General features: G+C 73.1%; 33 protein-coding genes and 3 pseudogenes. 33 read left to right on the forward strand and 3 right to left on the reverse strand.

Translation table 11 applies throughout. The features are described from left to right. The first annotated feature begins 50 nt into the window (after positions 1-50). The 7 genes from ABZ495_RS13395 (at position 51) to ABZ495_RS13425 (ending at position 8584) form a co-directional block, all read left to right on the forward strand. A complete protein-coding gene (locus tag ABZ495_RS13395) occupies positions 51-992 on the forward strand; it encodes an enhanced serine sensitivity protein SseB C-terminal domain-containing protein (RefSeq protein WP_352289527.1) in 942 nt (313 codons plus the stop codon). Between the two features lie 680 nt (positions 993-1672). Continuing rightward, the gene (locus ABZ495_RS13400) at positions 1673-2662 is read left to right on the forward strand and encodes an ABC transporter permease (protein WP_352289530.1); all 990 of its coding nucleotides are present in this window, start codon (positions 1673-1675) and stop codon (positions 2660-2662) included. Positions 2663-2717: 55 nt separating this feature from the next. Next, positions 2718-4487: an ABC transporter substrate-binding protein gene (locus ABZ495_RS13405; protein WP_329489695.1), complete on the forward strand. Its 1770-nt coding sequence runs from the start codon at positions 2718-2720 to the stop codon at positions 4485-4487. Positions 4488-4585: 98 nt separating this feature from the next. Next, positions 4586-5596 (forward strand): ABC transporter permease, encoded by a 1011-nt coding sequence (locus ABZ495_RS13410; RefSeq protein WP_329489696.1) that lies wholly within the window; start codon positions 4586-4588, stop codon positions 5594-5596. After that, positions 5593-6660 carry an ABC transporter ATP-binding protein gene (locus ABZ495_RS13415; RefSeq protein ID WP_352295271.1) on the forward strand — a complete coding sequence of 356 codons (1068 nt, stop codon included), beginning with the start codon at positions 5593-5595 and terminating at the stop codon, positions 6658-6660. Before ABZ495_RS13410 ends, ABZ495_RS13415 begins: the two co-directional genes overlap by 4 nt. A gap of 67 nt (positions 6661-6727) precedes the next feature. Further along, entirely contained in the window at positions 6728-7753 is a 1026-nt protein-coding gene (locus ABZ495_RS13420) for a dipeptide ABC transporter ATP-binding protein (protein ID WP_359835782.1), read from the forward strand. Between the two features lie 171 nt (positions 7754-7924). Continuing rightward, positions 7925-8584 carry a trimeric intracellular cation channel family protein gene (locus ABZ495_RS13425; RefSeq protein WP_329489698.1) on the forward strand — a complete coding sequence of 220 codons (660 nt, stop codon included), beginning with the start codon at positions 7925-7927 and terminating at the stop codon, positions 8582-8584. On the opposite strand, the gene ABZ495_RS13430 is transcribed toward ABZ495_RS13425, so the two are convergent. Beyond that, entirely contained in the window at positions 8520-9278 is a 759-nt protein-coding gene (locus tag ABZ495_RS13430) for an IclR family transcriptional regulator (RefSeq protein ID WP_359803034.1), read from the reverse strand. The two genes, ABZ495_RS13425 and ABZ495_RS13430, sit on opposite strands and share 65 nt — an antisense overlap. Positions 9279-9552: 274 nt before the next feature. Here ABZ495_RS13430 and ABZ495_RS13435 point away from each other — a divergent pair, with 274 nt between their 5' ends. The 22 genes and pseudogenes from ABZ495_RS13435 to ABZ495_RS13540 all read left to right on the forward strand — a co-directional run bounded on the left by ABZ495_RS13435 (position 9553) and on the right by ABZ495_RS13540 (position 40465). After that, positions 9553-10740 (forward strand): cysteine desulfurase family protein, encoded by a 1188-nt coding sequence (locus ABZ495_RS13435; protein ID WP_329489700.1) that lies wholly within the window; start codon positions 9553-9555, stop codon positions 10738-10740. 44 nt (positions 10741-10784) lie between these two features. Then, positions 10785-11921, forward strand: a complete 1137-nt coding sequence (mnmA, locus tag ABZ495_RS13440) for a tRNA 2-thiouridine(34) synthase MnmA (RefSeq protein ID WP_329489701.1) — start codon at positions 10785-10787, stop codon at positions 11919-11921. 99 nt (positions 11922-12020) lie between these two features. Beyond that, positions 12021-12251, forward strand: a pseudogene (locus ABZ495_RS13445) (NUDIX hydrolase); the annotation flags it as partial. 187 nt (positions 12252-12438) lie between these two features. Beyond that, positions 12439-12996: a Uma2 family endonuclease gene (locus ABZ495_RS13450; protein WP_359835766.1), complete on the forward strand. Its 558-nt coding sequence runs from the start codon at positions 12439-12441 to the stop codon at positions 12994-12996. Positions 12997-13035: 39 nt separating this feature from the next. Continuing rightward, positions 13036-13560, forward strand: coding sequence for a TIGR00730 family Rossman fold protein (locus ABZ495_RS13455; RefSeq protein WP_352295281.1), 525 nt, complete (start codon positions 13036-13038; stop codon positions 13558-13560). A 13-nt stretch (positions 13561-13573) separates the two neighbouring features. Continuing rightward, positions 13574-14263: an SDR family oxidoreductase gene (locus ABZ495_RS13460; RefSeq protein WP_329489704.1), complete on the forward strand. Its 690-nt coding sequence runs from the start codon at positions 13574-13576 to the stop codon at positions 14261-14263. A gap of 131 nt (positions 14264-14394) precedes the next feature. Then, complete coding sequence (locus tag ABZ495_RS13465) at positions 14395-15423, forward strand: methionine synthase (RefSeq protein WP_359835768.1); 1029 nt, start codon at positions 14395-14397, stop codon at positions 15421-15423. A 22-nt stretch (positions 15424-15445) separates the two neighbouring features. After that, on the forward strand, positions 15446-17731 hold the full coding sequence (ligA, locus tag ABZ495_RS13470; protein ID WP_359835784.1) for an NAD-dependent DNA ligase LigA: 2286 nt from the start codon (positions 15446-15448) through the stop codon (positions 17729-17731). A gap of 308 nt (positions 17732-18039) precedes the next feature. Beyond that, positions 18040-19800: a bifunctional diguanylate cyclase/phosphodiesterase gene (locus tag ABZ495_RS13475; RefSeq protein WP_329489707.1), complete on the forward strand. Its 1761-nt coding sequence runs from the start codon at positions 18040-18042 to the stop codon at positions 19798-19800. A gap of 220 nt (positions 19801-20020) precedes the next feature. Next, positions 20021-20317 (forward strand): Asp-tRNA(Asn)/Glu-tRNA(Gln) amidotransferase subunit GatC, encoded by a 297-nt coding sequence (gene gatC, locus ABZ495_RS13480; RefSeq protein ID WP_280719380.1) that lies wholly within the window; start codon positions 20021-20023, stop codon positions 20315-20317. A 3-nt stretch (positions 20318-20320) separates the two neighbouring features. Further along, the gene (gene gatA / locus ABZ495_RS13485; protein WP_329489708.1) at positions 20321-21814 is read left to right on the forward strand and encodes an Asp-tRNA(Asn)/Glu-tRNA(Gln) amidotransferase subunit GatA; all 1494 of its coding nucleotides are present in this window, start codon (positions 20321-20323) and stop codon (positions 21812-21814) included. Beyond that, on the forward strand, positions 21811-22050 hold the full coding sequence (locus ABZ495_RS13490) for a hypothetical protein (RefSeq protein WP_329489709.1): 240 nt from the start codon (positions 21811-21813) through the stop codon (positions 22048-22050). The genes gatA and ABZ495_RS13490 overlap by 4 nt, the downstream gene beginning before the upstream one ends. An 80-nt stretch (positions 22051-22130) precedes the next feature. Further along, positions 22131-23642 carry an Asp-tRNA(Asn)/Glu-tRNA(Gln) amidotransferase subunit GatB gene (gene gatB / locus ABZ495_RS13495; protein ID WP_359835770.1) on the forward strand — a complete coding sequence of 504 codons (1512 nt, stop codon included), beginning with the start codon at positions 22131-22133 and terminating at the stop codon, positions 23640-23642. Positions 23643-23900: 258 nt separating this feature from the next. Continuing rightward, positions 23901-24059: a hypothetical protein gene (locus ABZ495_RS13500; protein WP_329489711.1), complete on the forward strand. Its 159-nt coding sequence runs from the start codon at positions 23901-23903 to the stop codon at positions 24057-24059. Positions 24060-24190: 131 nt separating this feature from the next. Continuing rightward, the gene (locus ABZ495_RS13505; protein ID WP_359835772.1) at positions 24191-27229 is read left to right on the forward strand and encodes an AAA family ATPase; all 3039 of its coding nucleotides are present in this window, start codon (positions 24191-24193) and stop codon (positions 27227-27229) included. A gap of 471 nt (positions 27230-27700) precedes the next feature. Beyond that, a complete protein-coding gene (locus ABZ495_RS13510) occupies positions 27701-30628 on the forward strand; it encodes an EAL domain-containing protein (protein WP_359835786.1) in 2928 nt (975 codons plus the stop codon). Between the two features lie 331 nt (positions 30629-30959). Beyond that, positions 30960-32813, forward strand: a complete 1854-nt coding sequence (locus tag ABZ495_RS13515) for an acetolactate synthase large subunit (RefSeq protein WP_329489713.1) — start codon at positions 30960-30962, stop codon at positions 32811-32813. 35 nt (positions 32814-32848) lie between these two features. Beyond that, on the forward strand, positions 32849-33373 hold the full coding sequence (gene ilvN, locus ABZ495_RS13520; RefSeq protein ID WP_329489714.1) for an acetolactate synthase small subunit: 525 nt from the start codon (positions 32849-32851) through the stop codon (positions 33371-33373). Positions 33374-33474: 101 nt separating this feature from the next. Next, positions 33475-34473, forward strand: a complete 999-nt coding sequence (gene ilvC / locus ABZ495_RS13525; RefSeq protein ID WP_329489715.1) for a ketol-acid reductoisomerase — start codon at positions 33475-33477, stop codon at positions 34471-34473. Between the two features lie 250 nt (positions 34474-34723). Next, positions 34724-36310 (forward strand): phosphoglycerate dehydrogenase, encoded by a 1587-nt coding sequence (gene serA / locus ABZ495_RS13530; RefSeq protein WP_329492255.1) that lies wholly within the window; start codon positions 34724-34726, stop codon positions 36308-36310. Positions 36311-36663: 353 nt separating this feature from the next. After that, positions 36664-36822 carry a hypothetical protein gene (locus ABZ495_RS13535; protein WP_359803020.1) on the forward strand — a complete coding sequence of 53 codons (159 nt, stop codon included), beginning with the start codon at positions 36664-36666 and terminating at the stop codon, positions 36820-36822. A 277-nt stretch (positions 36823-37099) separates the two neighbouring features. Then, positions 37100-40465 (forward strand): S8 family serine peptidase, encoded by a 3366-nt coding sequence (locus ABZ495_RS13540; RefSeq protein ID WP_359835774.1) that lies wholly within the window; start codon positions 37100-37102, stop codon positions 40463-40465. A gap of 69 nt (positions 40466-40534) precedes the next feature. On the opposite strand, the gene ABZ495_RS13545 is transcribed toward ABZ495_RS13540, so the two are convergent. Beyond that, a complete protein-coding gene (locus ABZ495_RS13545) occupies positions 40535-43027 on the reverse strand; it encodes a YfhO family protein (protein ID WP_359835776.1) in 2493 nt (830 codons plus the stop codon). Positions 43028-43173: 146 nt separating this feature from the next. Between ABZ495_RS13545 and ABZ495_RS13550 the strand changes: the two are divergent. The 4 genes and pseudogenes from ABZ495_RS13550 to cimA all read left to right on the forward strand — a co-directional run. Beyond that, positions 43174-43338 (forward strand): annotated as a pseudogene (locus ABZ495_RS13550) (Uma2 family endonuclease); the annotation flags it as partial. A gap of 112 nt (positions 43339-43450) precedes the next feature. Further along, entirely contained in the window at positions 43451-44488 is a 1038-nt protein-coding gene (locus ABZ495_RS13555; RefSeq protein ID WP_359803014.1) for a 3-isopropylmalate dehydrogenase, read from the forward strand. Positions 44489-44735: 247 nt separating this feature from the next. Beyond that, entirely contained in the window at positions 44736-45848 is a 1113-nt protein-coding gene (locus ABZ495_RS13560; protein ID WP_329489720.1) for a branched-chain amino acid aminotransferase, read from the forward strand. 366 nt (positions 45849-46214) lie between these two features. Then, positions 46215-47840 carry a citramalate synthase gene (cimA, locus tag ABZ495_RS13565; protein WP_359835778.1) on the forward strand — a complete coding sequence of 542 codons (1626 nt, stop codon included), beginning with the start codon at positions 46215-46217 and terminating at the stop codon, positions 47838-47840. Positions 47841-47907: 67 nt separating this feature from the next. On the opposite strand, the pseudogene ABZ495_RS13570 reads toward cimA, so the two are convergent. Next, positions 47908-48006 (reverse strand): annotated as a pseudogene (locus tag ABZ495_RS13570) (ATP-binding protein); the annotation flags it as partial.

Below are 48006 nucleotides of genomic sequence, written 5' to 3' on the forward strand. Positions count from 1 at the left end.
CGCCGGGCCGGCGGCAGGTGAGAGAAGAAGAGGCGCAGCGAGGTGGGCGCATGAGTGCGGGAGCGGTAGCGGGCGGTGCACCGGGGCCCTGGGGCCAGGCACCCGCCGGGCGCCCCGGCGCGGATCCGAGAGCGCTGGAGCACGCCCTGCGCGAGGTCGCGCCGGAACGCTGGGAGGCGTACGAGGCACTGCTGCACGCGCTGGCCGCGGGGCAGGTCTGGATGCTGCTCTGGCACGGTACGCCGGGCAGTCCGGACGCCCAGTACGGGAACATGGAGATCAGCGGCCACGGCTACGCGCCGGCCGTCACCTCGCCCGAGCAGCTGGCGGCGTCCGGCTGGGCGCGGGCGCACGAGGTGATCTCGGGGCGCGAGATCGCCGCCTCGCTCTATCGCACCCGCTGGGGCCTCTGGCTGAACCCGCACGCCCCCGGCGGCGGCGTCGGGGTGCCCTGGGCGGACCTGCGCCGGATCGCGGCCGGCCTGGACCGGCTGCCGGCCGGGCCGCTGAAGCTGAGCGAACCGCAGGTGCAGGCCCAGCAGTTCTTCGCGCTGCTGGAGCGGCAGGCGGTCGAGGTGCGGGCGGTCAAGGCGTTGCGCCGGGCCTGGGTGCAGCCCTCCGTGGGCGAACCGTACCTGGCCATCGGACTTGAGCTGTACGAGAGTTCGCCGCCCACGGTGGAGGCCGTCCGGGCGCTGATGCAGCGCGCGATCGCGGTCGCGCCGGAGGGGCTCGCGGTCTCCACCGTCGCCATGGGGGACGAGTACGACCCGGTGGCGCTCTGGATGCGGGCCAACGCGCGGCCGTTCTACGACCGCGAGGCGGGCGGCCACGGCCGCTCGCAGGCCGCGCCGTACCCGCCGGTGCCGCCGCCGCCCTACGCCTCGCAGGCGGGCCCGGCGTACGGCTACGGCACCCAGGCGCCCGGCCCGGTGTGGCCGGGGCAGCAGCCGCCGCCGCAGCAGCCCTGGCCCGGCTACCCGGGGCGCTGACGCCCGCACGGTCGACGCGGCGTGCGCCGCGGTGCCCGCGCCGCACGCCGGGCGTTCCGCCGCCCGTGCCGGGGCTCCGGGCATTGCGGTGTCGGCAGCGCACGCCGGGCATTCCGGCGCCCGCACCGCAACTCCGGGCAGACCAGGTGTTCGTGTCCCAACTACGGGCACTTCGGACACCTGTCGCAAGCACGGATGTTCGGGTGTTCTCGGCGCGGTAACGGGTAGTCCGGGTATATGCACCCAAAGCCCTCCACCAGGACCGACATGACGATCCGTCATGTCGGTCCCGGCATTTCCGGTCGGATTTCCGGCTGGTTCGGTGCAGCCCCTTGACATGCATGTAACAGCTGTGTGAAGAGGGATATGCCGAAGATCCAGAGGTGCATGCCGACAGATCACAGTTGGGCATCTCTCGGTTGTCAGGGCTGGCGCAAGCCAGTTCGGATGGCAGAGAGTTCTGCGCAACGCACCGCGCGTACTGGGTGCCCCACGAGGGCGAACGCGCTGGCGGACCGCTTGAGCCTCGCGACGCCCATCCCGCGCGGCCGCAGTACCCGAGCACGTCGCACCGCTGAACACCCGCACCTGAACCTCCGCACGTCCGCACCAGCCGTACCGCCGAACCGGCGACCGGCACCCGTGGGCCGGCCACCGTCGGCGAGGGGACCGAACTGACCATGACCGCACCCATCAAGACCGCCGGGAACACGCCGGAGGCAGCCGCCGCCGCGAGCCCGGCCACGAAGATCGAGGGCCGCTCGCTCGGCCGGATCGCCTGGACCCGTTTCAAACGGGACAAGGCCGCCGTCGCCGGCGCCGTCGTGGTGATCCTGCTCGTCCTGCTGGCCGTGCTGGCCAAGCCGATCGAGTCGATGTTCGGCCTGGACCCCGACGCCCTCAACCAGGACCTCCTGGACGCCAACCTCGGTGGTCTGCCGTTCGGCGACTGGGGCGGCATGAGCCTCGACCACCCGCTCGGCGTGGACCCGCTGCAGGGCCGTGACCTGCTCTCCCGCGTCATCGAGGGCTCCTGGGTCTCGCTGCTCGTCGCCTTCGGGGCGACGCTGCTCTCCAACACCCTCGGCACCGTGCTCGGCGTGATGGCCGGCTACTACGGCGGCTGGGTGGACGCCCTGATCAGCCGGGTGATGGACGTCTTCCTGGCGTTCCCGCTGCTGCTCTTCGCCATCGCGATCTCCGCCTCGCTCCAGGGCGGCGCGTTCGGCCTGCACGGCCTCCCGCTGCACATCGGCGTGCTGATCTTCGTGATCGGCTTCTTCAACTGGCCCTACATGGGCCGGATCGTGCGCGGCCAGACCCTCTCACTGCGTGAGCGCGAGTTCGTCTACGCGGCCCGCAGCCTGGGCGCCCGGGGGCCGTTCATCCTGTTCAAGGAGCTGCTGCCCAACCTGGTCGGTCCGATCCTGGTCTACTCGACCCTGCTGATCCCGACCAACATCCTCTTCGAGGCGGGCCTCAGCTTCCTCGGCGTCGGCATCCAGGCCCCGCAGGCCTCCTGGGGCGGGATGCTCAACGACGCGATCAAGTACTACCAGGTGGACCCCCAGTACATGGTGGTCCCCGGTATGGCGATCTTCCTCACGGTGCTCGCCTTCAACCTGCTCGGCGACGGGCTGCGTGACGCCCTCGATCCCAAGAGCAACTGACATCCCGTCAGGACCCTCCGATCCGCCACCACTTCCTCAAGGGGTTGATCTCACCATGCGTAGGTCCCGTACCGTCGGACTGACCGCAGTGGCCGCCGCCGCTGTCCTGGTCGTCACCGGGTGTACCTCCGGTTCATCCAAGAGCGGGGGCGACTCGTCGTCCTCCGCCGCGTCCGGCGGCGGCGCCGACGCGGCCACCAAGGGCATCGTCAACGCCTCGGACAAGAAGGGCGGGACGGTCACCTACGAGATGAAGGGCACGCCGGACTCGCTCGACCCCGGCAACACGTACTACGCCTACATCTACAACTTCTCGCGCCTGTACGGGCGTCCGCTGACCACCTTCGCGCCGGGCCCCGGCGACGAGGGCAACAAGCTCGTCCCGGACCTCGCCGAGTCCATGGGCCAGCCCAGCGCGGACGGCCTGACCTGGACGTACAAGCTGCGCGCCGGCCTGAAGTACGAGGACGGCAGCGCGATCACGTCCAAGGACGTGAAGTACGCGGTGGAGCGCTCCAACTTCGCGCCGGACGTGTTCTCCAACGGTCCGACGTACTTCAAGGACCTCCTGGTCGACAACCCGACCCCGTACGCGGGCCCGTACAAGGACGCGGCCGGCGACCTCAAGTCCATCGAGACGCCGGACGACCTGACCGTCGTCTTCCACCTGAAGCACGCCTTCGCGGACTTCGACTACCTGGTCTCGGCCCCGCAGACCGTCCCGGTCCCCAAGGACAAGGACAAGGGCGCCGACTACGTCAAGCACCCGATGGCCTCGGGCTCCTACAAGTTCGAGTCCTACGAGGACGGCAAGCAGCTCACCCTGGTGCCGAACACCAGCTGGGACGCGAGCACCGACACGATCCGCAAGCAGCTCGCGGACAAGATCGTGCTCAAGATGAACATCGAGCAGTCCACCATCGACAAGGACCTGCTGGCCGGCAACGCCCAGGTGGACCTCGTCGGCGGCGGCGTCGACCCGCAGACCCAGGCGCAGATCCTGCAGAACCCGAAGCTGAAGGCCAAGACGGACAACGCCTACGGCGGCCGCCTGGTCTACACCGCGATCGACAGCCAGGTCGCGCCGTTCGACAACGTCGAGTGCCGCAAGGCCGTGCAGTACGCGATCGACAAGGTCTCGGTGCAGACCGCGGTCGGCGGCCCGATCCGCGGCCAGATCGCCAACTCCGTCCTGCCGGCGGACATCCCCGGTCACCAGGACATCAACCTGTACGAGACCAAGGACAACAAGGGCGACGAGGCCAAGGCCAAGGAAGCCCTCAAGGCCTGCGGCAAGGAGGGCGGCTTCAACACCGTCCTGAGCGCCCGGACCGAGCGCGCCACCGAGATCGCCGCCGCGACCTCGATCCAGGCCGCGCTGAAGAAGGTCGGCATCAACGCCGAGATCCAGCAGTACCCGCAGGGCAAGTACCTCTCCGACAACGTCGGCGTGCCGGCGAAGAACAAGGAGAAGAACATCGGCCTGATGATGATGCAGTGGGGCGCCGACTGGCCGACCGGCTACGGCTTCCTGCAGCAGATCGTCGACGGCCGCGCCATCAAGGAGGCCGGTAACAGCAACCTGGCCTCGCTGAACGACCCGGCGATCAACAAGCTGCTCGACGACGCCGCCGTCAACACCGACAAGGCGGCCCGCGAGAAGATCTACGCGGAGATCGACAAGAAGGTCATGGAGCAGGCGGTCTACGTCCCGCTGACCTACTTCAAGGTGTTCCTGTACCGCTCGGACACCGCCACCAACGTCGTCTCCACCTCGGCCTTCTCGGGTGAGTACGACTACCTGAACATCGGTACGACCAAGTAAGAGCCTGGCTCCGTATCCCTGAAGGCAGGTGAAGGCAGCGGCGCCCGCCGCCGTCCGGAAGATCCCGGACGGCGGCGGGCCGCCGGAGCCGACCAACTGTGTTTGCCTACATCCTCCGCAGGACGCTCGCGGCCGTGGTGCTGCTGCTGGTGGTCAGCGCGGTCACCTTCGCGATCTTCTTCCTGCTGCCGCGCCTGGCCGGTGAGACCACCGACCAGCTGGCCACGCAGTACATCGGGAAGAACCCGTCCCCCGAGGCGGTCGCGGCGGTCAAGAAGAACCTCGGCTTCGACCAGCCGATCTACGTCCAGTACGGGCGCTTCCTGAAGGCGCTCGTCACCGGGGCCGAGTACAAGTTCGGCCCGGACGCCGCCACCTGCCACGTGCCCTGCTTCGGCTACTCCTTCAAGAACCACCTGGAGGTCTGGCCCGAGCTGACCAAGCGCATCCCGATCACGCTGTCGCTGGCCATCGGCGCCGCCGTGCTCTGGCTGGTCTCCGGCGTCACCACCGGTGTCATCTCCGCGCTCAAGCCGAAGTCGATCTTCGACCGGCTCTCCATGGGTGTCGCGCTGGCCGGTGTCTCGCTGCCGGTCTTCTTCACCGGTGCGCTGCTGCTCACGCTCTTCAGCTACGAGTGGCCGATCCTCGACAACCTCCAGTACGTCAACTTCACCGACGACCCGCTGATGTGGGCCCGCAACCTGATCCTCCCGTGGATCTCGCTGGCCTTCCTCTACTCCGCGCTCTACGCCCGGCTCACCCGCGCCGGCATGCTGGAGACGATGAGCGAGGACTACATCCGCACCGCCCGGGCCAAGGGCCTGGCCGAGCGCAAGGTGGTCGTGAAGCACGGGCTGCGCTCCGCGCTCACCCCGGTCGTCACCATCTTCGGCATGGACCTCGGTCTGCTGCTCGGCGGTGCGCTGATCACCGAACAGGTCTTCTCGCTCCAGGGCGTCGGCGCCTTCGCCGTCTCGGCGATCTCCGACAACGACCTGCCGAAGATCCTCGGCGTCACGCTGCTCGCCGCCTTCTTCATCGTCCTCTGCAACCTCGTGGTTGACCTCCTGTACGCCGCTGTCGACCCCCGGGTGAGGCTGTCGTGACCGAGCTCCAGAAGACCCCGGCGCCGGTGGCCGCCGCGACCGGGGACCCGTTCCTCTCGGTCCGGGACCTGCGGATCCACTTCGACACCGACGACGGCCTGGTCCGCTCGGTGGACGGGGTCAGCTTCGACCTGCACAAGGGGAAGACCCTCGGGATCGTCGGCGAGTCCGGCTCCGGCAAGTCGGTCACCTCGCTCGGCATCATGGGCCTGCACCGCTCCAAGCGGGCCCGGATCAGCGGCGAGATCCACCTGGACGGCGAGGAGCTGGTCGCGGCCGGCCCCGAGCGGGTCCGCCAGCTGCGCGGCCGCGAGATGGCGATGATCTTCCAGGACCCGCTGACCGCGATGCACCCCTACTACACCGTCGGGGCGCAGATCATCGAGGCCTACCGGGTGCACCACCCGCAGGCGACCAAGAAGCAGGCCCGGGCCCGCGCGGTCGAGATGCTCGACCGGGTCGGCATCCCGCAGCCCGACCGCCGGGTGGACGACTACCCGCACCAGTTCTCCGGCGGCATGCGCCAGCGCGCCATGATCGCGATGGCCCTGGTCAACGACCCGTCGCTGCTGATCGCCGACGAGCCCACCACCGCGCTGGACGTCACCGTCCAGGCGCAGATCCTGGACCTCATCCGGGACCTCCAGGAGGAGTTCGGCTCGGCCGTCATCGTCATCACCCACGACCTCGGGGTGGTCGCCGAACTCGCCGACGACATCCTGGTCATGTACGGCGGCAAGTGCGTCGAGCGCGGCCCCGCCGAGACCCTCTTCGACGCGCCCCAGCACCCCTACACCTGGGGCCTGCTGGGCTCGATGCCGCGTCTCGACCGTGAGCTCCAGGAGCGGCTCGTCCCGGTGAAGGGCACCCCGCCCAGCCTGATCAACGTGCCGTCCGGCTGCGCCTTCCACCCGCGCTGCCCGTACGCCGGGCTGACCGGCGGGCGCTCGGCCGACGAGGTCCCCGTCCTGACCGAGGCAGCGCCCGGGCACCACGCGGCCTGCCACCTCGCCGCCGCCGACCGGCGCCGCATCTTCACCGAAGAGATCGCGCCCCGGCTGTGAGCCCGGTTTCGTACCACCATTCTGGAGAGAACCGATGACGGACACTCAGGCGGCGGCCCCCGAGCCCATGAAGAAGGTGCCCGCGCCCGCGCCCGCCCCCGACCGCGAGCCGCTGCTCCGGGTGACCGGCCTGACCCGGCACTTCCCGATCAAGGGCGGCCTGCTGCGCCGCGACGCCGGGGCGGTCCGGGCCGTCGACGGCATCGACTTCACCGTCAACGCGGGGGAGACCCTGGGTGTCGTCGGCGAGTCCGGCTGCGGCAAGTCGACGATGGGCCGGCTGGTCACCCGTCTCGACGAGCCCACCGGCGGGAAGATCGAGTTCGAGGGCACCGACATCACCCACCTGGGCACGGGCGCGATGCGGCCGCTCCGGCGCGACATCCAGATGATCTTCCAGGACCCGTACTCCTCGCTGAACCCCCGGCACACCGTCGGCACCATCGTCGGCGCGCCGTTCCGGCTGCAGAAGGTGCAGACCGAGGGCGGCGTCAAGAAGGCCGTCCAGGAGCTGCTGGAGCTGTGCGGGCTCAGCCCCGAGCACTACAACCGCTACCCGCACGAGTTCTCCGGCGGCCAGCGCCAGCGCATCGGCATCGCCCGGGCGCTCGCCCTGCGGCCCAAGATGGTCATCGCGGACGAGCCCGTCTCCGCCCTCGACGTCTCCATCCAGGCGCAGGTGGTCAACCTGCTGGACGACCTCCAGCGCGAGCTGGGCCTGACCTACCTGATCATCGCGCACGACCTCTCGGTGGTCCGGCACGTCTCCGACCGGGTCGCGGTGATGTACCTCGGCAAGATCGTCGAGATCGCCGACCGGGACTCGCTCTACGCGTCCCCGATGCACCCGTACACCACCGCGCTGATGTCCGCGGTGCCGGTGCCGGACCCGCGCCGCCGGCAGCGCCGCGAGCGGATCCTGCTCAGGGGCGACGTGCCCTCGCCGATCAACCCGCCGTCCGGCTGCCGGTTCCGCACCCGCTGCTGGAAGGCGCAGGAGGTCTGCGCGGTCCAGGAGCCGCCGCTGGCGGCGCTGAAGACCGGGCACCAGGTGGCGTGTCACTTCCCCGAGCGGAGCGAGGGGAACGACTAGCGGGGTCCGGAGAACAGTGCGGCCGGCGGCGAGAAGGTGCTCGCCACCGCGTGACGGTCCGCGCCCCTCTGCGCCCCTCTGCACGCCATCGGCCGTCACGTGCTGTGACGGCCGATGGCGCGGCCGTGACGGTCGGCCGAGCGCGGTGCCCGGGGGGTCCATAGTTGTCCGGTGACATCGCAGATCTTCCCCTCCGACGTGCAGCAGAGCCTGGACCTGGTCGGCATCTTCGTCTTCGCCCTCTCCGGAGGGCTGCTGGCCGTGCGCAAGAACATGGACATCTTCGGGATCTGTGTACTGGCGGAGGTGACCGCGCTGGGTGGCGGGGTCATGCGCGACCTCGTCATCGGGGCCACCCCGGTGGCGGCCTTCTCCAACCTCGGCTACTTCAGCACGCCGCTGGCGGCCGGCCTGGTGGTCTTCTTCCTGCACCCGGAGGTCGAGCGGATCAACCGCGCGGTGCAGACCCTGGACGCGCTCGGCCTCGGGCTGTTCTGCGTCACCGGTACGGCCAAGGCGCACGACTACGGCCTCGGCGCGGTGGCCGCGATGGCGCTCGGCATGGTGACGGCGGCCGGCGGCGGCGTGATGCGCGACATGCTCGCCGGGGAGATCCCCTCGCTGCTGCGCTGGGACCGCGAGATCTACGCCGTCCCGGCCCTGGTCGGCTCGGCCCTCGTGGTGATCCTGATCGGCCTCGACCGGCTCACCGCGCTCACCGGGACGGCGGCCGCGCTGACCGCCTTCGGTCTGCGGATGCTCGCCCTCAAGTACGGCTGGCGCGCACCGCGGGCCTGGCACCGCAACGGTTCTCGCACCAGCGAGGAGTAGGCGAGCCCCCGTACGCCAGCGAGATCGCCTCGGCGGTGCAGAGCAGCTCGGGCAGCAGCCGGACCAGTTCGGCCGGCGGGACCCGGTCGGTCGGGGCGCTGACCGCGCAGGCGGCGACCGGCCGCCCGGCGCTGCCGGCCACCGGGGCCGCCACGCAGGCCACCGCCTCCCGGTGCTCGGCCGACTCGGCCGCCCAGCCCTGGCGGCGGACGGCGGCCAGCTCGGGAGGCAGCTCGTCCTCGCCGGCCCCGTCGTCGGGCAGACCGGCCAGCAGGACCCGGCCGATCGCGGTGCCGGCCGCCGGGGCGCGCCGCCCGATCCGGGTCGGCCGGGCGGTGTCGCTCCCCGTCCAGCGGCCGACCAGCTCGTCCAGGTAGAGGACCTCGCCGTCCTGGAGCACGGCCAGCTGGACGGTCAGTCCGCAGCGCCGGTGGAGGGCGGCCAGGTAGGGCGCGGCGATCTGGCGGACGTCGATCTCCTCCAGCGCCCGGTGGGCGAGCGAGAGGACGCGGCCGCCGAGCCGGTAGCGCCGGTCGGACTGGCGGTGGACGAAGCCGTGCTCCTCCAGCGTGCGCAGCAGCCGCAGGGCCGTGGACTTGTGCACCCCGATGCTGGTGGCGGCCTGGTCGAGGGTGACCGGCCCGTCGCCGAGGGACCCGAGGAGGGTGAGGGCGCGGTCGACCGACTGCGACATGGCGCCCCCAGTCCTGATCCGGTCCGGCCGATTTGCGGTGCCCGACAGGCTAACCGTTCGGTCCGGCGGGAGACCAACGAGCCCCCGGCCGTCCCGGCTTGGCCGCCGGCGGCCGGGCCGGTGCCCGGCGCCGCGGGTGGCGGGGGAGCGGCGGCCGGATGGCGGCCGGGTGGCGGACGGTTGGCCGGATCGGGGCGTTTGCGCGCGCTGCGCGGCGGCCGGATCCGCCGGGTGGCCCGAGCGTCGCGCGGTGGCCCTCTACAATCGGATGGTTATGCCATACCTGGACCATGCGGCGACCACGCCGATGCTGCCCGAGGCGATCGCCGCGATGACCGCGCACCTGGGGGTCGTCGGCAACGCCTCCTCCCTGCACGCGTCCGGCCGCCGGGCCCGCCGCGTGGTCGAGGAGTCCCGCGAGTCGCTGGCGGAGTCGCTCGGCGCCCGCCCCAGCGAGATCGTCCTCACCGGCGGTGGCACCGAGTCCGACAACCTGGCCGTCAAGGGCCTGTACTGGGCCCGGCGGGGGGCCGACCCGGCCCGGACCCGGGTGCTGTGCAGCCCGGTCGAGCACCACGCGGTGCTCGACGCGGTGCACTGGCTCTCCGAGCACGAGGGCGCCCGAGTCGACTACCTCCCGGTGGACGGCTACGGCCGGGTCCACCCGGCGGCGTTGCGCGAGGCGATCGAGCGGGACCCGGCCTCCGTCGCGCTGGTCACCGTGATGTGGGCCAACAACGAGGTCGGCACCATCCAACCGGTCACCGAACTCGCCGCGGTGGCGGCCGAGTTCGGCATTCCGATGCACGCCGACGCGGTCCAGGCGCTCGGTCAGGTGCCGGTCTCCTTCGCGGAGTCCGGGCTGACCGCACTCACCGTCACCGGCCACAAGGTCGGCGGTCCGTACGGCGTCGGCGCCCTGCTGCTGTCGCGCGGGGCCACGCCCGTCCCGCTGCTGCACGGCGGCGGCCAGGAGCGGGACGTCCGCTCCGGCACGCTGGACGCGCCGGCCACCGCGGGCTTCGCGGCCGCCGCCGCGCTCGCCGTCGAGCGGCGGGACGAGCACGCGGCGGTGCTCGGCGCGCTGCGCGACGAACTGGTCGCCTCGGTGCTGGCCGGCGTCCCGGACGCGGTCCTCAACGGCGACCCGACGACGCAGGGGCGGCTGCCCGCCAACGCGCACTTCTCGTTCCCCGGCTGCGAGGGCGACGCGCTGCTGATGCTGCTCGACGCCCAGGGCATCGAGTGCTCGACCGGCTCGGCCTGCTCGGCAGGAGTGCCGCAGCCCAGCCACGTCCTGCTGGCGATGGGCGTGGACCCGCTGCTGGCCCGCGCCTCACTGCGGTTCTCGCTCGGCCACACCTCCACCCGGGAGGACGTCACCGCGCTCGCCGGAGCCATCGCCCCGGTCGTCCAGCGAGCCCGCAACGCGGGGCTGGCGGCGGCCGCGCGCGCCCGGTAAACCCGGCCGGGCCTCCGCCGCGACCACGTACTCTTGTGGGCATCATGACTGACTTCCCCGGTGCCCCGACCGCCCCGTCCACTGGCCGCCTGCGTGTGCTCGCGGCGATGTCCGGCGGGGTGGACTCCGCCGTCGCCGCCGCCCGCGCGGCCGAAGCGGGGCACGAGGTGACCGGCGTACACCTGGCGCTCTCCGCCAACCCGCAGTCCTTCCGCACCGGCGCCCGCGGCTGCTGCACCATCGAGGACTCCCGCGACGCCCGACGTGCGGCCGACGTGATCGGCATCCCGTTCTACGTCTGGGACCTCGCCGAGCGGTTCCGCGAGGACGTCATCGACGACTTCGTCGCCGAGTACGCGGCCGGCCGCACCCCCAACCCCTGCCTGCGCTGCAACGAGAAGATCAAGTTCGCCGCGCTGCTGGACAAGGCGATCGCGCTCGGCTTCGACGCCGTCTGCACCGGCCACTACGCCCGGATCGTCGACCTCCCGGACGGCCGCCGCGAGCTGCACCGCGCCGTCGACGCCGCCAAGGACCAGTCCTACGTGCTGGGCGTGCTCGACGCCGACCAGCTCGCCCACTCGCTCTTCCCGCTGGGCGACACCACCAAGGACGTCATCCGCGAGGAGGCCGAGCGCCGCGGCCTGGCCGTCGCGAAGAAGCCGGACAGCCACGACATCTGCTTCATCGCGGACGGCGACACCCAGGGCTTCCTGGCCAAGCACCTCGGCCGGGCCCCCGGCGACATCGTCGACGCGGACGGCACCAAGCTCGGCGAGCACGACGGCGCCTACGGCTTCACCATCGGCCAGCGCAAGGGCCTGCGGATCGGCCGCCCGGCCGCCGACGGCAAGCCCCGCTACGTGCTCGACATCTCCCCGGTGAACAACACCGTCACCGTCGGCCCCGTCGAGGGCCTGGACGTGACGGCCCTGACCGCGATCCGCCCGCGCTGGTGCGGGGCCGAGGCCGCGGCCGACGGCCGCTACACCGCCCAGCTCCGCGCCCACGGCGAGGAGGTCCCGGTCACGGCCGCCATGGTCGACGGCGAACTCCACGTCACCCTGGACACCCCCGCCCGCGGCATCGCCCCCGGCCAGGCCGTCGTCCTCTACGACACCACCCGCGTCGTCGGCTCCGCCACCATCGCCACCACCCACCGCCGCCCGGTCACGGCCTGACACGGGTCCTCCCGGTCGGAGCGTGCCGTGTGGGCCGCTGTGTCAGCGGCACACACGGAAGACCAGTACGAGCGCGGCTGTGACGAGGCGCACCAGGGCGGGGTCTACAAGAACGTGAACCGTGGAATCGTCGCCCTGGTCTTCCGCTGCCGTCCCGAGGGCGGGTCCGAGCGGGTGTCGGACGAGTCGACCGCCGTCGACTGGCTCACGCCGGCCGAGGTGTCCGCCCGGATGGCCGAGGTCTACGCCGTGCGCCTACTGGATGCACTCCGGGACGACCGGGCACCCGCCGTCCGCACCCACGACCGTCGGCGGCTGCTCGGCGGGTGAGGCGCTGACCGGAACCGGATACGACCAGCCCGCGCCTTCCCGTTCCCGGTGGGAGCGTCGGCCGCGGGTCCCCGGGGTGCGTCATAGTGGACGGAGCCGCACGGGTGGTGCGGCCCGCCGGTGATTCGACGACCCGGGCTCCGGGGAGCGGCCGGCGATGCCCGTGGCGCCTTGCGGAGAGGACGGCATGACCTTCTACGAGCAGCACCGCGACTTCGTCGAGGAGCTGGAGCGGATCGCTCCCGAGGGCGTTCGGATCGAATGGTCCGGGGACACGCTGATCATGCAGGCGTCACCCTCGAACATCCACCAGCTCAACGTCGCGCAGGTGCGCAGGCAGTTCGAGCGGCACGCCCCCGACGGCTACCTCCCCAGTGAGCGGAGCGAGATCGTCAGCCCGGACGTCTCCAAGGGGCGCGAGCCGGACCTGACCTACCTGCCCGAGGAGGTTCTCTCCCAGCCGGGCAACAAGGCCCCCGCCGGGGAGGCCCTGATCGCCGTGGAGATCGTCTCGCCCTCCAACCCGGGCAACGACTGGATGGACAAGCTGCACGACTACGCCGTGATGCGCATCCCGCTGTACCTGATCGTGGACCCGCGGCAGCAGACGGTGACGCTGTTCTCCGAGCCGGACCACGACCGGTACCACACGCGCAGTGACCGGAAGTTCGGTGACGAGATCGGCATCCCGGAGCCCTTCGGCTTCACGCTGGGCCTGTCCGCGCTCGTCCCGTACAAGGACTGACCGTGCGCGTCGGCGGGGCGTGATAGACCAGTCAGCATTATGAACATCACTGTCTTCTGCTCCGCGTACTCACTCGACGAGCGGTACTCCGCACCTGCCGCCGAATTCGCCCGTCTGCTCGGGGAGGGCGGGCACACCCTGGTGTGGGGCGGCTCCAACGCCGGGTTGATGGGGCTGCTGGCCGACGGGGTGAAGGCGGCCGGCGGCAAGCTGGTCGGGGTGCTGGTCGAACTGCTCCGGCACAAGGGCTACGAGGGCGCCGACGAGCTGGTGATGACCCTGGACCTCGCCGAGCGCAAGGCGCAGCTGCTGATGCGCGCGGACGCCGTCGTCGTGCTGGTCGGCGGCCTCGGCACGCTGGACGAGGTGACCGAGGTGCTGGAGCTCAAGAAGCACGCGCTGCACGACAAGCCGGTGATCGTCCTGGACACCGAGGGCTTCTACGCGGGCCTGCGCACCCAGCTGGAGCGGATGGACACGGAGGGCTTCCTGCCGCGGCCGCTCGGCGAGCTGATCACCTTCGCCGACACCCCCGCCCAGGTCTTCGAGCAGCTCAAGGCCTGAGAGGATCGGGACCATGGCTGCACATCTGATCACGGGCGCGGGCTCCGGCATCGGCGCCGTCCTCGCCGAGCGCCTCGCCGAACGCGGGGACGACCTCTGGCTGCTGGCCCGCGACGCCCGCCGGGCCGCGGAGCTGCGCGAGCGCTTCCCCGGGGCGCAGACCCTGGTCGGCGACCTCGGTACGCCGGCCAAGCTCTCCTGGGCCTTCGGCCACCAGGCGCTGCCGGCGGAACTCGACTCGCTGCTGCACGTGGCGGGCGTCGTCGAGCTGGGCCAGGTCGGTGAACTGCCGGTCAAGGCCTGGCAGGACACCCTGAACGTGAACCTGGTCGCGCCCGCCGAGCTGACCCGCCTGATGCTGCCCTCGCTGCGGCTGGTCAAGGGCCACGTGGTGTTCGTGAACTCCGGCGCGGGGCTCACCGCGCACGCCGACTGGTCGGCGTACGCGGCGAGCAAGCACGGCCTGAAGGCGCTCGCGGACTCGCTGCGCCACGAGGAGCACGCCGCCGGCGTCCGGGTCACCTCGGTCTACCCGGGCCGCACCGCGACCGCGATGCAGGTCAAGGTGCACCAGCAGGAGGGCCGGGAGTACGACGCCGACCGCTTCATCGCGCCCGAGTCTGTGGCGAAGGCGGTCCTGGCCGCGCTCGACGCCTCCCGCGACGCGGAGATCACCGAGATCACCGTCCGCCCCGGGAAGTGAGCCCCGGGAAGTGAGCCCCGGGAAGTGAGGCCGGGAAGTGAGCCCCGGGGACGTGGGTTCGCCGGCCCGAGCCCTGGCGTGGGAGGTCGGCCGGTCCGACTTCCCACGCCGGGCGCACTAGGCTCGGGCGGGTGAGCAACGGACACTCTTTCCCCGACCTGCGCGGCGCCGCCACCGGCGTCGGATCGCTGCCCGGCACCGACGCGCGGGAGGCCGCCAAGACGGCCACCGGGGCGCTGGAGCAGCTGCCGTTCCTGCCCGAGCTGCCCGCCCGCGGGCCGGGCGCCGACATGATCGGGCGCAGCGCCGGCCTGCTGGTCGAGCTGTTCGCGCAGACCGAACCCAGCGGCTGGCGCTTCACCGACCGCCCCGGCCGCGACACCCGGCGGGCCCGTGCCTGGCTGGGCGAGGACCTGGACGCCCTGGAGGAGTTCACCCAGGGCTACCAGGGCGCGCTCAAGGTGCAGGCCGTCGGCCCGTGGACGCTGGCCGCCTCGATCGAGCTGAAGCACGGCGAGAAGGCGCTCGCCGACCCCGGTGCCCGCCGGGACATCGCCGGCTCGCTCACCGAGGGGCTGCGCCGCCACCTCGACGAGGTCCGCCGCCGGATCCCCGGCGCGGCGGTGGTGCTCCAGCTCGACGAGCCCTCGCTGCCCGCGGTGCTGACCGGCGGGGTGAGGACCGCCAGCGGCTTCCAGCGGCTGCGCTCGGTGGACCGCCAGGTCGCCGAGGAGGCGCTGCGCGAGGTGATCCGCAGCGTCGACGTACCGGTGGTGGTGCACTGCTGCGCCCCGGACGTCCCGATCCCGCTGCTGCGCCGGGCCGGTGTGGCCGGAGTCTCCCTGGACTTCTCGCTGTTGACGGAACGTGAGGACGAGCAGCTCGGCGAGGCGATCGAGGCGGGCACCGTGATCCTCGCCGGCGTGGTGCCGTCCACCGACGGAGCTCCCGCTCAATCAACGGCACTGTCCGACCCGGCCGGTAGTGTCCAGGGTGTCAGGACGTTGTGGCGCAGGCTCGGGTTCGCCCCGGAGCTGCTGGGCCGCCGTGTGCTGGTGACGCCCACCTGCGGGCTGGCCGGGGCCTCTCCGGCCCACGCGCGCAAGGCGCTGTCACTCAGTGTGAGGGCGGCCCAGAGCCTGGTGGACAACCCGGAATGAGAACGTAGGAGGGCTTGCGGTGGTGGCTGTCGAGGGCTGGGAGGAGATCCCGGCGGAGGTCCGCGGGCGGCACGCCGAGCTGGCGGCCGAGATCGAGGACCACCGCGCCCGCTACTACGAGCAGGACGCGCCGGTCGTCACCGATGCCGAGTTCGACGCCCTGATGCGCGAGCTGGAGGCGCTGGAGGCCGGGCACCCGGCCCTGCGCACCCCCGACTCGCCGACCCAGAAGGTCGGCGGCGCCGTCACCGAGCAGTTCGCGGCCGTCGAGCACCGCGAGCGGCTGCTCAGCCTGGACAACGCGATGGACGACGACGAGCTGGCCGCCTGGGCCGAGCGGGTCGCCACCGAGCTGGCCGGCATCGAGTACCACTACCTCTGCGAGCTCAAGGTGGACGGCCTGGCCGTCAACCTCACCTACGAGAACGGCCAGTTGGTGCAGGCCGCGACCCGCGGCGACGGCCGGGTCGGCGAGGACATCACCGCCAACGTCCGCACCATCAAGGAGATCCCGCACCGGCTCAAGGGCGACGACGTCCCCGCGCTGGTGGAGATCCGCGGCGAGGTCTACTTCCCCACCGACGCCTTCGAGGCGCTCAACGCCTCCTTCGCCGAGGAGAACGAGCGCCGCCGGCAGGAGAACGAGGAGCGCGCCAAGGAGGGCAAGCGGCCCCGGGCGATGATCCGGCTGTTCATGAACCCGCGCAACGCGGCCGCCGGTTCGCTGCGCCAGAAGGACCCGCACATCACCGCGTCCCGCCCGCTGCACATGGTGGTGCACGGCATCGGCGCCCGGGTCGGCTTCGACATCGACAACCAGTCGCACGCCTACCGGCTGCTGCACGACTGGGGCCTGCCCACGGCCCGGCACAACAAGGTGGTCGGCACGCTGGCCGAGGTCCGCGCCTTCATCGAGCACTTCGGCGCGCAGCGGCACTCGGTCGAGCACGAGATCGACGGCGTCGTGGTCAAGGTGGACGAGATCGCCCTCCAGGGCCGGCTCGGCGCGACCTCGAAGTCCCCGCGCTGGGCGATCGCCTGGAAGTACCCGCCGGAGGAGGTCACCGGCAAGCTCGCCGCGATCAAGGTCGGCATCGGCCGCACCGGCCGGGCCACCCCGTACGCGGTGCTGGCGGAGCCGGTGAAGGTGGCCGGCTCGATGGTGCAGTACGCGACGCTGCACAACCAGCAGATCGTCAAGGCCAAGGACGTCATGCTGGGCGACACCGTGGTGCTCCGCAAGGCCGGTGACGTCATCCCCGAGATCCTCGGCCCGGTGTACGACCTGCGGGACGGCACCGAGCAGGAGTTCGTGATGCCCTCGCACTGCCACGAGTGCGGCGCCGAGCTGCGCCCGATGGCGGAGGGCGACATCGACCTGCGGTGCCCCAACGCGCGGTTCTGCCCGGCCCAGATCCGCGAGCGGATCGCCTTCCTGGGCGGCCGGTCCGCGCTGGACATCGAGGGGCTGGGCTACGTCGCGGCGACGGCGCTGACCCAGCCGCTGGAGCCGGCCGAGGCGCCGGTCCGGGACGAGGGCGACATCTTCCGCCTCACCGCCGAGCAGCTGCTGCCGATCAGGGTGCTGGTCCGCGACCCGAAGACCGGCCTGCCGAAGCTCGACGACGAGACCGGCGAGGAGAAGGAGGTCTTCTTCTTCGCGACCACCACGGGCGCGGCCAAGAAGAACACCGGCCTGATGCTCGACAACATCGACCTGGCCAGGGAGCGCCCCCTCTGGCGCTTCCTCAACGGCCTGTCGATCCGGCACGTCGGCCCGGTCGCCGCGCAGGCGCTGGCCAGGGAGTTCCGTGACCTCGACCGGATCTTCGCGGCCAGCCAGGAGGAGCTGGCCGCCACCGAGGGGGTCGGTCCCGGCACGGCGCGCTCGATCGCCGAGTGGTACCAGGAGGAGTGGCACCGGGAGATCCTGGAGAAGTGGCGCGCGGCCGGGGTCCGCTTCACCGAGGAGGCCGGCGAGGAGCAGGGCGAGCGTCCGCTGGAGGGGCTGACGGTGGTGGTCACCGGCACGCTGGCCGGGCACACCCGGGACGGCGCCAAGGAGGCGCTGACCTCGCGCGGAGCGAAGGTGACCGGATCGGTGTCGAAGAAGACCGATTTCGTGGTCGCCGGTGACAATCCCGGTTCCAAGTTCGACAAGGCCGTTCAGCTCGGGCTGCCGGTCCTGGACGACGAGGGCTTCACGGTGCTGCTGGAGCAGGGGCCGGACGCGGCTCGCAGGCACCTGGGCCTGCCCGAACCGGAGGCCGTCGCCGGGGCCGCCGAGGAGCCCCCCGCCGAGGGGTGACCCGAACTCGGAGCCACCGAGTCCGTCTTGTTATCGTCCTGATGCGCCGTCACCGGGTGCCGCGCGGTGAAAGCGGGCATTGTGTCACTGTGCGGCACCGGAACGCGGTGGCGCGCTCCGGTTGTCCGAAAGTCTGCCCGCCGGGTGGACCCCGGAATACCCTGGAGCGCAACAGAGTGTCAGCAGGGGTGGGGGCACCGGCTGAGCCGGTCTCCGCGGGGTCGCTCATGCCCGGCAGCTGCCGGCACCGGTACGGTGCCTCACCGTAAGGCGGCCTGACGGGGCGGGCCCGACGGAGGACAGGGCTTATGGATCGTACGACCGGCGGTGCGCCCACACGCCCGCCGCAGGGAGTGGCGGGTGCGGTCCTGCTGCTCGGAGTCCTGCTGGCCGGCGCCGCACCGCTCATCCCGCTGGCCGTCCTGGTCTACCGCTACGAGCCCGAGCTGCTGCCGCTGTTCGCGGTGCCGCTGGCCGTGCTGGTCGCGGCCTGGCGGATCGCCCGGGACCGCGCCCGTGACCAGCTCACCGACCCGCTGACGGACCTGCCCAACCGCCAGGCCCTCTTACTGGCCGCCCAGGAGGCCATCGCCGAGCACGAGCAGGGCTACAGCGTCGGGCTGATCCTGCTCGACCTCGACCGGTTCAGGTCGCTCAACGACACGCTCGGCCACACCGCCGGCGACCGGCTGCTGGTGCACATCGCCCGCCGGCTGCACCGCGCCCTGCGCTCCGGCGCGTCCGGCGGAGCGGGACGGGAGACGATCGACGACGTCTTCGCCGGGATGCCCCGGGACTACCGGCGCGGCCGCCCGATGGTGGCCCGGATGGGCGGCGACGAGTTCGCCGTGCTGCTGCCCGGCGTCGGCTGCCCCAACACCCTGGAGCGGGTCGCCAAGGCGCTGATCGCCGAGCTGGCCGCACCGATCCGGCTGGACGGGCTGCTGCTCGTCCTGGAGGCCAGCGCCGGCGTCTGCGTCTACCCGCAGCACGCCCAGGACGCCGAGTCGCTGCTGCGCCGCGCCGACGTGGCGATGGGCCACGCCCAGCGCGGCTGCACCTCCGTCGAACAGTACGACGAGGCCCAGGACGCCGACACGCCGTACCGGATCGGGCTGCTCGGCGATCTGCGGCGGGCGCTGGAGACCGGCGAGGTGCAGCTGCACTACCAGCCCAAGGTGGCCTTCGACGGCCGGGTGGTCGGGCTGGAGGCGCTGCTGCGCTGGGACCGGCCCGGCCAGGGCAAGGTCTCGCCGGACGAGTTCGTCGGGCTCGCGGAGTCCAGCGGCCTGATGCCCCGGCTGACCGACTACGTCCTGGAGGCGGCCGTCGGCCAGCTCGCCTCCTGGCGCGAGCAGGGCCTCCAGGTACAGGTCGCGGTGAACGTCTCGCCGCGCGACGTGCTGAACCCGGGCTTCGCCCAGCGGGTCGCCGGGCACCTCGTCCGCCACCAGGTGCCGGCCCACGCGCTCCAGCTGGAGATCACCGAGCGGCTGCTGCTGGACGACTCCCGGCGGGCCGCCGACACCCTGGCCGAGCTGCGCGGCTACGGCGTCGGGATGTCCCTGGACGACTTCGGGACGGGCCACTCCTCGCTGGTGCGGCTGCGCAGCCTGCCGGTCGGCGAGTTGAAGATCGACCGCTCCTTCGTCTCCCGGATGGTCGCCGACGACCACGACGCGGCCGTGGTCCGCTGCTCGGTGGAGCTGGCCCACTCGCTGGGCCTGACCGTGGTGGCCGAGGGCGTGGAGGACGACGAGACCTGGGAGCGGCTGCACCGGATGGGCGTGGACGCCGTCCAGGGCTGGCTGGTCTCGGCGGCGCTGCCGGCCGAGCAGGCCACCGCCTGGCTCCGGGTGCACCGCACCGGCGCCCCGCCGGTCGAGCGGTTCGGCCCGGCGGGTCAACTGCCGCGGGTGATCCAGCCGGTGGTCAAGCCGGGGATCCAGCCGGTGCTGCCGCCGGTCATCCCGCCGGTGCTGCCGCCGGTGGTCCAGGCGGTGTCGGCGGCCCAGTTGGAGGTCCAGGCGCAGGGCACGCCGAGGTGGGTCCCGACGAGCCCGCAGTAGGGCGTCCGCGGCGGTCGCCGGCCCGGTCCCGGAGCGGGGCCGGGGCAGGGTGACCGCCCCGCGGGGTTACTCGTTGGCCGGTGGCCGGGCCGGGCCCCATAGGATGGGGTCCACAGACCAAGAGGACGGGAGCGCCGAGCCGGCTGCTCCTGCCCGGGCCCGGCACCGCCTGAGCGCGGCACCGGGTCTCACCAGAACTCACACCCCTGAGGATCGCCGCATGCCTGGCATCACGCGCGAGGAGGTCGCCCACCTCGCTCGGCTGTCGCGTCTTGAGTTGCAGGCCGAAGAGCTGGACCACTTCGCCGAGCAGCTCGACGTGATCATCGGCGCGGTCGCGCGCGTTTCCGAGGTCGCCGGACAGGACGTCCCGCCGACCTCCCACCCCCTCCCGCTGACCAACGTCATGCGGGCGGACGTGGTGCGACCGTCGCTCACCCCGGAGCAGGCGCTGTCCGGCGCCCCCGCCGCCGAGGAGCAGCGTTTCCGTGTGCCGCAGATCCTCGGGGAGGACTGACCGATGACCGACCTGATCCGTTACACCGCGGCCGAGACCGCGAGCGCCATCGCCAAGGGCGAGGTCTCCGCCGTCGAGGTCGCCCAGGCGCACCTGGACCGCATCGGCGCCGTCGACAAGAAGGTCAACGCCTTCCTGCACGTCGACACCGAGGGCGCGCTGGACGCCGCCAGGGCCGTCGACGAGAAGCGCGCCAAGGGCGAGGAGCTGGGCCCGCTGGCCGGCGTCCCGCTCGCGCTGAAGGACGTCTTCACCACCAAGGGCGTGCCGACCACCTGCGGGTCCAAGATCCTCGAAGGCTGGATCCCGCCGTACGACGCCACCCTGACCTCGCGTCTCAAGGACGCGGGCGTGGTGATCCTCGGCAAGACCAACATGGACGAGTTCGCGATGGGCTCCTCCACCGAGAACTCCGCCTACGGCCCCACCGGCAACCCGTGGGACCTCAGCCGGATCCCCGGCGGCTCCGGCGGTGGCTCGGCCGCCGCGCTGGCCGCCTTCGAGGCCCCGCTGGCGATCGGCACCGACACCGGCGGCTCGATCCGCCAGCCCGGCGCCGTCACCGGCACCGTCGGCGTGAAGCCCACCTACGGGTCGGTCTCCCGCTACGGCCTGGTCGCGTTCTCCTCCTCGCTGGACCAGGGCGGTCCGTGCGCCCGCACCGTGCTCGACGCGGCGCTGCTGCACGAGGCGATCGCCGGCCACGACCCGCTGGACTCCACCTCGATCGACGCGCCCGTCCCGGCCGTGGTCGAGGCCGCCAAGCTGCGCGACGTGCGCGGCATGCGGATCGGCGTGGTCAAGGAGTTCGCCGGCGAGGGCTACCAGGCCGGCGTCATGCAGCGGTTCAACGAGTCCGTCGAGCTGCTGCGCGAGCTGGGCGCGGAGGTCGTCGAGGTCTCCTGCCCGTCGTTCACCCTGGCGCTGCCCGCGTACTACCTGATCGCGCCCAGCGAGGCCTCGTCCAACCTGGCCCGCTTCGACGCGATGCGCTACGGCCTGCGGGTCGGCGACGACGGCACCCGCTCGGCCGAGGACGTCACCGCCCTCACCCGCGAGGCCGGCTTCGGCCCCGAGGTGAAGCGCCGGATCATCCTCGGCACCTACGCCCTCTCCTCGGGCTACTACGACGCCTACTACGGCTCGGCCCAGAAGGTGCGCACGCTCATCTCGCGCGACTTCGACACCGCCTTCGCCGGCGTGGACGTGCTGGTCTCGCCGACCACGCCGACCACCGCCTTCCCGATCGGCGAGCGCGCCGACGACCCGATGGCGATGTACCTGGCCGACCTCTGCACGATTCCGTCGAACCTCGCGGGCAACGCGGCCATGTCGCTGCCCTGCGGGCTGGCGCCGGAGGACAATCTCCCGGTCGGCCTGCAGATCATCGCACCCGCGATGGCGGACGACCGCCTGTACCGCGTGGGCGGCGCCGTCGAGGCCGCACTCAACGACAAGTGGGGGCACACCCTGCTGGAGGAGGCACCGGCACTGTGAGCAAGCTCGAAAAGGCGAAGGGCTTCAAGCACTCCAAGCCCGGCCTGTGGCTGTCCATCGGCACCAGCACGTTCGGCGCGGTCTCGATCGTCAAGGACATCCGGAAGGCGCGCGGCGAGAGCGACACGCTCAAGCTGATCAACGCCCTGGTCGGGGCGGCGGCGCTGGTCACCGGCACCGCCCTGCTGGTGCGCGAGTTGCGCCGGCTCGGCGACGACGACGTGCTGCTGGGCTGAGAACGCCCTCGGCCCGGCCGCGCACCCGACCGTGCGCGGCCGGGCCCGTACCTCCACAGACTTTTAGCGAAGGGGACGCTGTGAGCGTCATGAACCTGGTCTCCTACGAGGACGCTCTCGCGTCGTACGACCCGGTGATGGGCCTTGAGGTCCACGTCGAGCTGGGTACCAAGACCAAGATGTTCTGCGGGTGCTCGACCGAACTGGGTGCCGAGCCGAACAGCCAGGTCTGCCCGACCTGTCTGGGCCTGCCCGGCTCGCTGCCGGTGGTCAACGCCATCGGCGTCGAGTCGGCGATCAAGATCGGCCTGGCGCTGAACTGCGAGATCGCCGAGTGGTGCCGGTTCGCCCGGAAGAACTACTTCTACCCGGACATGCCGAAGAACTTCCAGACCTCGCAGTACGACGAGCCGATCGCCTTCAACGGCTACCTCGACGTGCAGCTGGAGGACGGCTCGACCTTCCGGGTGGAGATCGAGCGCGCCCACATGGAGGAGGACACCGGCAAGTCCAGCCACGTCGGCGGCGCGACCGGCCGGATCCACGGCGCCACGCACTCGCTGCTCGACTACAACCGGGCCGGCATCCCGCTGATCGAGATCGTCACCAAGCCGATCGAGGGCGCCGGCGAGCGGGCCCCCGAGGTCGCCAAGGCGTACGTCGCCGAGCTGCGTGAGCTGATCAAGGCGCTGGGCGTCTCCGAGGCCCGGATGGACAAGGGCCAGATGCGCTGCGACGTCAACCTGTCGCTGCGCCCCAACGGCACCGAGAAGTTCGGCACCCGCTCCGAGACCAAGAACGTCAACTCGCTGCGCAGCGTCGAGCGGGCCGCCCGGTTCGAGATCCAGCGGCACGCCACGGTGCTGGGCGACGGCGGCACGATCGTCCAGGAGACCCGGCACTTCCACGAGGAGGACGGCAGCACCACCGCCGGCCGGATCAAGGACAACGCCGAGGACTACCGCTACTTCCCCGAGCCGGACCTGGTGCCGATCGCGCCGTCCCGCGCCTGGGTGGAGGAGCTGCGCGCCGGTCTGCCCGAGCTGCCGCGGGTGCGCCGGGCCCGGCTGCAGGCCGAGTGGGGCCTGACCGACAAGGACATGCAGTCGGTGCTGAACGCCGGCGCGGTCGAGCCGATCCTGGAGACCATCGCCGCGGGCGCCCCGGCCGACCAGGCCCGCAAGTGGTGGATGGGCGAGCTGGCCCGCCGGGCCAACGAGACCGGCACCGAGCTGAGCGAGCAGCCGATCACCCCGGCGCAGGTCGCCCGGGTGACCGCGCTGGTCGCCGAGGGCAAGCTGAACGACAAGCTGGCCCGCCAGGTCATCGAGGCCGTGCTGGCCGGTGAGGGCGAGCCGGACGAGGTCGTCGAGAAGCGCGGCCTGGCCGTCGTCTCGGACGACTCCGCGCTCGGCGCGGCCGTCGACGAGGCCATCGCCGGCAACGAGGCGATCGCCGCCAAGATCCGCGACGGCAAGGTCGCCGCGGTGGGCGCGCTCGTCGGCGCGGTCATGAAGGCCACCCGCGGGCAGGCCGACGCGGCCCGGGTGAAGGACCTCATCCTGGTGAAGCTCGGCGTGGAAGGGCAGTAGGCACTACCTGGAGAAGCTCGGTGCCGACCGGATCCGACCACGGTTTCTAAGGCATCTAAGGCTTTCTAAGGTGCCTTAGTGCGCTCAGGGCCCGGATCCACCCCCTAAGTGGGGTGGATCCGGGCCTTTGCCGTTCCCGGCCGCCCGACCTAAGGCGCAGGCCGCCCGGAACATCGGGCAAGGTGCCGATGTGGCGCACCCCCCTGGGGGAGGAGGCTTTACCTCAGAACGAGAGAGACCACCACGAGGGGAAACACCGTGTTCGAGTACGAGCTCATCCAGCACCAGGTGCGGGAACTCCACGCCCAGGCCGACCACCAGCGCCTGGTCCGCGAGGCCAAGGGCGACCGCCGCGGCCTGCGCCGACTGCCCGCCGTCCGCTCCGAGCGGCGCGCCGCGCGTCTGCGCGAGTGCTGACGGGTCGACACCCGGCCGGGGCCGGGACGGAGATGGAAGGGGAGGTGCGATCCAGCGCCTCCCCTTCCGGGCGTCCGAGGGGCGGGATAACCGATCGGCCCGGCCCGGACGGTTATGGCATGCTCGCCTCCATGCAGCAGATATCGGTGAGTCCCGTCTTCGTCGGCCGCGGCACCGAGATCACCGAACTGGGCGAGGCGCTGCGGCGGGCCGGGGAGGGGAAGCCGCAGACCGTCCTGATCGGCGGCGAGGCGGGCGTCGGCAAGACCAGGCTGCTGGAGGAGTTCCTCGACCGGTGCTGCGCGGACGAGGGCGTGGTCACCACCGTCGGCGGCTGTCTGGAGGTCGGCGCCGAGGGGCTGCCGTACGCGCCGCTGGCCACCGCGCTGCGCCGGCTGCACCGGGGGCTGGGCGCCGAGCTGGAGGCCGCCGCGGCCGGCAGCGAGGGCCACCTCGCCCGGCTGCTGCCCGACTTCGGCGAGGCCGACGGCGAACCCAACGACGAGTACGGCCGGGCCCGGCTGTTCGAGCACACCGCGAGGCTGTTCGAGCGGCTCGGCACGGACCGTACCCTCGTGCTCGCGGTCGAGGACCTGCACTGGTCCGACCGTTCGACCCGGGAGCTCTTCACCTACCTGGTCCGCACCCTGCACCGGGCCCGCGTGCTGCTGGTGGCCACCTACCGCACCGACGACCTGCACCGCCGCCACCCGCTGCGGCCCTTCCTCGCCGAGCTGGAGCGGCTGCGCACCGTCCAGCGGATGGAACTGGAGCGGTTCGGCCCGGGCGAGGTGGCCGAGCAGCTGGCCGGCATCCTCGGCACCGCCGACCCCGACCGGCAGCTGGTCGACCGGATCCACCGCCGCTCCGAGGGCAACCCGTTCTTCGTCGAGGAGCTCGCCACCTCCTTCCAGTCCGGCTGCTCGGCCGGGCTCACCGACTCGCTGCGGGACATCCTGCTGGTCCGGGTCGAGGCGCTGGACGAGGAGACCCAGCGGGTGCTGCGGATCGCCGCCGAGGGCGGCTCCTACGTCGAGCACGCGCTGCTGGCCGCGGTGCTGGACGACGAGGAGGAGCTGATCGAGTCGCTGCGCGCGGCCGTCGGCGCCAACATCCTGCGCCCGGACACCGACGGGGACGGCTACCGGTTCCGGCACGCCCTCGTCCGCGAGGCGGTCTCGGACGACCTGCTGCCCGGCGAGCGGCACCGGATCAACCGCCGCTTCGCCACCGCCCTGGAGCAGCAGCCGCACCTGGTCGGCTGCGACGTCCGGCCGGCCCGGCTGGCCAACTACTGGTACCACGCGCACGATCCGGTCCGGGCCCTGCCGAGCGCCCTGGACGCCGCCCGGGCGGCCCGCCGGCGCAACGCCTTCGCCGAGCAGCTGCGGATGCTGGAGCGCGCCCTGGAGCTGTGGGACGAGGTCTCCGAGGACGTCCTGGCGCACACCCTGCGCCCCTACGACTGGGCCGAGACCTACCCGCCCTGCTCCTGCGACGTGGACACCCACGACGGCGACTGCGAGCGGCTGCAACTGGTCGACGTCCTCGCCGAGGCGGTGGTCGCGGCCCGGCGCAGCGGGGACCGCGAGCGCGGGCTGAGCCTCTCCCGGCGGGCGCTGAAGCTGGTCGACGAGAACCGCGACCCGGCCCGGGCCGCCTGGTTCCGGATGAACCGGGCCCGGATGTTCGGCCACCTCAACCGCTCCAAGGACCAGGACGAGGCGGCCTACGCCCGGCGGCTGGTCGAGCACCTGCCGCCCTCCGCGGTGCAGGCCGAGGTGTTCGCGCTGAGCGCCGGCATCGCCATGCTCAACAACCCGACCGGCGAGAGCGTCGAACTCGCCGAGCGGGCCGCGGCGATCGCCCGCCAGGTCGGCGCGCACGCCGTCGAGCAGCACGCCCGGATGACGCTCGGCACGCTCCGCCACGACCTGGGCAACGACCCCGAGGCCGCCGTCACCGAGCTGACCGAGGCGCTCGCCGCCACCCGTGGGCTCGGCGTCCCCGACCTGATGCTCCGCGGCCTCAACAACCTGGCCAGCCTGCTGCAGTCGCTCGGCCGCGCGGAGGAGGCGGTGGCGCTCGCCCGCGAGGGGCTGGAGACGGCGGACGGCACCGGCCTGCTGCGCAACATCGGCACCCTGCTGCTCGGCAACCTCGCCGAGGCGCTGCTCGACCTGGGCCGGACCGGGGAGGCGGCCGAGCTGCTGGCCGGCGCCGAGCGGACCCAGTACCCGGGCAGCCACGCCGAGTTCCTCGACCGGCTGCGGGGCGAGCTGGCCCTGCTGCGCGGGGACCTCCCGGCGGCGGCCGGCATGCTGGCCCAGGCCCGGGCCTCGGACCGGGTCTGCCAGGTCCAGCACTCGGTGCCGATCTCCCGGCTCGCGGTGCTGATCGCCGCCCGCGGCGGGCGGCCGCTGGAGGCGCGGGCCGAACTGCTCGCGGTGATCGGGGGCCCCGTTCCGGCCGGGAACGAGGCCGCGCTCTACCCGCTGCTGATCGACGGGGCCGCGGCCGAGGCCGACGGCCGGGGCCTGCCGGAGGCCGATCCGGGCCGGCCCGCGGTGCTGGCCAGGATCGCCGAGGTGGCCGCCGGGCTGACTCCCAAGGCGCCGCTGCACCACGGCTGGGCGCGCCTGCTGGAGGCCGAACTGGCCCGGGCCGAGGGCCTGGACACCCCGGTGCAGTGGGCCGTCGCCGTCGAGGCGCTGCGGCCGGCCGGGCTGCCCGGCCCGCTGGCGGCGGCCCTGCTGCGGGCCGGCGAGGCCGGGGTGCTGGCCGGCGACCGGGAGGCCGGGGCGGCCCTGCTCCGCGAGGCCCGGACGCTGGCCCGGGCCCGGTCGGACAGCGCACTGCTGGCCGAGATCAACGGCCTGGCCGAGCGGGCCGGTCTGGCGCTGACCGCCCGGGCGGCGAGGGCCGCCGCGGTGCCCGCGGTCGGCGACTCCTTCGGGCTCACCCCCCGTGAGCGGGACGTGCTCCGGTTGCTCGCCCGGGGCCGTACCAACCGGCAGATCGCGGAGGAGCTGTACATCTCGCCGAAGACCGCGAGCGTGCACGTCTCCAACATCCTCGGCAAGCTCGCGGTGGCCGGCCGGGGCGAGGCCGCCGCACTGGCGCACCGCCTGCGGCTCTTCCCGGACGAGCCGGCGCTGGCCGGCCGCTGACCCGCACGCTCGCCGGCGACCACCGGCCGGACCTGCCCGGACCGGCCGGTGGTCGCCGGACCCCGCCGCGTGCTCCCGTGCGCGCCGCGTGAGCCCCCGCCCGCACGCCCCCGCCAACCGGCCGGATCCGGCGGAATCGGGTGCATTTCGCCATCCCTTCACCATTACTCTAAGTTGAGTGTGCGTGTCATTGAGTGACCGAAGTGGTGTAGGGTCCCGAGTGGGAACATCGGTGCGGTGCGTCGGCCGGCAGGCCGCCCACCCCCTGGGCCATCGCCCTGACGGGGCGCCTGGTCACCGCGTACGGCCATCAGGTGCGCGGCCGGTGGCCCGTGGCCGGGGCGCCAGGCTCCGGGCCGGAGGGGGAGAGGCCGAGTGAGCTCCACCGATGCGGTGCTGCCCGGAGCCGGACGGTCGGGCGTACCGGACGCCGACCTGTCCGCAGCCGTCCGGCGCGGCCCGGTCCGCCGACTGCTGTACAGCCGGTCCCTGCCCGGCACCGTGCTCGGCGCCCTCTGCCTGGCGTACGCCCTGGGCGCGTCCCTCGGCTGGGGGTCACGCCAACTCTCCGTCTTCATGGGGGACTTCGGTCTGGCGGCGGCCGCGCTCGCGGCCGCGCTGTCCTGTCTGACGTACGCCTGTACGGTCGGCGGCCCGGCCCGCTCGGCCTGGCTGCTGTTCGGCCTCTCCTCGCTCATGGTCGCGTTCGGCAACGCCACCTGGGGCTGGTACGAGCTGGTCCAACCCGGCAGGCAGCCGCAGGACTCGCTCGCCGAGTTCGCCTTCCTGCTGTTCGCCCCGCTCGCCATCACCGGCGTGCTGGTGCTCTCCCAGCGCCCGCGCAGCGCCGCCGGCTGGCTCTGCCTGCTGCTGGACGGCTGGCTGGTGGCCGGCTCGCTGTTCACCCTGAGCTGGAGCCTGGCACTCGGCCGGATCGCCGCCGGCGCGGACGGCTCCGTGGTGGCGCTGGCGACCAACCTGGCCTACCCGGTGCTGGACATCCTGCTGGTCAGTCTGGTGGTCGGGCTGCGCTTCGGCGGCCGCGACGGCAACCGGGCCGCGGTGCACACCGCGATGATCGCGCTCGCCGTGACGGTGCTCTGCGACGCCCTCTTCACCTCGCCGGAGCTGAAGAGCAACTACCACTCGGGGGAGCTGCTGGACGCCGGCTGGTTCGCCGGCAGCCTGCTGCTGGCCTGGGCCCCGTGGTCGCCGCGCTGGCGCCGTCCGCTGCGCGAGCACCCCTCGGTCGGCGGCCTGCCGCGCCGCCGGGTGGCCACCACCTTCAGCGCGCTAACCCCGTACGCGGCGGCCGCCGTCTGCACCGCCGGGATCCTCTACAACGCCCTCGGCGGGCGGCCCCTGGACCGGGTGGTGGCCGCGGCCGCCTGCACCGTCGGCCTGGCGCTGATCCTGCGCCAGGGCGTGATGCTGCTGGACAACCTCTCGCTGGCGCAGGAGCTTGCCCACAAGGAGGCGCACTTCCGGTCCCTGGTGCAGGGCTCCAGCGACGTCATCATGATCGCCGGCGCCAACGGCGTGCTCTCCTACGTGTCCCCGGCCGCGCTCGGCGTCTACGGGCGGGATCCGGAGGAGCTGGTCGGCGGCAACCTGCTGGACCTCGTCCACCCCGAGGACGTGGACCGGGTGCTCGCGGAGGTCCGCCGCTTCCTGGCCCGGGGCCGGCTCGCCGCGCTCCGCTCGCCCGCCGCCGCCGAGCCGTCCGCGGCCCGGGTGGAGTGCCGGATCAGCTCCGGCGCCGGCGAGTGGCTGCACGTCGAGTCCACCGTCAACCGGTACCGCGACGGCCTGATCCTGAACAGCCGGGACGTCACCGAACGCGTCATACTGCAGGCCCAGTTGCAGCACAACGCCTTCCACGACCCGCTCACCGACCTGCCCAACCGGGCGCTGTTCGCCCAACGGCTGCGCGCCGCCCTCGCCACCCGCGGCCAGCAGGGCGGCGCGGGCGCCGGGATCGCCGTGCTCTTCCTCGACCTGGACGGCTTCAAGGCGGTCAACGACAGCGCCGGCCACCAGGTCGGCGACGAACTGCTGGTGCAGGCCGCCCGCCGGCTGCAGGGCGCGGTGCGCGGCGGCGACACCGTCGCCCGGTTCGGCGGGGACGAGTTCGCGGCGCTGGTCTGCGGCCCGCTCGGCCGGCTGCAGGTCCAGGAGCTCGCCGAGCGGCTGCGGATCGCCCTCTCCGAGCCGTACTGGATCGGCGGCGCCGAACTCAGCGTCGCGGCCAGCATCGGCATCTCCTTCGGCACCCCCGAGCGTGGCCCGGCCGCCGATCCCCGGGCCGCCACCGACGAGCTGATGCGCAACGCCGACCTCGCGATGTACCGGGCCAAGTCCGAGGGCAAGGGCCGGGTGGTGCTCTACACCCCGGCGATGCGGGCCGACCTGGAGCGCCGCACCGAGCTGGAGGAGCGGCTGCGGGTGGCCGTCCGCGAGGGCGGCTTCACACTGCTCCACCAGCCGGTGGTGGACCTCGGGACCGGCGCCGTCACCGGCGTCGAGGCCCAGGCCCGCTGGCGCTCCGCGCAGGGCCTGCTGCTCACCCCCGCCGAGTTCCTGCGCTCCGCCGAGCACGGCGACGCGGCCACCCGGTTCTCCCGCTGGCTGATCCACGAGGCGGTGACGGCCGCCGCGCTGCGCCGCGGGCTGCCGGCGAGAACCCGCTCGGCGCCGGCCCCGGTGCCGGTGTCGGTCCGGCTCTCGGCGCAGCGCCTCTGCTCGCCCGGCATGTACGAGGCGGTGGTCGCGGCGCTGCGCGACACCGGACTGCCGGCCGGCCACCTGGTGGTCGAGGTGGCCCGGATGGGCCCGGACGCGCTGGCCGACGAACTCGGCCGCCGGCTGGCCGCGCTGCGCCGGCTCGGCGTCTCGACCGCGCTGGCCGGCTTCGGGGCGGGCAACGGCTCGTTGGGGGCGCTCGCCCGGCTGCCCTTCGACAGCCTCAAACTGGACCGCACGCTGGTCCAGGACCTCGGTGACTCGCCGCTCGGCCGGACGCTGGCCGGGCACGCGCTGCGGCTCGGCCGGGACCTCGGCCTGGTGACCGCGGCCGAGGGGGTGGACCTGCCGCGCCAGGTGGCCGTCCTCCAGGAGCTGGGCTGCCGGCAGGGCCAGGGGTCGGCCTTCGCCCCGCCGCTGGACGAGACCCGGCTGCGGCGGGCGCTGGTGCGCCGTTCCTACCCGCTGCCGCGCCCGCTCGGCTCGCTCTCGGCGCGGCGCGCGTACCTGGCCGCGGACACCCGGACGGGTGGCCGCGGCGAGCCCGGCGCGGGCCGGTCCGGACCCCCTCACAGCCCCTCCGACCTGCCCGAACACCGGGCCGCCGCCGGCCCGGGGCACGGTCCGCATGGCGAGACTGTCGTCCCACCTGCTTGACAGTCGACCCCGCACGGGAGGAAGGTCGTTGCCATGCGCACCCGAATTCTCGTACTTGGCGGGCGCGTCGGCTGAGCGGGCGATGCCCCGCTCGTGACAGACCGACGCGCCACCCCTCGCATGCCCTTGGCACGAGGGGTTTTTTGTTGCACTGACGCTGTTCCACTCCGCAAGACCACTGGCCCCGGCCGCCCGATTCCCCCCGATTCCGGAGGGAGAGGAGGGACGATTGGGGCAGAGCCGGCGATCGGCCCGACACGCGGGACCCCACCCTCAGCCACTTGGGGCCCGCAACCACCCGGGCCGGCGAAACCCGAGAAGAGACAGGCAGATGACTGAGCACGCCGCATCCCCCCGCCGCGGGGACACCCCGGCCGCCCACGCTCCCGCTCCCCAGCACGTCGTCGAGACCATGACCGGAGCCCAGTCGCTCATCCGCTCGCTGGAGGCCGTGGGCGCGGACACCGTCTTCGGCATCCCGGGCGGGGCCATCCTTCCCGCGTACGACCCGCTGATGGACTCGACCAAGGTGCGCCACATCCTGGTCCGCCACGAGCAGGGCGCCGGCCACGCCGCCACCGGTTACGCCCAGGCCACCGGCAAGGTCGGGGTCTGCATGGCCACCTCGGGGCCGGGCGCGACCAACCTGGTGACCCCGATCGCCGACGCGTACATGGACTCCGTCCCGATGGTGGCGATCACCGGGCAGGTCGCCTCCAAGGCGATCGGCACCGACGCCTTCCAGGAGGCGGACATCTGCGGCATCACGATGCCGATCACCAAGCACAACTTCCTGGTGACCGACCCCGCCGAGATCCCGCGGGTGATCTCCGAGGCGTTCCACATCGCCGCCACCGGCCGTCCCGGCCCGGTGCTGGTCGACATCGCCAAGGACGCGCTGCAGGCCACCACCACCTTCCGCTGGCCGGCCGAGACCTCGCTGCCCGGCTACCGCCCGGTCACCAAGCCGCACGCCAAGCAGATCCGCGAGGCCGCGAAGATGCTGGTGAGCGCCCGGCGCCCGGTGCTGTACGTCGGCGGCGGGGTGCTCAAGGCGCACGCCACGGCCGAACTGCGGATCCTCGCCGAGCTGACCGGCGCCCCCGTGGTCACCACGCTGATGGCGCTCGGCGCCTTCCCCGACAGCCACCCGCAGCACCTGGGCATGCCCGGCATGCACGGCACCGTCCCGGCCGTCACGGCGCTGCAGAAGTCGGACCTGCTCTTCACCCTGGGCGCCCGCTTCGACGACCGCGTCACCGGCAAGCTGGACAGCTTCGCGCCCTACGCCAAGGTCGTCCACGCCGACATCGACCCGGCCGAGATCGGCAAGAACCGCCCGGCCGACGTGCCGATCGTCGGCGACGCCCGCGAGGTGCTGGCCGACCTGATCGTCGCCGTCCAGGCCGAGTTCGACGCCGGCCACCGCAGCGACTACGCGGACTGGTGGGTCAAGCTCAACGAGTGGAAGAAGACCTACCCGCTGGGCTACGAGCCGGCCCCGGCCGGTCAGCTCTCCCCGCAGCAGGTCATCGAGCGGATCGGCCGGCTGGTCGGCCCGGAGGCGATCTACGCCGCGGGCGTCGGCCAGCACCAGATGTGGAGCTCGCAGTTCATCCAGTTCGAGAAGCCGGCCACCTGGCTGAACTCGGGCGGCGCGGGCACCATGGGCTACGCGGTGCCGGCCGCGATGGGGGCCAAGGCGGGCCGCCCCGAGACGGCGGTCTGGGCGATCGACGGCGACGGCTGCTTCCAGATGACCAATCAGGAACTCGTCACCTGCGCCCTGAACGACATCCCGATCAAGGTCGCGGTCATCAACAACGGTTCGCTGGGCATGGTCCGCCAGTGGCAGACCCTCTTCTACAACCAGCGCTACTCCAACACCGTGCTGCACGCCGGCCCGGACCACGACGGCATCGAGCCGCCGGCCCAGGGCACCCGGATCCCCGACTTCGTGCTGCTCTCCGAGGCGATGGGCTGCGTCGGCCTGCGCTGCGAGCGCCCGGAGGACCTGGACGCGGTGATCAAGCAGGCGATGGAGATCAACGACCGCCCGGTCGTCATCGACTTCATCGTCCACCAGGACGCCATGGTCTGGCCGATGGTCGCGGCCGGCACCAGCAACGACGAGATCCAGTTCGCCAAGGGCGTCCGGCCCGACTTCGGCGACGACCTCGACTGACGCCCGCTCCGGAACGCCAAGGGAACAGAGACCCCATGTCCAAGCACACCCTCTCCGTCCTGGTCGAGAACAAGCCCGGCGTGCTCGCCCGCATCGCCTCGCTGTTCTCCCGTCGGGGCTTCAACATCGACTCCCTCGCCGTCGGCCCGACGGAGCACCCGGACATCTCCCGGATGACGATCGTGGTCAACGTCGAGGACCTCCCGCTGGAACAGGTCACCAAGCAGCTCAACAAGCTCGTGAACGTGATAAAGATCGTCGAACTCGACCAGTCCGCTGCGATCCAGCGGGAACTGGTCCTGGTGAAGGTCCGCGCCGACAACGAGACGCGGTCGCAGATCGTCGAGATCGTCCAGCTCTTCCGCGCCAAGACGGTCGACGTGTCCCCCGACGCGGTGACCATCGAGGCCACCGGTAGTTCGGACAAGCTGGAGGCCATGCTCCGGATGCTGGAGCCGTACGGCGTCAAGGAGCTCGTCCAGTCCGGCCTGGTGGCCATCGGCCGCGGCGCCCGGTCGATCACCGACCGCTCGCTGCGCGCCCTCGACCGCAGCGCGTAGCGCGGTCGTCTCACCCCCTGAAGCACCGTCCCACACCCTGCCGGGTCCACGTACCGTGGGAACGTACCCGGCAAGACCATCACGCAAGGAGATGTGCCCCCGTGGCCGAGCTGTTCTACGAAGACGACGCCGACCTGTCCATCATCCAGGGCCGCAAGGTCGCGGTCATCGGCTACGGCAGCCAGGGCCACGCCCACGCGCTGTCCCTGCGCGACTCGGGTGCCGACGTCCGGGTCGGTCTGAAGGCCGACTCGAAGTCCCGCGCCAAGGCGGAGGAGGCCGGCCTGCGCGTCGTCACCCCGGCCGAGGCCGCCGCCGAGGCCGACGTCATCATGATCCTGGTGCCGGACCCGATCCAGTCCGACGTCTACGAGGAGTCCATCGCGCCGCACCTGAAGGCGGGCGACGCCCTGTTCTTCGGCCACGGCCTGAACATCCGCTTCGGCTTCATCAAGCCGCCGGCCGACGTCGACGTCTGCATGGTCGCCCCGAAGGGCCCGGGCCACCTGGTCCGCCGCCAGTACGAGGAGGGTCGCGGCGTCCCCGCGATCGTCGCCGTCGAGCAGGACGCCTCCGGCAAGGCCCTGGAGCTGGCGCTGTCCTACGCCAAGGGCATCGGCGCCACCAAGGCCGGCGTCATCAAGACGACCTTCACCGAGGAGACCGAGACCGACCTGTTCGGTGAGCAGGCCGTCCTCTGCGGTGGCACCGCCGCCCTGGTGAAGGCCGGGTTCGAGACCCTGGTCGAGGCCGGCTACCAGCCGGAGATCGCCTACTTCGAGTGCCTGCACGAGCTGAAGCTCATCGTCGACCTGATGTACGAGGGCGGCCTGGAGAAGATGCGCTGGTCGGTCTCCGAGACCGCCGAGTGGGGCGACTACGTCACCGGCCCCCGCATCATCACCGACGCCACCAAGGCCGAGATGAAGAAGGTCCTCGCCGAGATCCAGGACGGCACCTTCGCCAACACCTGGATCGCCGAGTACAAGGCCGGTCTGCCCAAGTACAACGAGTACAAGAAGGCCGACGAGGACCACCTGCTGGAGACCACCGGCAAGAAGCTCCGCAAGCTGATGAGCTGGGTCAAGGAAGAGGCCTGAGCCCTAAGGCTCCGCCCCCTTCGGGACCTGTCCGATTCCGTAGGGTCCTTGTACAACTAGGCTGCTCCCGTCCGGGTGATTTCGCCGGACGGGAGCAGCCTGGTACCCAGCCCGTCGATACACTTCCGAGTGCGCGTCAGGCCCACAGCGTCGTGCGTCTACCTACGCGGCATGCCACCTTCCCCCCGCCTTCCACGCCACCTACGTGCCGGGGAGAACCGGACAGTTAAGGACCACTGTCGTGAGCACTGTGACCAAGACCGCCGTTGTACTGATCGCCGAAGAGCTGTCCCCCGCCACCGTCGACGCCCTCGGGCCGGACTTCGAGATCCGCCACTGCAACGGTGCGGACCGCACCGAGCTGCTGACCGCGATCGCGGACGTGGACGCCATCCTGATCCGCTCCGCCACCAAGGTGGACGCCGAGGCGCTGGCCGCCGCCCGCAAGCTCAAGGTGGTCGCCCGCGCCGGCGTCGGCCTGGACAACGTGGACGTCGCCGCGGCCACCAAGGCCGGCGTGATGGTCGTCAACGCGCCGACCTCCAACATCGTCACCGCCGCCGAACTCGCCTGCGGCCTGCTGATCTCGGTCGCCCGCAACATCGCGCCGGCCAACGCCGCCCTGAAGCAGGGCGAGTGGAAGCGCAACAAGTACACCGGCGTCGAGCTGAGCGAGAAGGTCCTCGGCGTCGTCGGCCTCGGCCGGATCGGCGTGCTGGTCGCGCAGCGGATGTCCGCGTTCGGCATGCAGATCGTCGCGTACGACCCCTACATCCAGGCCGCCCGCGCCGCGCAGATGGGCGTCAAGCTGGTCTCGCTGGAAGAGCTGCTGGAGATCTCGGACTTCATCACCGTCCACCTCCCGAAGACGCCGGAGACCATCGGTCTGATCGGCGACGAGGCGCTGCACAAGGTCAAGCCCAGCGTGCGCATCGTCAACGCCGCCCGCGGCGGCATCGTGGACGAGGCCGCGCTGGCGAGCGCCCTGCGCGACGGCCGGGTGGCCGGCGCCGGCCTGGACGTCTACGCCAAGGAGCCGTGCACCGACTCCCCGCTGTTCGGCTTCGACAACGTGGTGGCCACCCCGCACCTGGGCGCCTCCACCGACGAGGCCCAGGAGAAGGCCGGCATCGCGGTCGCCAAGTCCGTCCGCCTGGCGCTGGCCGGCGAGCTCGTCCCGGACGCCGTCAACGTCCAGGGCGGCGTGATCGCCGAGGACGTCCGCCCGGGCCTGCCGCTGGCCGAGCGGCTCGGTCGGATCTTCACCGCGCTGGCCGGCGAGGTGGCCGTCCGCCTGGACGTCGAGGTCCGCGGCGAGATCACCCAGCACGATGTGAAGGTGCTCGAACTGTCCGCCCTCAAGGGTGTGTTCGAGGACGTCGTGGCGGAGACGGTGTCCTACGTCAACGCCCCGCTGTTCGCCCAGGAGCGCGGTGTCGAGGTGCGCCTGACCACCTCCAGCGAGAGCCCCGAGCACCGCAACGTGATCACCGTCCGCGGCACCCTGGCGGACGGCGGCGAGATCGCCATCTCGGGCACCCTGGCCGGTCCGAAGCAGACCCAGAAGATCGTCGGCGTGGACGCCTTCGACGTGGACGTGGCGCTCACCGACCACATGGCGTTCTTCAAGTACGAGGACCGCCCGGGCGTGGTCGGCGTGCTCGGCCGCCACCTCGGCGACGCCGGCATCAACATCGCCGGCATGCAGGTGGCCCGCGACGGCAGCGGCGCGCTCGCCTCGATCACCGTGGACTCCCAGATCCCGCAGGAGGTGCTGTCGGCGATCGCGGCCGAGATCGGCGCCCGCTTCGCCCGCTCGGTCGACCTGGGCGCCTGAGCCCCGGCAGAGCCGTTCCGACAGGGCCCGGACCACCGCCGCGCGGTGGTCCGGGCCCTGTCGCGTCCGGGGCCGGACCGGCGCTCCGGGTGAGTCCCGTCTCAGATACTAGGAAATCCAAGTATTCGTGCAGACAGGCCAGGGCCCGGGTCGTACCGTGGAAGAGCCATACGGTGCGCCGCCCCTGTAGCCAGGGTGTGCGGCCCGTGTGCGCCCGTACGCCGTGGGCAGGCGATCCCCGCCCGGCGTGCTCCCGCTCCGCCGCGAGCCCCCCTGGCGACGCGCTTCGCCGGCACCCCCCTCTCCCCACCCTCTGCGCCACTGCCCGGCGCATTCGATCCAAGGAGCCCGGTATGCCTCCCACCGCAGACCGCCACGCCACCCCCGCCCCCGCCACCACCGCCCGTACGCCGCGCCGCCGCCGCGCGACCGAGCGGCCCCCGTTCGCCGCCGCCGCGCTGCAGCGCGCGCTGGACCGCCGTGACAACGGTGGCGTGACGGGCCACCTCTGAGCGGGCCGCCTCCCGGCGTCCTGGGTCCAGGGCCGCTCGCCGCTGCGCCGGGCGGGTCTCACCCTCCGGAACCGGCGTTCATCTGCCGAATAGCCCGCACAGCCTGACGGTGAGTCACTCCCGAGAGTGCACGTGGCACCCGTTGGAGGGATGTTGCTCGCGCTGTCCGGCGCGATCATCCTAATTTGGGGCCCCGGAAGGGTGATCGGCGTCCGCGCGGGCGGGCGTCAGCGGCACGGCGTGCGGATCAGTTCCCCTTGCCGGGGGAGAGGGCCCAGTGCGTCAGCCACCCGTCCGTCGTCCGATCGCCCGGATCGGCCTCACCCTGGCCCTGCTGGCGGGGCCGTTCCTGCTCACCGCCGCCCCGGCGGCCGGCAGTCCACCGACGGCCGCGCCCCCCGGCGCCGGCCGCCCGGCCTCCGTCCTGCTGGAGCTCGGCACCGAGGCCGCAGGTCCGGCCTGGCGGCAGGCGGCCACCGAGGCCCGGCGAGCCCGGCGCTCCCCGGAGGCCGTCCGCCAGGAGGCCGCGCGGGCCGGAGCCGAGCAGGTGACCCGGGCGTCCGAAGCGCTCGACCGGCTGGCCCGGGCCGTCCGCGGTACGGCTCCCACCGTCCGCGAGCTGTACCGCACCCGAACCCTGCTCACCGGACTCGCCGTCACCGTGCCGGCCTCCCGGCTGCCCGCCCTGCGCGCGCTGCCGGGCGTCCGGGCCGTCCACCCCATCGTGCGCAAGCAGCGGGACAACGCGCACTCCGTGCCGCTGACCGGTGCGCCGTGGGTCTGGGACGCCGGATCCGGTGACGCCGGGGCCGGCAACACCGGTCAGGGGGTGCGGATCGGCATCATCGACAGCGGCATCGACTACACCCACGCGGACTTCGGCGGCCCCGGCACCGAGGACGCGTTCAAGGCCGTGGACGGCGCCAAGCCCGCACCCGCCGGCCTCTTCCCGAACGCCAAGGTGGTCGGCGGCCGCGACCTGGTCGGCGACGACTACAACCCGGACCCGGCCTCCCCGCACCACCAGCCCGACCCGCACCCGGACGACAACCCGATCGACTGCGCGCTCAACGGCCACGGCACACACGTCGCCGGTACCGCCGCCGGCCTCGGCGTCACCACCGACGGCCGCCCCTACCCCGGCCCCTACCGGCCCGGCCTCGACCCGGCCGGCTTCGCGGTCGGCCCGGGCGCCGCGCCCGGCGCGCAGCTGTACGCGATCCGGGTGTTCGGCTGCGACGGCGCCACCGACCAGCTCGCCCAGGCCCTCGACGTGGCCGCCGACCCGAACGGCGACGGCGACCTCGGCGACCGGCTCGACGTCGTCAACCTCTCCCTCGGCAGCCGCTTCGGCGCCACCGACGACGCCGACGCGATCGCCGTCGACCACCTCTCCGAACTCGGCACCGTGGTGGTCGCGGCGGCCGGGAACGAGGGCGACGTCTACGGCATCGGCGGCAGCCCCGGCACCGCCGCCCGGGCCGTCGCCGTCGCCGCCTCGGTCGACCCGCACAGCGACGCCGACGGCCTGACGGTACTGGCCCCCGAGCCGCTCGCCGGGGTCGTCCCGGGCCACTGGAGCGCCCGCTACCAGGGCTGGTCGAGCGCCGACGTCAGCGGTGAACTCGCCCTGCCCGTCGACCAGTCCGACGGCTGCACGGCGTTCGGCGAGGCCGACCGGCAGCGGCTCGCCGGGCGGATCGCCGTCCTCGCCTGGAGCACCCGGGCGTCCGAGCGGGCCTGCGGCTCCGGGCCGCGCGCGGACCACGCCGCCGACGCGGGCGCGATCGGCGCCCTGCTCGCCGCCGACGACGACCACCTCGCCGAGGTCTCCGGCAACGACCGGATCCCGCTCGCGCTGCTCGCCCGGGCCGACGGCGAACGGCTGCGCCAGGGTGCGGCGAGCGGCCCGGTCACCGTCCGGCTGGCCGCCCCCGGCAACCCGCTGCACGGTGTCGTCTCCCAGGACCAGCCGCAACGCGCCGACACACTCACCGACTTCACCTCGCGCGGGATCGGCGTGCCCGGCGTGGTCAAGCCCGACCTCGCCGCCCCCGGCGAGACCATCTGGTCCGCCAAGGCCGGCAGCGGCGTCGGCGGCCAGCGCGAGGACGGCACCTCGATGGCCACCCCGCACGTCGCCGGGCTGGCCGCGCTGGTCCGCGCGGCCCACCCGGAGTGGACGGTCGAGCAGCTCAAGGCCGCGCTGATGAACACCGCCGGGGACACCTGGCCCGGCGACGGGCACACCGGCCCGGTCTACGGCCCCGAGCGCACCGGCGCCGGCCGGGCCCAGGTGGACCGCGCCGTCCGGACCCCGGTGGTCGCCTACGCGGCGGGCGAGGGCGCGGCGCCGGGCAGCGTCGGCGTCTCCTTCGGCCCGGTGGCCGTCGGCGGCCCGCTCGGGCTCGTCCGCGAGGTCGAGGTCCGCAACCTGTCCGGCACGGCGGCGCTGTACCGCACCGGCTACGCGGCCGCCACCGAACTGCCCGGCGCCCGCTTCGAGATCGCGCCCGACCGGGTCGAGGTGCCGGCCGGCGGCACCGCCCGGGTCAGGGTCACGCTGACCGTCCCGGGACAGCTGGGCCGCGCGCCCGACCCGACCATCGACACCAGCCAGGGCGGCCGGGCCCGCAGCTACCGGGGCGAGCTCTCCGGGCGGCTGCTGCTCACGCCCGTCTCGGACGGCGCGCTGCCCGAGCTGCGGGTCCCGCTGCTCGCCGCTCCCCGCCCGGCCTCGGACCTGAGCGCGGCGGCGCCGGCGCACGGCACCAGGACCGGCGCCCTGGTCGTGCTCGGCGGCACCCGGGCGCCGGCCGAGCAGCCCGGACTGCTCAGCGCCTTCGCGCTGGGCGGCGAGGGCGCCCGCTGGCCCGACTGCCCGCCCGACAGCGGCGCCGCTGTCGGACCGGGGGCCGGCATCGTGCCGGAGGAGAGCACCGAACCGCAGGCCCCGCAGGACGTCTGCGTCGAGCGCCCCGGCGACCGGGCGGCCAACCTGCGCGCGGTCGGCGCGGCCTCCGACGCGCCCGCCGTCGGCGACGAGCAGGGCATGCTCTACCTCGCCGCGCAGTTCTGGGCGCCCGCCGCCACCCCGGTCGGCGTCTTCGCCGTCCGGGCCTCGCTGGACACCGACGGGGACGGCGCCACCGACGTCTTCGTCAAGGCGGACCGGCAGCCCGGCAGCGACGTCCTGGTCGCCCGGTCGGTGGACGCCCGCAGCGGCGCCGAGCTGGACGTCCAGCCGCTGAACGCCCGCTGGGGGGACACCGACACCGCGCTACTGGACAGCGACGTCCTGGTGCTGCCGGTGCGCCTCGCCGCCCTGCCGGGGGTGCGCGCCGGGCACAGCACCGTCCGCTACGGGCTCTGGACCGGTGTCGCCACCTCGGGGAAGCCCGACCCGGCCGAGGCGTTCTCCGCCGTCGGCCTGCGCGGCACCAGGCCCACCCTCGCGGTCGACGTGCTGCACCCGGCCCTGGACGTCCGCACCGGTCCCGGCGGCCCCGCCGCGGTGGCCGCCGCCCTCCCGCCGGGCACCGTCCTCGACGTCCGGCGCGCCGACGGGGACACCTCCCGGCTGCTCCTGCTCCACCACTTCAACCGGGACGGCCACCGGGGCCAGGTCCTCGCCCTCCCCTGACCGCTCCGTCCCGACCCGCCCCGCCCCGCCGGAGGCCGTCACCGCACGCGGTGACGGCCTCCGGCATCGCTACCCGTCGGCGCGCCCCCGGTGGGCGGCCCGGCGGATCCGGCGCGGTGTGCGGGTGGGCCGGTGGCGGAGCCGGCCGAAGACCCCGGTCAGGGTGGTGACGGCGGCCGCGGCCAGCGCGAGGAGCAACCCCTCGGTCAGACCGGGCGGCCGGAACGAGCAGCTGATCCGGTCCGCGCCGGCGCCGAGCGGGACACCGATCATGCCGAGGACGGAGGTGGGCGCGGTGGGCCGGCCGCCGCCGGTCGCGCAGGTCCAGCCCGCGGTGGCCGGGACGGAGAGCAGCGCCGTCCCGGTGCTGCCGGGCGGGAGGACGGCGGCCAGGGTGTGCCCGCCGGCCGTGACCGAGCGGGCGCCGGTCGCGGTGAGCCGCGCGACGGCCGCGTCCAGCGCGCCGGGCCGCAGACAGCCGACCGGCCGGGCCGGGACCTGGGTGACGGCGTCCGCGCGCAGCACCACCCGCACCACGCCGTCGGCGGGCACCGTCCCCAGCTCGTGGATCGGCACGGCGGTGGTCGGCTGCTCGCCGTCGCTGCGGTAGGTCGTGGCGAGGCCGCTCACCGTGCCGTCGAACCAGACCCCGTGGAAGTACGCGGTGGCGCCCGGGGTGCAGGCCGCGGTGAACGCGGTGCCGTCCGAACCGGCGGGGGTGGCGGGGACGGACCAGCCGCTGCTGCCGTGCTCCGCCGGCTCCGGACCGCCGGCCGGGACCAGCCCGGGGACGTCGTAGACCGGGCCGCCGAGCAGCGACTCCTGGCGCGACCAGACCGAGGAGGTGTCCGGGGCGGAGCCCGCCGGGAGGACGGTGACCAGCGGGGGAGCGGCGGACCGGGTGACCGTGAAGCCGTTCGGCGCCGGCCCGTCGGCGAGCTGGGTCCGGACGGCGAACAGTGCCCGTCCGACCGGGTCCGTGACGCTCCGGGTGAGCCGCCCGCCGGCCGACCAGCCGGCGCCCAGGTCGTGCAGCAGCAGCGCGGTGACGGTGGGCAGGGACCCGCTGGAGTAGCCGCCGCCCTGGCCGTCGAGCAGCAGCGGGTCGTTCGGGGTGAAGGCGTGCGGTCCCGGGTCGCTCCGGGCCCGCGGCCAGTCGGCGGCCTGCCGCAGCGCCGCGTGCGCGGCCCGGACGGCGGCGCCCGAAGGCGTCCCGGCGGCCGGCGTGCCCAGCGCGGCGTAGGCCGACCAGACCGCTCCGCCGAGCACCGCGGCGCCCAGGACGGCGGTCGCGGCGGCGCCCGCCCGGCGGTCGGTGTGCCGGTGCTCCAGGGTCCACAGCGCGGTGAGCAGCACCGCGCCGCCCAGCGCGAGGAGGGCCCAGGTCGACCCGTGCACCGAGCGGTGCGCCGCCGCGATCCCGGCCACCAGGGCGGTCACGGCGGCGCCGCCGAGCAGCGTCGGGGTGTCGGGCCGGTGCACCAGCGAGACCCAGCCGGCCAGCACCAGCAGCCCGCTGAGCACGAAGGCCGCCCGGTAGGGGCCGCCGGCCGGGATGGCCAGGCCGTGCCAGACCAGCACGGTCGGCGTCCAGACGAAGCTCAGCACCACCACGGCCAGCAGGGCGCACCAGACGATCCGCTCCCGGGGCCGCACCCGCCGGTTGAACGGCAGCCCGGCCACCAGCAGCAGGCCGAGCAGGCCGATCGAGACGTCCGGCAGCGGCCGCCCGCTCTGGGTGCCGGGCAGCAACTGGGCGAGGTGCCCGCCGAGCCCGGACGGGCCGAGCGGCTGGACGGGGGACTCGGGCTGCGCCTCCTGGGCGGCCCGGACGCCGACGAACAGCACCGGCGCGGCGAGCAGCACCCCGAGGCCGGCCGTGGTGACCGCCCGACCGGTCACCCGGACCACGGCCTTGAACGGCCGCCGGACGGCCGCCAGCCGCACCGCGAGCACCAGGCCGGCCGTGATGGTGGCCATCGCGGCGGTGTAGAGGTTGCCCGCCCAGGCGAGGGCGACGCAGAGGGTGCCGGCCACCCAGCGGCGCTCGTGCAGGCACCAGTCGCCGGCCAGGACGAGCAGCGGCAGCGAGACCAGGCCCCAGAGCCACATCGGGGCCGTCCCGCCCACGGTCGGCACCCAGGCGCAGAGCCCGTAGCCGAGGGCGGCGACCGCCCGCAGCCAGTGCGGGCCGGCGTGCAGGCGGCCCAGCGCGTGGGTCATCAGGCCGGTGCCCAGGCCGATGCTGCCCAGCGCCACCAGGAAGACCGCGAGCTGGGCCTGGTCGCGCGGCAGCAGCGCGGCCGGCCAGGAGAACGGGTTCATCAGGTAGGCGAAGAAGTCGGCCAGGAACGGCGCGCCGTACCCGCTGTTCCAGGTGAACAGCAGGTCCCCGGTGGTCTCGCCGTGGACGAGGTCCCACAGCTGGGCGTGGAACGGCACCGCCGTCTCCGCGGCCCCGGGCGGCCAGGCCCCGCGCAGGGCGGCGGCGAGCGCGTACCCGGCCATGCCCAGGCCCGCCGCGACCCCGCAGGCCAACTCCTCCCGCCGTCGCTCGGCCATGGTGATTCGCCCCGTTCCACGAGGAATGCCGGACCAGTTCGTCGCGAGCATAGACGCGCCCCGGGCGCGGGTTCCGCCTCCCGCGCTCCCTCGTGGGAGTGACGTCCGGCGGGATCCCGCCGAGTAGCCTGAGAGCGTCCGTCAGGATGCCCGTACGGGAGGATCATGAGCATCGAGCCGTACCTCGACTGGCTCCGCCCCCGGTCGGCGGGTACACCGCCGAGGACCTCGACCGGCTGCCGGATCTCCCGCCGCACACCGAGTTGCTCGACGGGAGCCTGATCTTCGCGATTCCGCAGACGCTGTTCCATAGGGCGACCCTCAAGCGGTTGGAGCGCGCGCTCGACGACTGCGTGCCGGATCGATCGTCCGGATAGTGGACGCGAAGTGTCAGCCCCTGGGACGGCGGAGTAGGGTCCGAGCATGTCTCGCACCATTCGTCTCGCAGTAGTTCCCGGTGACGGCATCGGCCAGGAAGTGGTGGCCGAAGGCCTCAAGGTCCTTGGCGCGGCGCTGCCCGCCGACGTGAAGCTGGAGACCACCGAGTACGACCTCGGCGCCCGGCGCTACCACCGCACCGGCGAGACGCTGCCGGACAGCGTGCTGGCGGAGCTGAAGACCCACGACGCGATCCTGCTCGGCGCCATCGGCGACCCGAGCGTCCCGTCCGGCGTGCTGGAGCGCGGGCTGCTGCTGAAGCTGCGGTTCGCCTTCGACCACCACATCAACCTGCGGCCGGGCCGGCTCTTCCCGGGCGTGGCGTCGCCGCTGGCCGGTGACCCCGCGATCGACTTCGTGGTCGTCCGCGAGGGCACCGAGGGCCCGTACGTCGGCAACGGCGGCTCGCTGCGCACCGGCACCGAGCACGAGGTGGCCACCGAGGTCAGCCTGAACACCGCCTACGGCATCGAGCGGGTCGTCCGCGACGCCTACCGCCGGGCCCAGGCGCGGCCGCGCAAGAAGCTGACCCTCGTCCACAAGAACAACGTGCTGGTGCACGCCGGTCACCTGTGGACGCGGATCTTCGAGCAGGTCGGCCGGGAGTTCCCCGAGGTCACCACCGACTACCTGCACGTCGACGCGGCGACCATCTTCTTCGTCACCCAGCCCGAGCGGTTCGACGTGATCGTCACCGACAACCTGTTCGGCGACATCCTGACCGACCTGGCCGCCGCCGTCACCGGCGGGATCGGCCTGGCCGCCAGCGGCAACATCAACCCGAGCGGCGACTTCCCGTCGATGTTCGAGCCCGTGCACGGCTCCGCCCCGGACATCGCGGGCCAGGGCAAGGCCGACCCGACCGCCACCGTGCTCTCGGTCGCCATGCTGCTGGAGCACCTCGGCTTCGCCGCCGAGGCCGCCGCGGTCGAGGCCGCGGTCGCCGCGGACCTGACCGAGCGCACCGGCACCCGCAGCACCTCCCAGGTCGGCGACGCGCTCGCCACCCGAGTATCCGGCTGACAGGCCGGATCCGACACGCGGGATCAGGCCGGGAGGCCGGATCCGACAAGCGGTGTTCCGGCCGAAGGGGCCGGGGCGCACAAGCGCACAACCGCGGCCGCCGACTCCTCCTGGGGTCGACAGCTGTTCGGCACGGCCCTCTGGATGCGAGTATCGACAGTGGGCCGTGCCGTCGTGCGTTCGTTCGCCGAAACGTTCACCCGACGGAGGCGGCCCGGACCAACCCCACGGTGAAGGACACACAGCCATGAGCACGCCCACCCAGGCGCCCATCACGTTCGACCTCAAGCCCTCCGCGCACCCGCTGTCCGACGCGGAGCGCGAGGCCCGGCTGGCCAACCCCGGCTTCGGGAGGATCTTCACCGACCACATGGTCACCATCCGGTGGACCGAGGGCCTGGGCTGGCACGACGCCCAGCTGGCGCCGTACGCGCCGCTGGAGATCGACCCGGCGAACATGACGCTGCACTACGGTCAGTCGATCTTCGAGGGCCTGAAGGCCTACCGCCAGGCCGACGGCTCGATCGCGACCTTCCGCCCGGAGGCCAACGCCGCCCGCTTCCAGGCCTCCGCCCGCCGGCTGGCCATGCCGGAGCTGCCGATCGAGACCTTCGTCGAGGCCGTCGAGCACCTGGTCCAGCAGGAGCAGAACTGGGTGCCGAACGAGCAGGAGCAGAGCCTCTACCTGCGGCCCTTCATGTTCGCCACCGAGGTGGGCCTGGGTGTGCGCCCGGCCAACTCCTACCTCTTCATGATCATCGCCTCGCCGGCCGGCGCCTACTTCTCCGGTGGCGTCAAGCCGGTCTCGGTCTGGCTCTCCGAGGACTACGTCCGCGCCGCGCCGGGCGGCACCGGTGCCGCCAAGTGCGCCGGCAACTACGCCGCCTCGCTGGTCGCCCAGGCCGAGGCCGCCGCCAAGGGCTGCGACCAGGTGGTCTGGCTCGACGCCGCCGAGCACCGGTGGATCGAGGAGATGGGCGGGATGAACCTGTACTTCGTCTTCGGCGAGGGCAAGGACGCGACGATCGTCACCCCCGAGCTCTCCGGCGCGCTGCTCCCCGGCATCACCCGCGACTCGCTGCTCCAGCTCGCCGCCGACCTCGGCTACGCCGTCGAGGAGCGGAAGATCTCCACCGAGGAGTGGAAGCGGGGCAACGCCGACGGCACCCTCACCGAGGTCTTCGCGTGCGGCACCGCCGCCGTCATCACCCCGGTCGGCTCGGTCAAGTCCCGCGGCGGGGACTGGACCGTCGGCGCCGGCGAGCCCGGCCCGACCACCATGGAGCTGCGCCGGGCGCTGCTGGCCATCCAGGGCGGCCAGCGCCCCGACACCCACGGCTGGCTGCACAAGATCGTCTGATCCGGAGCCGCCCCGGCCCGTGCCGTTTCGGATCGCGAGACGGCCGGGCCGGACTCCGGAGGGTGTGCCACACTGCGAGCGTGTCCTCGCTTTCGCTGATCATTAGCAGCAGGCGCGCCGGTCCGCAGTGACCGCTCCGCAGTACCCGATGCGGAGCGACCACCAGCGTCCAGACCCGCGCGCAGACCTCTCGCACCCGCGAGGGGTCTTTTGCTTTTCGGGCCCGGCCCGAACGGCACACCCCCGGACCGGCCGGAGCCCCCACAAGGGGCCGAGCGACACCGGGCGCGCGCGGGATGCTGGACAGTGGAGCCGGATCAGAACCGGCAGAGCAGTACCAACCTCCCGGAACGGAGACCCAGGGCCATGACCCAGGCCAGCAACCGCACCGACGACAGCTTCCACGTCTTCGACACCACCCTGCGCGACGGCGCGCAGCGCGAGGGCATCAACCTCACGGTGGCCGACAAGCTGACCATTGCCCGGTATCTGGACGAGTTCGGGGTCGGGTTCATCGAGGGCGGCTGGCCCGGCGCCAACCCGCGGGACACCGAGTTCTTCGCCCGGGCCGCCGCCGAACTGGACCTCCGGCACGCCCAGCTGGTCGCCTTCGGCGCCACCCGGCGGGCCGGCGGCAAGGCGGCCGAGGACCCGCAGCTGGCCGCCCTGGTGACCTCCGGCGCCCCGGTGATCACCCTGGTCGCCAAGGCCCACGACCGGCACGTCGAACTGGCGCTGCGCACCACGCTGGACGAGAACCTGGAGATGATCCGGGACAGCGTGGCCTACCTGCGCTCCCAGGACCGCCGGGTGTTCATCGACTGCGAGCACTTCTTCGACGGCTACCAGGCCAACCGCGCCTACGCCCTGGCGGTGGTCCGCGCCGCGCACGAGGCCGGTGCCGACGTGGTGGTGCTCTGCGACACCAACGGCGGGATGCTGCCGGCCGGCGTCCGCGACATCGTCGCCGACGTCCTCGCCGACTCCGCGACCTACAAGCCCGGTGCCCGGATCGGCATCCACGCCCAGGACGACACCGGCTGCGCCGTCGCCAACACGCTGGCCGCGGTCGACTCGGGCGCCACCCACGTCCAGTGCACCGCCAACGGCTACGGCGAGCGGGTCGGCAACGCCAACCTCTTCCCGGTGGTCGGCGCGCTGGAGATCAAGTACGACCGCCGGGTGCTGCCGCCCGGCAGCCTGGCCGAGATGACCCGGATCTCGCACGCGGTCGCCGAGGTGGTCAACCTGACGCCCTCCACCCACCAGCCGTACGTCGGCCACTCCGCCTTCGCGCACAAGGCCGGTCTGCACGCCTCCGCGATCAAGGTCGACCCGGACCTCTACCAGCACATCGACCCGGAGACGGTCGGCAACACCATGCGGATGCTGGTCTCCGACATGGCCGGCCGCGCCTCGGTCGAGCTCAAGGGCAAGGAGCTCGGCTACGACCTGTCCAGCGACCGGGACCTGGCCGGCCGGGTGGTCGTCAGGGTCAAGGAGCAGGAGAACCTCGGCTACACCTACGAGTCCGCCGACGCCTCCTTCGAGCTGCTGCTCCGTGACGAGGTGCGCGGCAGCCGCGAGCGCTTCTACACCCTGGAGTCCTGGCGGACCATCAGCGAGCAGGGGCCGCAGGGCTTCGCGGGCAACGAGGCGACGGTCAAGGTCTGGGCCAAGGGCGAGCGCCGGATCGCCACCGGCGAGGGCAACGGCCCGGTCGACGCGCTGGACAAGGCGCTGCGCACCGCGCTGGAGCGGATCTACCCGCAGCTGGCCAAGCTGGAGCTGGTCGACTACAAGGTCCGCATCCTGGAGGGCCAGCACGGCACCGGTTCCAAGACCCGGGTACTGATCGAGTCCACCGACGGCACCACCAGCTGGTCCACCGTCGGGGTGGCCGACAACGTGATCGCCGCGTCCTGGCTGGCCCTGGACGACGCCTACACCTACGGCCTGCTGCGGGCCGGCCTGGAGCCGTCCGCCGGGTGAGCCCCCGGGCGGTGCGGCCCACGGACCCCCTGGTCCGGTGGCCGCACCGCCCCGGTGGCCGCCCCGTTCACCGCAGGCGGGCGAGGAGGGCGTGTTCGACGAGGGTGATGAGGGCGCTCTTGGCGCTGTCGCGTCGTCGGGCGTCGAGGGTGATGACGGGGGTGTC

This window comes from Kitasatospora sp. NPDC005748, from assembly GCF_040630735.1.
Classification (GTDB): domain Bacteria; phylum Actinomycetota; class Actinomycetes; order Streptomycetales; family Streptomycetaceae; genus Kitasatospora.

Bases quoted from the DNA above. Each gene is read 5' to 3' on its own strand.
- ABZ495_RS13395 (WP_352289527.1), top strand. From the start codon at position 51: ATGAGTGCGGGAGCGGTAGCGGGCGGTGCACCGGGGCCCTGGGGCCAG.
- ABZ495_RS13400 (WP_352289530.1), top strand. From the start codon at position 1,673: ATGACCGCACCCATCAAGACCGCCGGGAACACGCCGGAGGCAGCCGCC.
- ABZ495_RS13405 (WP_329489695.1), top strand. From the start codon at position 2,718: ATGCGTAGGTCCCGTACCGTCGGACTGACCGCAGTGGCCGCCGCCGCT.
- ABZ495_RS13420 (WP_359835782.1), top strand. From the start codon at position 6,728: ATGAAGAAGGTGCCCGCGCCCGCGCCCGCCCCCGACCGCGAGCCGCTG.
- ABZ495_RS13430 (WP_359803034.1), bottom strand. From the start codon at position 9,278: ATGTCGCAGTCGGTCGACCGCGCCCTCACCCTCCTCGGGTCCCTCGGC.
- ABZ495_RS13435 (WP_329489700.1), top strand. From the start codon at position 9,553: ATGCCATACCTGGACCATGCGGCGACCACGCCGATGCTGCCCGAGGCG.
- mnmA (WP_329489701.1), top strand. From the start codon at position 10,785: ATGACTGACTTCCCCGGTGCCCCGACCGCCCCGTCCACTGGCCGCCTG.
- ABZ495_RS13450 (WP_359835766.1), top strand. From the start codon at position 12,439: ATGACCTTCTACGAGCAGCACCGCGACTTCGTCGAGGAGCTGGAGCGG.
- ABZ495_RS13455 (WP_352295281.1), top strand. From the start codon at position 13,036: ATGAACATCACTGTCTTCTGCTCCGCGTACTCACTCGACGAGCGGTAC.
- ABZ495_RS13460 (WP_329489704.1), top strand. From the start codon at position 13,574: ATGGCTGCACATCTGATCACGGGCGCGGGCTCCGGCATCGGCGCCGTC.
- ABZ495_RS13475 (WP_329489707.1), top strand. From the start codon at position 18,040: ATGGATCGTACGACCGGCGGTGCGCCCACACGCCCGCCGCAGGGAGTG.
- gatC (WP_280719380.1), top strand. From the start codon at position 20,021: ATGCCTGGCATCACGCGCGAGGAGGTCGCCCACCTCGCTCGGCTGTCG.
- gatA (WP_329489708.1), top strand. From the start codon at position 20,321: ATGACCGACCTGATCCGTTACACCGCGGCCGAGACCGCGAGCGCCATC.
- ABZ495_RS13505 (WP_359835772.1), top strand. From the start codon at position 24,191: ATGCAGCAGATATCGGTGAGTCCCGTCTTCGTCGGCCGCGGCACCGAG.
- ABZ495_RS13515 (WP_329489713.1), top strand. From the start codon at position 30,960: ATGACTGAGCACGCCGCATCCCCCCGCCGCGGGGACACCCCGGCCGCC.
- ilvN (WP_329489714.1), top strand. From the start codon at position 32,849: ATGTCCAAGCACACCCTCTCCGTCCTGGTCGAGAACAAGCCCGGCGTG.
- ABZ495_RS13535 (WP_359803020.1), top strand. From the start codon at position 36,664: ATGCCTCCCACCGCAGACCGCCACGCCACCCCCGCCCCCGCCACCACC.
- ABZ495_RS13545 (WP_359835776.1), bottom strand. From the start codon at position 43,027: ATGGCCGAGCGACGGCGGGAGGAGTTGGCCTGCGGGGTCGCGGCGGGC.
- ABZ495_RS13555 (WP_359803014.1), top strand. From the start codon at position 43,451: ATGTCTCGCACCATTCGTCTCGCAGTAGTTCCCGGTGACGGCATCGGC.
- ABZ495_RS13560 (WP_329489720.1), top strand. From the start codon at position 44,736: ATGAGCACGCCCACCCAGGCGCCCATCACGTTCGACCTCAAGCCCTCC.
- cimA (WP_359835778.1), top strand. From the start codon at position 46,215: ATGACCCAGGCCAGCAACCGCACCGACGACAGCTTCCACGTCTTCGAC.